48 protein-coding genes and 1 rRNA gene (1 of these 49 running past the window's edge) are annotated in these 57,671 nt (G+C 36.9%); 35 read left to right on the forward strand and 14 right to left on the reverse strand.

The features are described from left to right. The 8 genes from B1B04_RS21225 to dnaA form a co-directional block, all read right to left on the reverse strand. Positions 1–187, reverse strand: a 16S ribosomal RNA gene (locus B1B04_RS21225); the annotation flags it as partial. A gap of 532 nt (positions 188–719) precedes the next feature. Further along, positions 720–1,802 carry an HD-GYP domain-containing protein gene (locus tag B1B04_RS21230; RefSeq protein WP_079563346.1) on the reverse strand — a complete coding sequence of 361 codons (1,083 nt, stop codon included), beginning with the start codon at positions 1,800–1,802 and terminating at the stop codon, positions 720–722. 343 nt (positions 1,803–2,145) lie between these two features. Further along, positions 2,146–4,629, reverse strand: a complete 2,484-nt coding sequence (gene gyrA, locus B1B04_RS21235) for a DNA gyrase subunit A (RefSeq protein ID WP_079563347.1) — start codon at positions 4,627–4,629, stop codon at positions 2,146–2,148. A 25-nt stretch (positions 4,630–4,654) separates the two neighbouring features. After that, complete coding sequence (gyrB, locus tag B1B04_RS21240; protein ID WP_079563348.1) at positions 4,655–6,589, reverse strand: DNA topoisomerase (ATP-hydrolyzing) subunit B; 1,935 nt, start codon at positions 6,587–6,589, stop codon at positions 4,655–4,657. A gap of 92 nt (positions 6,590–6,681) precedes the next feature. Continuing rightward, a complete protein-coding gene (recF, locus tag B1B04_RS21245; RefSeq protein ID WP_079563349.1) occupies positions 6,682–7,797 on the reverse strand; it encodes a DNA replication/repair protein RecF in 1,116 nt (371 codons plus the stop codon). Between the two features lie 3 nt (positions 7,798–7,800). Next, positions 7,801–8,025: a S4 domain-containing protein YaaA gene (yaaA, locus tag B1B04_RS21250; protein WP_079563350.1), complete on the reverse strand. Its 225-nt coding sequence runs from the start codon at positions 8,023–8,025 to the stop codon at positions 7,801–7,803. A 166-nt stretch (positions 8,026–8,191) separates the two neighbouring features. Then, positions 8,192–9,328 (reverse strand): DNA polymerase III subunit beta, encoded by a 1,137-nt coding sequence (gene dnaN / locus B1B04_RS21255; RefSeq protein WP_079563351.1) that lies wholly within the window; start codon positions 9,326–9,328, stop codon positions 8,192–8,194. A gap of 169 nt (positions 9,329–9,497) precedes the next feature. Next, a complete protein-coding gene (gene dnaA / locus B1B04_RS21260; protein ID WP_079563352.1) occupies positions 9,498–10,847 on the reverse strand; it encodes a chromosomal replication initiator protein DnaA in 1,350 nt (449 codons plus the stop codon). 557 nt (positions 10,848–11,404) lie between these two features. On the opposite strand from dnaA, the gene rpmH reads away from it, so the two are divergent. From rpmH to B1B04_RS21315, 11 genes are all read left to right on the forward strand, one after another. Further along, complete coding sequence (gene rpmH / locus B1B04_RS21265; RefSeq protein WP_004233310.1) at positions 11,405–11,539, forward strand: 50S ribosomal protein L34; 135 nt, start codon at positions 11,405–11,407, stop codon at positions 11,537–11,539. Positions 11,540–11,640: 101 nt separating this feature from the next. Continuing rightward, positions 11,641–11,985, forward strand: a complete 345-nt coding sequence (rnpA, locus tag B1B04_RS21270; RefSeq protein WP_079563353.1) for a ribonuclease P protein component — start codon at positions 11,641–11,643, stop codon at positions 11,983–11,985. Between the two features lie 289 nt (positions 11,986–12,274). Continuing rightward, on the forward strand, positions 12,275–13,045 hold the full coding sequence (yidC, locus tag B1B04_RS21275) for a membrane protein insertase YidC (protein WP_079563354.1): 771 nt from the start codon (positions 12,275–12,277) through the stop codon (positions 13,043–13,045). Further along, complete coding sequence (gene jag / locus B1B04_RS21280) at positions 13,042–13,851, forward strand: RNA-binding cell elongation regulator Jag/EloR (protein ID WP_079563355.1); 810 nt, start codon at positions 13,042–13,044, stop codon at positions 13,849–13,851. The genes yidC and jag overlap by 4 nt, the downstream gene beginning before the upstream one ends. Before the next feature lie 891 nt (positions 13,852–14,742). Continuing rightward, positions 14,743–16,128, forward strand: coding sequence for a tRNA uridine-5-carboxymethylaminomethyl(34) synthesis GTPase MnmE (gene mnmE / locus B1B04_RS21285; protein ID WP_079563356.1), 1,386 nt, complete (start codon positions 14,743–14,745; stop codon positions 16,126–16,128). 28 nt (positions 16,129–16,156) lie between these two features. Beyond that, positions 16,157–18,052: a tRNA uridine-5-carboxymethylaminomethyl(34) synthesis enzyme MnmG gene (gene mnmG / locus B1B04_RS21290; protein ID WP_079563357.1), complete on the forward strand. Its 1,896-nt coding sequence runs from the start codon at positions 16,157–16,159 to the stop codon at positions 18,050–18,052. Positions 18,053–18,501: 449 nt separating this feature from the next. Then, complete coding sequence (gene rsmG, locus B1B04_RS21295) at positions 18,502–19,218, forward strand: 16S rRNA (guanine(527)-N(7))-methyltransferase RsmG (protein ID WP_079563358.1); 717 nt, start codon at positions 18,502–18,504, stop codon at positions 19,216–19,218. Between the two features lie 179 nt (positions 19,219–19,397). After that, a complete protein-coding gene (noc, locus tag B1B04_RS21300) occupies positions 19,398–20,297 on the forward strand; it encodes a nucleoid occlusion protein (protein WP_079563359.1) in 900 nt (299 codons plus the stop codon). A gap of 399 nt (positions 20,298–20,696) precedes the next feature. Further along, positions 20,697–21,458 (forward strand): ParA family protein, encoded by a 762-nt coding sequence (locus B1B04_RS21305; protein WP_079563360.1) that lies wholly within the window; start codon positions 20,697–20,699, stop codon positions 21,456–21,458. Beyond that, positions 21,451–22,299, forward strand: a complete 849-nt coding sequence (locus B1B04_RS21310) for a ParB/RepB/Spo0J family partition protein (protein WP_079563361.1) — start codon at positions 21,451–21,453, stop codon at positions 22,297–22,299. Before B1B04_RS21305 ends, B1B04_RS21310 begins: the two co-directional genes overlap by 8 nt. An 81-nt stretch (positions 22,300–22,380) precedes the next feature. Beyond that, the gene (locus B1B04_RS21315; protein WP_079563362.1) at positions 22,381–23,097 is read left to right on the forward strand and encodes a DUF554 domain-containing protein; all 717 of its coding nucleotides are present in this window, start codon (positions 22,381–22,383) and stop codon (positions 23,095–23,097) included. Here B1B04_RS21315 and yyaC read toward each other — a convergent pair. After that, a complete protein-coding gene (gene yyaC, locus B1B04_RS21320) occupies positions 23,014–23,646 on the reverse strand; it encodes a spore protease YyaC (RefSeq protein WP_079563363.1) in 633 nt (210 codons plus the stop codon). The two genes, B1B04_RS21315 and yyaC, sit on opposite strands and share 84 nt — an antisense overlap. Before the next feature lie 93 nt (positions 23,647–23,739). Here yyaC and B1B04_RS21325 point away from each other — a divergent pair, with 93 nt between their 5' ends. The 4 genes from B1B04_RS21325 to B1B04_RS21340 all read left to right on the forward strand — a co-directional run bounded on the left by B1B04_RS21325 (position 23,740) and on the right by B1B04_RS21340 (position 27,201). Further along, entirely contained in the window at positions 23,740–24,624 is an 885-nt protein-coding gene (locus tag B1B04_RS21325) for a mechanosensitive ion channel family protein (protein ID WP_079563364.1), read from the forward strand. Position 24,625: 1 nt separating this feature from the next. After that, complete coding sequence (locus tag B1B04_RS21330) at positions 24,626–24,826, forward strand: DUF951 domain-containing protein (protein ID WP_079563365.1); 201 nt, start codon at positions 24,626–24,628, stop codon at positions 24,824–24,826. Positions 24,827–24,979: 153 nt separating this feature from the next. Next, the gene (gene ychF, locus B1B04_RS21335; protein WP_068985809.1) at positions 24,980–26,080 is read left to right on the forward strand and encodes a redox-regulated ATPase YchF; all 1,101 of its coding nucleotides are present in this window, start codon (positions 24,980–24,982) and stop codon (positions 26,078–26,080) included. A gap of 80 nt (positions 26,081–26,160) precedes the next feature. Next, positions 26,161–27,201, forward strand: a complete 1,041-nt coding sequence (locus B1B04_RS21340) for an acyl-CoA dehydrogenase family protein (RefSeq protein WP_079563366.1) — start codon at positions 26,161–26,163, stop codon at positions 27,199–27,201. 70 nt (positions 27,202–27,271) lie between these two features. Here B1B04_RS21340 and B1B04_RS21345 read toward each other — a convergent pair whose 3' ends face one another. Then, positions 27,272–27,832, reverse strand: coding sequence for a DUF3267 domain-containing protein (locus B1B04_RS21345; protein WP_079563367.1), 561 nt, complete (start codon positions 27,830–27,832; stop codon positions 27,272–27,274). 173 nt (positions 27,833–28,005) lie between these two features. Between B1B04_RS21345 and rpsF the strand changes: the two genes are divergently transcribed. From rpsF to rpsR, 3 genes are read left to right on the forward strand one after another with little or no spacing between them, the layout of a single operon-like run. After that, positions 28,006–28,293, forward strand: coding sequence for a 30S ribosomal protein S6 (rpsF, locus tag B1B04_RS21350; RefSeq protein WP_068985806.1), 288 nt, complete (start codon positions 28,006–28,008; stop codon positions 28,291–28,293). Positions 28,294–28,339: 46 nt separating this feature from the next. After that, positions 28,340–28,912, forward strand: coding sequence for a single-stranded DNA-binding protein (gene ssb, locus B1B04_RS21355; RefSeq protein ID WP_079563368.1), 573 nt, complete (start codon positions 28,340–28,342; stop codon positions 28,910–28,912). Positions 28,913–28,950: 38 nt separating this feature from the next. Next, positions 28,951–29,187 (forward strand): 30S ribosomal protein S18, encoded by a 237-nt coding sequence (gene rpsR / locus B1B04_RS21360; protein WP_049662616.1) that lies wholly within the window; start codon positions 28,951–28,953, stop codon positions 29,185–29,187. A 338-nt stretch (positions 29,188–29,525) separates the two neighbouring features. On the opposite strand, the gene B1B04_RS21365 is transcribed toward rpsR, so the two are convergent. Further along, positions 29,526–30,158, reverse strand: coding sequence for a type 1 glutamine amidotransferase family protein (locus B1B04_RS21365; RefSeq protein ID WP_079563369.1), 633 nt, complete (start codon positions 30,156–30,158; stop codon positions 29,526–29,528). A 75-nt stretch (positions 30,159–30,233) separates the two neighbouring features. Then, positions 30,234–31,196, reverse strand: coding sequence for a helix-turn-helix transcriptional regulator (locus tag B1B04_RS21370; protein WP_079563370.1), 963 nt, complete (start codon positions 31,194–31,196; stop codon positions 30,234–30,236). A gap of 890 nt (positions 31,197–32,086) precedes the next feature. Here B1B04_RS21370 and B1B04_RS21375 point away from each other — a divergent pair. The 5 genes from B1B04_RS21375 (at position 32,087) to B1B04_RS21395 (ending at position 38,503) form a co-directional block, all read left to right on the forward strand. Further along, positions 32,087–33,028 (forward strand): YybS family protein, encoded by a 942-nt coding sequence (locus B1B04_RS21375; RefSeq protein WP_079563371.1) that lies wholly within the window; start codon positions 32,087–32,089, stop codon positions 33,026–33,028. Between the two features lie 12 nt (positions 33,029–33,040). Then, entirely contained in the window at positions 33,041–35,014 is a 1,974-nt protein-coding gene (locus B1B04_RS21380) for a DHH family phosphoesterase (protein WP_079563372.1), read from the forward strand. Continuing rightward, complete coding sequence (rplI, locus tag B1B04_RS21385) at positions 35,011–35,457, forward strand: 50S ribosomal protein L9 (protein ID WP_079563373.1); 447 nt, start codon at positions 35,011–35,013, stop codon at positions 35,455–35,457. The genes B1B04_RS21380 and rplI overlap by 4 nt, the downstream gene beginning before the upstream one ends. Positions 35,458–35,470: 13 nt before the next feature. Further along, positions 35,471–36,832 (forward strand): replicative DNA helicase, encoded by a 1,362-nt coding sequence (gene dnaB, locus B1B04_RS21390; RefSeq protein ID WP_079563374.1) that lies wholly within the window; start codon positions 35,471–35,473, stop codon positions 36,830–36,832. Positions 36,833–37,210: 378 nt separating this feature from the next. Beyond that, positions 37,211–38,503: an adenylosuccinate synthase gene (locus B1B04_RS21395; protein WP_079563375.1), complete on the forward strand. Its 1,293-nt coding sequence runs from the start codon at positions 37,211–37,213 to the stop codon at positions 38,501–38,503. 562 nt (positions 38,504–39,065) lie between these two features. Here B1B04_RS21395 and B1B04_RS21400 read toward each other — a convergent pair. Then, complete coding sequence (locus B1B04_RS21400) at positions 39,066–39,878, reverse strand: YitT family protein (protein WP_170939053.1); 813 nt, start codon at positions 39,876–39,878, stop codon at positions 39,066–39,068. A gap of 518 nt (positions 39,879–40,396) precedes the next feature. Between B1B04_RS21400 and B1B04_RS21405 the strand changes: the two genes are divergently transcribed. The 12 genes from B1B04_RS21405 (at position 40,397) to B1B04_RS21455 (ending at position 55,237) form a co-directional block, all read left to right on the forward strand. Further along, on the forward strand, positions 40,397–41,857 hold the full coding sequence (locus B1B04_RS21405) for a peptidoglycan DD-metalloendopeptidase family protein (RefSeq protein ID WP_079563377.1): 1,461 nt from the start codon (positions 40,397–40,399) through the stop codon (positions 41,855–41,857). Positions 41,858–42,383: 526 nt separating this feature from the next. After that, positions 42,384–43,097, forward strand: coding sequence for a response regulator YycF (gene yycF / locus B1B04_RS21410; protein WP_049662630.1), 714 nt, complete (start codon positions 42,384–42,386; stop codon positions 43,095–43,097). Between the two features lie 6 nt (positions 43,098–43,103). Further along, positions 43,104–44,972 (forward strand): cell wall metabolism sensor histidine kinase WalK, encoded by a 1,869-nt coding sequence (gene walK / locus B1B04_RS21415; RefSeq protein ID WP_079563378.1) that lies wholly within the window; start codon positions 43,104–43,106, stop codon positions 44,970–44,972. After that, the gene (locus tag B1B04_RS21420; protein WP_170939049.1) at positions 44,969–46,288 is read left to right on the forward strand and encodes a YycH family regulatory protein; all 1,320 of its coding nucleotides are present in this window, start codon (positions 44,969–44,971) and stop codon (positions 46,286–46,288) included. The genes walK and B1B04_RS21420 overlap by 4 nt, the downstream gene beginning before the upstream one ends. Then, positions 46,275–47,102 (forward strand): two-component system regulatory protein YycI, encoded by an 828-nt coding sequence (locus B1B04_RS21425; RefSeq protein WP_079563380.1) that lies wholly within the window; start codon positions 46,275–46,277, stop codon positions 47,100–47,102. The genes B1B04_RS21420 and B1B04_RS21425 overlap by 14 nt, the downstream gene beginning before the upstream one ends. Beyond that, positions 47,102–47,890 (forward strand): MBL fold metallo-hydrolase, encoded by a 789-nt coding sequence (locus tag B1B04_RS21430; protein ID WP_079563381.1) that lies wholly within the window; start codon positions 47,102–47,104, stop codon positions 47,888–47,890. The genes B1B04_RS21425 and B1B04_RS21430 overlap by 1 nt, the downstream gene beginning before the upstream one ends. Positions 47,891–48,182: 292 nt before the next feature. Next, positions 48,183–49,478: a S1C family serine protease gene (locus tag B1B04_RS21435; protein WP_079563382.1), complete on the forward strand. Its 1,296-nt coding sequence runs from the start codon at positions 48,183–48,185 to the stop codon at positions 49,476–49,478. Positions 49,479–49,719: 241 nt separating this feature from the next. Next, entirely contained in the window at positions 49,720–49,884 is a 165-nt protein-coding gene (locus tag B1B04_RS21440) for a CxxH/CxxC protein (protein WP_079563383.1), read from the forward strand. 90 nt (positions 49,885–49,974) lie between these two features. Continuing rightward, a complete protein-coding gene (gene rlmH, locus B1B04_RS21445; protein WP_079563384.1) occupies positions 49,975–50,454 on the forward strand; it encodes a 23S rRNA (pseudouridine(1915)-N(3))-methyltransferase RlmH in 480 nt (159 codons plus the stop codon). Positions 50,455–51,052: 598 nt separating this feature from the next. Beyond that, positions 51,053–51,229, forward strand: a complete 177-nt coding sequence (locus tag B1B04_RS25820) for a hypothetical protein (protein ID WP_170939050.1) — start codon at positions 51,053–51,055, stop codon at positions 51,227–51,229. A gap of 215 nt (positions 51,230–51,444) precedes the next feature. Continuing rightward, complete coding sequence (locus tag B1B04_RS21450) at positions 51,445–53,259, forward strand: methyl-accepting chemotaxis protein (RefSeq protein WP_079563385.1); 1,815 nt, start codon at positions 51,445–51,447, stop codon at positions 53,257–53,259. Positions 53,260–53,845: 586 nt separating this feature from the next. Then, positions 53,846–55,237: a TcaA 3rd/4th domain-containing protein gene (locus tag B1B04_RS21455; RefSeq protein WP_079563386.1), complete on the forward strand. Its 1,392-nt coding sequence runs from the start codon at positions 53,846–53,848 to the stop codon at positions 55,235–55,237. 237 nt (positions 55,238–55,474) lie between these two features. Here the strand turns inward: B1B04_RS21455 and B1B04_RS21460 are convergent, their stop codons facing one another. Next, on the reverse strand, positions 55,475–57,671 hold the 3' portion of the coding sequence (locus tag B1B04_RS21460; RefSeq protein WP_079563387.1) for a M13-type metalloendopeptidase. Its footprint extends 158 nt past the window's final position; only the last 2,197 of its 2,355 coding nucleotides appear in the window; its start codon lies off the right edge, out of view — the gene reads right to left on this strand; it ends in the stop codon at positions 55,475–55,477.

Raw genomic sequence — 57,671 nt, forward strand, 5'->3', positions numbered from 1 at the left:
AATAGATTATTCGGTATTAGCCCCGGTTTCCCGGAGTTATCCCAAACTATAAGGTAGGTTGCCCACGTGTTACTCACCCGTCCGCCGCTAACGTCAAAGGAGCAAGCTCCTTCTCTGTTCGCTCGACTTGCATGTATTAGGCACGCCGCCAGCGTTCGTCCTGAGCCAGGATCAAACTCTCCATAAAAGAAATTTGATTAGCTCAAATTGTTTTGCTGGCATCATGTTTGATGTCCAAAATTTTGTTCCGTTCACCAACTCAAGGTTAGCTACTAAAAACTTTATTGATTACGTTTTGCTTGTTCAGTTTTCAAGGTTCATTAATCTTTTTTTAGTGTCACCTCTTGGCGACTCACTAATAATATCAAGAATCTAAAACTATGTCAACACTTTCTCAAAATTAATTAATAGTTTTTTAAAATCTATTATTCGTCTACACCACTATGCTCAAAAAGATTAGTCCGAAGGTGGGAAACTTCAGTAACTGACGTTTCACTTACGTTACATAAAACACTTGCTGAAAGAAGTTAACTAATTTCAAAAAGTTCATTTCTCTGTGTGACTTGGTTTTTATGAGATTCATCTTCTCGTACTTAGCTCGCTTCATTTAAACCTTTAAGTCTTTGTTGATACTTTTGTTTTATCACCTATATAATTTATCGATCGAATTAAAAATAAAAAAAGGCGAACTCCAATATTAATGGGTTGCCTTTCAACTATTATAAATTTGTTATAATACGTGAAATATAGAAGGTACGATTTTTACCTAAATCAAATATCTCCCCTGATTGGCTTAATTTAATAAGTGGTCGAGTTGGTGCAAATTTATTTACAAACATCACTTCGCCTTGTTCCAGATTAGATAGTTCAACGATTGTCCCTATAGGAAGGTCAGCAACAATATCTATCAGTGCACGTACTACTTTAATATCAAACTTCCCAAATTCAGATTCATTAATCATCTCTATGACTTTAAAAGAAGATTGCTTTGTTCTATATACTCGCTCACATGTCATTGCATGGAATACATCTGCAACAGCGATAATTTGAGCGAAAGTAGAAATATTAGCGATTTTTTCTCCTTTCGGATAACCACTACCATTTAAACGCTCGTGGTGCTGGAAAATAGCCTCTTTCATTGTATCCTTTAAGATTGTTACATCTTTGACCATGCTGTAGCTATAAATCGGATGTTTATAAATTTCATTAAACTCCTGCTCTGTTAAGGTTGTTTTTTTATCGCGGATACGCGGATGAACTTTTGCCATTCCACAATCAGCTAATAACCCTCCAATTGCAACTTGAATTGTAATTCCTTTGTCATAGCTTAATTTTTGTGCAATCACCGAAGAAATCAATGCTGTTGCTACACAATGGTGGTACAAATAGTCTTTTGGATTTGAATACTCATTTAAATCAAAAATTATTGTACGATCTTCTAAAACCATTTCTAATAGTGGCAAAATAATTTTGCGTGCTTTCGCAATATCTACCTTTGCACCAGCTTCCCAATTTTTAAATTCCTTTTTAAATTGTTCAACTGAATTGTCATAAATCTTTCTGAAAGTCGGTATAGGTTCTGTTGGAACAACTAAACCTGTTTCTTTTACTTCTGATTGAGTTTCTACACCTTCTTTATAAACAGGGACTCTTGAAATATTAAAAGCAAAAAAAACTTGAAAATGCTCGTGGGAAATTATTGTGTTTTTAAAAATTATTGGATGTTGTGTATTAGCAAAAATATCTTCAGAAATTACTTTACCAATGCGTAACTCCGAAATTGGGACATGTATAGTTTCCACGCAATTAACTCCTCTTCACTATTTCGCTTGCATAAATTTAAGGATCAATTATGCCTCGGCATAATTGCGTCCGGAATCGGCTTTGTGCTTACACAAAGAACTCCTTACCTATTCTGTGACATCCGCCGGAGGCTTTGGGCCAACGTGATGTTGGTCACTCAGTCGTTGCCACAGGACGTGGCGTTCTTAGACTGAATCCCTCTGTTCAGTGGGTGTTTGGACACCCACTGAACGGAGTTAAACTTATTTTATCATGGAATTCAAAATAATTACTTATTTTTCATGATTTATGCTGAAAAAACCGATGAACGGCAAACATTAGCTGTCGTCATCGGTCTTTTTATTACTCTTCTACTTGGGTATTTTCTTCGTTCGATTCTTCTTCAATCAATTCTTCATCTTCTTTTTCAACCTTCGCTACAGTTGCAACAAGCTCGTCATCGCCTAAACGAATTAAACGAACACCCTGTGTACTACGGCCAATTAATGAGATATCATTCACATCCATACGGATTAGCATGCCGTTAATTGTGATCAGCATTAAATCTTCTGAACCATCAACCGTTTTTACAGCTACCATTGGACCGTTTTTATCAGTGATTTGAATTGTTTTTAATCCAACACCACCACGGCTTTGTAAACGATATTCCTCTTCAGATGTACGTTTACCGTAACCTTTTGCTGTAACAACTAAAATTTCCTGTTCCGGTTCAACGATTTCCATACCAACTACTTCGTCACCATCACGTAGTTTAATACCTCGTACACCACCTGCAGTACGGCCCATTGAACGAATATCATCCTCTTGGAAACGTACAAGCATTCCATCACGCGTACCAATAATCACTTGTTTCTTGCCATCTGTTAAACGAACAGAAATAAGATCATCATCTTCTCGCAAACTTATAGCTATTAAGCCGTTTGTTCGGATATTAGCAAATTGAGATACTGGTGTACGCTTTGTAATACCTGTTTTAGTAGTGAAGATAAAGTATGCATCCTCATCGAATGAACCTACACGGATCATTGCGGTTACTTTTTCACCTTTTTCAATATTGAGTAAGTTAACAATCGGTAATCCCTTCGCTGTACGACCATATTCCGGAATCTCATAACCTTTTGCTCTAAACACTTTCCCTTTTGAAGTGAAGAATAAAATTGTATCGTGTGTAGAAGTATTCATAAGATGCTCTACAAAATCATCTTCATTTGTGCCCATACCTTGTACACCGCGACCGCCACGTTTTTGACTACGATATGTATTCGCAGCTAAACGTTTGATATAACCATTGTGCGTTAAAGTTACGACTGAATTTTCGACTGGAATTAAATCCTCGTCCTCAATCATTTCTAAACCGCCAGAAGTAATTTCAGTGCGACGTGTATCATTAAAGCGATCTTTTACTTCTAATATTTCAGTGCGAATAATATCAACAATTTTAGCCTCATCCGCTAAAATTGCTTTTAATTCAGCAATTAATAGTTGAAGTTCTTGATATTCTGCTTCAATCTTTTCACGCTCTAATCCACTTAAACGAACTAAACGCATATCTAAAATAGCTTGCGCTTGGCGTTCAGATAAATTGAATCGCTCCATTAATTGAGGTTTCGCTTCATCACCACTGCGTGAACCACGAATAATAGCAATAATTTCATCAATATGATCAAGAGCAATACGTAAGCCCTCTAAAATATGTGCACGATCTTCCGCTTTCCTTAAGTCAAATTCCGTACGACGACGAATAATAACCTTTTGGTGCTCTAAATAATGATGCAACATTTCTTTTAAGCCCATTACTTTAGGCTGACCATTTACTAATGACAGCATATTAATACCGAAGCTCGATTGCATAGCTGTTTGTTTATATAAATTATTTAAAACGACATTGGCATTTGCATCTTTACGAATTTCAATGACTACTCGCATACCACGTCGGTCAGATTCATCACGTAAATTTGTAATACCATCAATTTTTTTATCGCGTACAAGCTCTGCTATTTTTTCAATAAGCTTAGCTTTATTCACTTGGTATGGTAATTCATGAATAAGAATTGTTTCTTTACCATTTGATTTTTGTTCAATCTCTACCTTTGCGCGAATAATGATGGAGCCACGACCAGTATCATAGGCACGGCGAATACCACTACGACCTAAAATTAATCCACCAGTTGGGAAATCAGGTCCTGGAATGATTTCCATCAATTCTTCTGTTGTGATAGCTGGATTTTCTGAAAGTGCTATCACTGCATCTATCGTTTCCCCAAGTTGATGTGGCGGAATATTTGTCGCCATACCAACCGCAATTCCTGCCGCTCCATTTACTAATAAGTTTGGATAGCGACTTGGAAGGACGATAGGTTCCTTTTCTGAACCATCATAGTTATCTGTATAGTCAATTGTGTCTTTATTGATATCACGAAGCATTTCCATTGCAATACGAGACATACGTGATTCTGTATAACGCATTGCTGCCGCTCCGTCGCCATCGACAGATCCAAAGTTACCATGACCATCGACTAACATGTAACGATAGCTGAAGTCTTGCGCCATACGTACCATTGCATCATAAATAGATGAGTCACCATGTGGGTGGTATTTACCCATTACGTCCCCAACAATACGTGCTGATTTTTTGTACGCTTTATCTGCTGTATTCCCTAGTTCCTGCATGCCATATAAAATACGGCGATGTACAGGCTTTAATCCATCTCGTACGTCTGGTAATGCACGAGAAACGATTACACTCATCGCATAATCGAGGAAGGATGTTTCAATTTCTTTTGTTATATTAACTCCTTTAACACCGGAGCGTTCTTGTTCTGACAAAGTGTAGACCTCCTCTCAAGAAAAATTAAATATCTAAATTAGCGTATACTGCATTCTCTTCGATAAATTGACGACGTGGTTCAACTTCATCGCCCATTAAACGCTCAAATGCTTGGTTTGCTTTAATTGCATCATCTAATTCTACTTGTAACAATGTGCGGTGCTCAGGATCCATTGTAGTTTCCCAAAGCTGCTCTGCATTCATTTCTCCAAGACCTTTGTATCGTTGTACATTTGGTTTTGGCATTTTCGGTAACCGTTCTAAAATTGCTTGAAGAGTAACATCATCATAGCAATACTCAACATGTTTACCTTGCTTAACTTGATAAAGAGGTGGCTGTGCAATATAAATATAACCTGCCTCTAGGAGAGGTCGAAGGAAACGGAAGAAGAATGTTAAAAGTAATGTGCGGATGTGCGCACCATCAACATCGGCATCTGTCATAATAACGATTTTATGATAACGAGCCTTTTCTAAAGTAAACTCTTCACCAATACCTGTGCCAAATGCTGTAATCATTGCACGGATCTCTGCATTCGATAAAATTTTATCTAAACGTGCTTTTTCAACGTTAAGGATTTTACCACGTAACGGTAAGATTGCTTGGAAGTGTCGGTCACGTCCAGATTTCGCAGATCCTCCAGCAGAGTCACCCTCAACGATATAAATTTCACATTCAGATGGGTTTGTAGATGAACAGTCAGCTAATTTACCTGGCAAACTTGATACTTCAAGTGCATTTTTACGACGTGTAAATTCACGTGCTTTTTTAGCAGCAACACGTGCACGAGCAGCCATTAGACCTTTTTCTACAACCTTACGAGCAACAGTTGGATTTTCTAACATAAATCGTTCAAAACCATCTGAGAACAAGGAGTTAGTAATTTGGCTAACTTCAGAGTTACCAAGCTTTGTTTTTGTTTGTCCTTCAAATTGTGGATCCGGATGCTTTACAGAAACAATAGCCGTTAAACCTTCTCGAACATCTTCACCAGTGAGATTTGCGTCTGACTCTTTTAAAAGTCCATTTTTTCGTGCGTAATCATTAATAACACGTGTTAGAGCAGTTTTAAAACCAGATTCATGTGTACCGCCTTCATACGTATTAATGTTATTAGCAAATGAGAAAATATTAGAAGAGAATCCAGCGTTATATTGCATAGCAATTTCAACTGAAATACCATCCTTTTCTCCAAGAACATCTATCGGATCATGGATTGGCTCTTTAGATTGATTCAAATGCTCTACATAAGAACGAATACCACCTTCATAATGATACGTAGTAGAACGTTCTTCACCTTCGCGTTCATCAGCAATTGTAATCCTAATACCACGATTTAAATAAGCTAATTCACGAATACGATGTGCTAAAATATCATATTCATAAACAGTCGTTTCTTTAAAGATTTCAGGGTCTGCTTTAAAACGTGTAGTTGTTCCGTTACGATCTGAATCACCGATAACCTTTAACTCTTGAACAGTTCTTCCACGTTCAAATTTAATTTCATGAATATGACCCTCACGATGAACTTGAACGATTGTCTCGACAGATAGAGCATTTACAACAGATGCCCCTACTCCATGAAGACCGCCTGAAACTTTGTATCCTCCACCGCCAAACTTACCGCCAGCATGGAGCACTGTCATAATAACTTCAACAGCAGGCTTACCCATTTTCTCTTGAATACTTACCGGAATACCACGACCATTGTCCTCTACACGAATCCAATTGTCTTGTTCTATCGTTACTTTTATATCTGTACAGAATCCTGCAAGTGCCTCATCAATACTGTTATCAACAATTTCCCATACTAAATGGTGAAGCCCTTTAGAGCTTGTTGAACCAATATACATCCCTGGTCTTTTACGTACAGCTTCTAATCCTTCTAATACCTGTATCTGATCGGCTTCATAAGCTTGATTTTGTAAACCTTCGTTCTCTATAGCCACGGCTTTCATCTACTCCTTCATAACATCATTGTGTGTAAATGAATGAACAGTCAACCGAGCTGACTATTACCATTCTTTTGTAATCTAAAAAACTCCCCGGGCTAACTTTCTTCAATCGCTCCTTGTTTCACGTGAAACAGCTGTGCATGCTCCATCGTCTCATGATGAATTCCATCAACACTTGTAGTCGTAACAAAGGTTTGAACTTCACCTTGAATGGTGTTTAATAAATGCGATTGACGATAATCATCGAGTTCCGACAATACATCATCTAAAAGTAGTATGGGTGTTTCATTTGTTTCTTGTTTAATTAATTCGATTTCAGCAAGTTTTAAGGAAAGAGCGGTTGTACGTTGCTGTCCTTGTGAACCGTATGTCTGAACATCATAGCCATTTACTAAAAACTGCAAATCATCTCGGTGTGGACCAACTAGTGTTACACCTCGATCAAATTCACGGTCCTTAGCTTCAATTAGCTTTTTATGCAAATAGCCTTCAATTTCACTGGAAGTATGTTCTTTTTCAATACCCGCTACTGTGCGGTATTTAATAGCTAACGTTTCTTTCCCTTGTGAAATACCTGCGTGAATTGGCTCTGCCCACTCTTGCAATAAATCCATAAATTGAAATCTTTTTCGAATAATTTGGGTAGCTGCGTGAATATATTGTTCATTATAAACCTCGTACATCACGTCATCTGGCATTTTTTTACCTTGATTCATTTTTAAAAAATGGTTACGTTGCTTTAAAATTTTTTGAAAGGTTAATAAATCATGCAAATAAACAGGCGAAATTTGCCCAATCTCCATATCAATAAAACGTCGTCGTAATTGCGGACTTCCCTTTACGACATTTAAATCTTCGGGTGCAAACATAACGACATTCATTTGGCCAATATAATGACTGAGGCGGCTTTGTTCTATATGATTTATCTTACCTTTTTTTCCTTTTTTCGTAATCGTAAGCTCAATCGGTAAAATACCATGCCTTTTTCGAACGGCCCCTTCTATTTTACCATAGTCTGTATCCCAACGTATTAATTCTTTATCGTTCGTCGTTCGATGAGATTTAGCCATCGCTAATACGTAAATAGATTCCATAACATTTGTTTTCCCTTGTGCATTTTCACCAATGAAAACATTAATTTTTGGAGAGAAGTTTAATGCTAAATCATCATAGTTACGGTAATTTGTAAGTTTTAACTGCTCTATCAGCATAATCTATTGTCCAGTTGTGTCAACGATACGAAATCGACCACACCCAGGAATATTTACAATGTCACCATCACGCAATTTACGACCGCGGCGATCATCTATTTCTCCATTTACATAAACATCATTTTCATGTAAAAACCATTTCGCCATGCCACCAGAGCTAATAGCATCGGTAATTTTTAAAAGTTGCCCTAATGTGACAAACTCTACATCAATTTTAATGTCCTTCATAGTTGAGTTCCCCTCCAAATACAAACTGTCTATCTCTCTATCATACCTAAAATTCCGCCATAAGTAAAAAAAGATAGCCGCAACTAGCGACTATCAGAACGTTTTTCAAAGTATTTAGAGCTTGAAGTTATGGAGTTTAATCTCTCCAACCAAAACTGTTTGAAATTTAATAAGTTCGTACAGGTAAAATTAACTGTAAAATTGCATCGTCATGAACAGAACGCAAAATAAACGGTCTCATTGCTCCTGTGAATTGAATGACTACTTCTTGACCATCTATTGCTTTCAATGCTTCCATCATGTACTTCGCACTGAAAGAAATTTTTAAGTTCTCCCCTTCTAATGACTCAACAGGAATTTCTTCTTGAACCTTCCCGATTTCTGGAGAGTTAGAAGAAACTTCCACAGATTGATTATCAAAAATTTCAAAACGTACAACATTATTACGGTCGCCTCGAGCAACAAGAGATGCACGATCGATTGCTTGTAATAATGATTTACCGTTAATCGTTAGATTTGTTTGATATTCTTCTGGGATTAAACGTGTTGTATCTGGGTAGTTACCTTCAAGTAAACGTGAGAAGAATAATACTTCTCCAGTTTTAAATAACACTTGCTGGCTTGTAATAACGATTTGAACAAGATTTGTTGAATCCTCTAAAACTTTATTTAACTCATTTAAACTTTTACCAGGAATAACAACACTATGTTCAACCTCAGGTAAATTTTCCAGTTGAACTTTACGTCTTGCTAAACGATGGCTATCTGTTGCAACACAGACTAACGCTTCGTTTTTTATCTGCCAGTTTACACCTGTCAACACCGGTCTACTTTCTGAAGTGGCAACAGCAAATACTGTTTCACGGATAATTGACTTTAATAGGTCTGCAGGAATAGTAAATTTTTGATCCTCTGTTAATTCAGGTAATAAAGGATATTCAGTAGCATCTGAGCCAATTAAGTGGAATTCAGATTTACCTGAACGGATATGAGTTTGGAAACTAGCTGTTACTTGAATTTCAACCTCATTTGTTGGTAACTTACGTACAATTTCATTAAACATACGAGCTTGTACAACAATTGATCCTGTTTCTGTAATATGAATTATTTGTTGGCCATCTTCTTCAACTGGAATAAATGTTTGTATAGTAATATCAGCGTCACTACCTGTTAAACGAATACCCTCTGTTGTTACATCGATTTTAATCCCTGTTAAAATTGGAATAGTTGTTTTAGAACTTACGGCTTTCATGACATCATTTAAACCCTCTAATAAACGGTCACGTAAAATATCAAATTTCATTCGTTTTCCCTCACATATTTATATTATTTATTTATATAAAATAAAAAAGATATAGTAATAGGCCCTGTGGATTTGTGGATAAGTGTGTTTAAGTGAATAAAATCAGTCTATCCACATGTAGATAGACTGTGTATAAGTTTGTGTTTAAACATATGGGTTGTCCACAGTATTATTTCCCTAGCATGCTTCGAATTTGTTTAATATCTTGCTGAAGCTGAGCGTCATTTTTCAACATAGAAGATATTTTTTCGTGAGCATGTATAACAGTAGTATGGTCGCGTCCACCAAATTCTTCGCCAATTTTCGGCAGCGAAAAATCTGTTAATTCGCGAGATAAATACATCGCGACTTGACGTGGAAAGGCAATTAATTTTGTACGTTTTTTCGCGGCGAAATCCTCTAAACGAATGTTAAAGTGCTCACCTACTGCATTTTGAATGTCTAGTATAGTGACAGTTCGTGGCTTCGAATTAGGAATAATATCCTTTAGTGCCTCAGCAGCCAAAGTCGCATTAATATCCTTGTTAACAAGTGATGAATAGGCAACGACGCGAATAAGCGCACCTTCAAGCTCCCGAATATTGGAGTCAATCTGGTTCGCAATATAGAGCATGACTTCATTTGGCACTTCTAGACCATCAGCCTTTGCTTTTTTTCGAAGAATGGCAATACGAGTTTCCAAATCAGGAGGCGCAATATCTGTAATTAGTCCCCATTCGAATCGAGAACGCAAACGATCTTCCAATGTCGGAATTTCCTTAGGAGGACGGTCACTGGAAATAACAATTTGTTTCGATTCTTCATGCAATGTATTAAAAGTGTGGAAAAATTCTTCCTGAGTTGATTCTTTTCCTGCTAGAAATTGAATATCATCAATTAGCAGTACATCTACATTGCGATATTTATTGCGGAAATCAAGTGCCTTATTATCTCGAATTGAGTTAATAAATTCATTTGTAAATTTTTCAGATGATAAATAGACTACCTTTGCATTTGGATTATGTTCCAGTACATAATGACCAATCGCATGCATTAAGTGTGTTTTGCCAAGCCCTACTCCCCCATAGATAAAAAATGGGTTATAAGCCTTCGCAGGTGCTTCTGCAACAGCTAGCGAGGCAGCATGTGCAAAGCGGTTACCAGAGCCGATAACGAACGTATCAAAAGTATACTTCGGGTTTAACATACCTGGTGAAATATCATGGTGATCGTCATTTTTTGCTTGGATAATCGGCGCTGGTAAATCGAAATCGTCCGAATCCTGGTTTTTTTGAACAACAAACTTAATAAGCAAGTCTTCGCCTGTAAGCTCCGTTAATATACCTGTAATCAAATGAATATAATGATTCTCAAGCCAGTCTCGAGCAAACGAATTTGGCGCAGCAATCGTCACAGTAGAACCACTACCATTGTAGGAAAGTAGTTTAGTAGACTTAAGCCACGTTTCGAAGCTTGGTTTAGAAATTTTTTGTTCAACTTGAGCCAGGACATTATTCCATAGTTCTTCTAAATGTTCCAAGCTGCTAATCTCCTTTACAGTTCAATACAATTTAAAAAAGCGCATTTATAGAAACGGGAAACACGTTCATTTTACAACTAGTCCACAAACTCACAAGTTGTGGATAAAAGTTAACCAAAGGCTGTGATAAAAATTATCCACAGCATATTAACAGTTGTGGATAAAATAATAAGTAATTTCAGTTTTCAACAAAGTGAAGCACAGATATCGTATCAGAAAAACAAAGCTATTTCAATAGTTTGTGAAACTTATCCACATACCTTTTATTTATGCACGTCCAAGTTGTCCACAAGGTCTGCTTATGTGAAAAAGGTGTAGATAAGTGTTGTGGATAAAAAAATATGCAAAAAATACTATACACAACTCTGTGTAAAAAAAACAAGTATTCTGTGGATAATTTATTTTATTCAGGAGAAGAGGATTTTAGGGAAACATAGATGTGGATTTGCATAAATATATAAATTTATAAAAGTCATTGACAAAATAACTAGTTACTTTATATAATATTCAGGTCTGTATGTTGAAAAATTCAACTCATTCAGGAGGTGTCTATATAAATGAAACGTACTTACCAACCAAAGAAACGTAAGCACAGCAAAGTTCACGGTTTCCGCGCACGTATGAGCACGAAAAACGGTCGCAAAGTTCTTGCTGCTCGTCGTCGTAAAGGAAGAAAAGTATTATCAGCATAAAATAAGTCCACTGAGACACATCAGTGGTCTTTTTTTTCTTTATTTTTGGGAAAACTAGAAATGAGGATCAAAGGATAATTATCGAGTAGCAGGTGAAAGTAATGAAAAAACGCCAACGAGTGAAAAAAAACGATGATTTTCAAAAGGTGTTTAAGAAGGGTAAATCTTTCGCTAATCGTCAGTTTGTCGTATATTTTTTAGAAAAAGAGGGACAAGCAGAGTTTCGTGTAGGATTATCGGTTAGCAAAAAACTTGGGAATGCAGTAACACGCAACCAGATCAAGCGCTATATTCGACAAAGTATTCATGAATTAAAAGATGAAGTGAAGCAGAATATGGACTATGTTATTATCGCCAGACAACCGGCGGCCACTATGGATTTTCATGAAGTAAAACAAAGTTTGCAGCATGTACTACGAATCGCAAAGGTTTTGAAGAAGACGTAATATGGATGGCAACCAAAGTGGTGAAGTAAAAGCGTTTCTGCGTGAAAGTGAAATCACTTAAAATACACACAGGGGTATTTTAAAGTAAGATTTCACTGCGATATGTGAATGATTAGTAACATTACTTAGCAAATATATGTACATTGTTAGAATATTTAGTAGAGTGAAACGTTATGTGCATGATAAAATAACTGATAACTTTATTCAGTAGCAGGAAACTGTAAATGTATAAAGAAGAGAATGCATATAGTTTTAGAAAAAGTGAATAGTATTTGTAGGGGGAAGAAGGTTGAAGAAACAACTTTGGGTAATTTTGTCGCTAGTATCAGTAGTATTACTACTATCTGGTTGTACAGAATTCAATGAACCAATCTCCAAAGAAAGCACAGGCTTCTGGAATGAATTCATTGTTTGGCCATTAGTGTCAGCGATTAAATACTTTGCTGAAATGCTTGGTTCATATGCATGGGGGATTATTGTTGTAACGATTTTTATTCGTTTAGCCATTCTTCCATTAATGATTAAACAAACAAAGAGCTCTAAAAAAATGCAAGAAATTCAGCCAAAACTGAAGGAATTACAAAAGAAGTATGCTTCTAAGGATGCACAGACACAGCAACAGTATCAACAAGAGATGATGAAGCTTATGAGTGAGTCTGGTGTCAATCCACTTGCTGGATGTTTACCTGTACTCATTCAAATGCCAATTTTAATGGGTTTCTACCATGCGATTAGTCGTATGAATGCTACAGCTGCTTTCGATTTAGGGAATTTCTTTATTTTCCCGTTAGCAGAACCTGCACCGGCATTAGCAATTATAGCTGGTTTAATGCAATTTGTTGTTTTACGTACGGGCCCGGCGATGGATAACCCTCAAATGAAAATAATGATGTACATTATGCCATTTATGATTATTGGTTTCGGTATGGCATTACCAGCAGCATTATCACTATACTGGGTAATCGGTAACATTATTTCGATTGCTCAAAACCTGTTTATTTATAAACCTTGGAAAAAAGATAAAACACAACCTGCTCAAAATGGAGGGGCTAAAAAGTGAAACAACTTACGCAAATAGGCGCAACAACACAAGAAGCGATCTCATTAGCGTTACAGAAACTTGGAAAAACCCGTGAACAAGTAGATGTTGAAGTTTTACAAGAAGGTAAAAAAGGATTTTTAGGTTTTGGGGCACGATCTGCAGAAGTTCGTGTAACAGTAAAGGAAGTACAGGTTCGGCCAACGATTGAGGCGGAAAAAGCTGAACAGCAAAATACGAATCAATTTGTCGAATCAACAGTAATAGATGATGTTGAAACAATAAGTTCACAAGTTTCTGAACAACTAAGTGATATCGAAGCGGTTCAACAAGTCGTAGAGGAACAAAAAGAGGGAGAAGATACCTCGATAAACCCAATTGAAGATGCAAAGTCTTATTTAGTAAACATTGCAGAACAATTGGATATTCATGATCTTGAAATTGAAACGACACGTGAAGGGAAATATGTATTATTTCAGCTGAAAAGCGAGAAAGCTGCACTGCTTATAGGGAAACGTGGTCAAACATTAAATTCCTTGCAGCAATTAACACATCTTGTGTTAAATAAAAGTGCCAAGCAGTTCTTAATGGTGAAATTAGACGTAGAAAACTATCGTGAACGTCGTCAAGAAGCATTGGAGTTACTGGCAGATCGTATGGCGGATAAAGCACTTCGCTTAAATCAGCGTGTAACGTTTGAGCCAATGCAGTCGTACGAAAGAAAAGTTATTCATAATCAATTGGCAAATCGCCTTGATATTGAAACATACTCAGAAGGAACGGAGCCTAATCGTTATTTAGTCATTGAGCCTGTAAAAAACGACTAAGCTTCGTAAAAGCATACAGACAAAGCTAAAGTCATTTTATCGTCCTGATAAAATGACTTTTTTATGTTGTTGAAAAACAAGATGGCATAGGGAATCTTTATGAATGTAGTGGTGCCTCATGGTGAGGGTGATTTCCGTTCCAGGCTACCCGCTTTCCTGTGGGCGAGCGTCAAGCCGCTTCCTCCGCTAAAGGAACGAAGGATAAATGCGTCACGTCCTGTGACAACGCCTTCGTGACCAACATATGTTGGCCTCAGGGTCTCGCCTGTCTCACATTCCCACGGGAGTCGAGTAGCCTTCCACTCCAATAGAACTTGTATAATTTTTATTCAATTCAAAAGTGAACACTATATCTATTTACCGTAATCGAAAAAAAGACTTATATCAGTGACACAATTTTACGCCAGTTATTGTTGCTTACTTTTCGCTTTCGCACAGATTAACATTGTTGAAGTTTTCGTTTTATCTCTAAAAATTATGCGTGACATGCCAGAAGTTATATTTCAAGAGAAGTAGTTGATTGGAGTGGAGAATGAGCGACTACTTGGGGATCAGCGTCACAGATGAGACCCTGGAGCGAGCAACGCGAGTGAAGCGGCTCATCGGACGCCCTCAGGAAAGCGCTCAGTCGGAACGGAAATCAACCCCTCGTTTTGCCGAAGAGCATACTTTATTCATTGGCAAAATAGTTTTTTTTATGATCTAGAATTAACGCTCTGGCATTTGCAACCTTTGTCGAAATACGTGCTATAATGTAGAACTTTCTGATTATCCACAATTGGAAATTATCCTTACTTTAGATTTTACAGAAAATATGTTAGTCTAAGGTGTTAGTAAGTATTGGTCGGTTTTTATTTATCCACATGTGGATAACGTTAAGGAGGTCATTAAATGGAATTCGATACAATTGCTGCGATATCCACACCTATGGGTGAAGGCGCTATTGCTATTGTTCGTTTAAGTGGGGACGAAGCAGTCGCAATTGCAGATAAAATATTCAGATCGCCTGGTGGAAAAAGTTTAACAACTAAGGCTTCACATACAATTCATTATGGACATTTGGTCGATCCAAAAACGAATGAGGTTGTAGAGGAAGTAATGCTGTCATTAATGCGCGGACCTAAAACATTCACTCGTGAGGATGTAATAGAAATAAACTGTCACGGTGGACTTGTTTCGGTAAACCGTGTATTAAAGCTAGTATTAACTAATGGAGCAAGACTAGCAGAGCCAGGTGAATTTACAAAACGTGCATTTTTAAATGGACGTATCGATTTATCACAAGCAGAAGCAGTCATGGATTTAATAAGAGCGAAAACTGATAGAGCGATGAATGTAGCGTTAGGACAAATGGATGGCAAATTATCGCGTTTAATTGGTGACTTACGCCAAGCATTACTAGAGACATTAGCGCAAGTTGAGGTTAATATAGATTATCCGGAGTATGATGATGTAGAAGAAATGACAGTACCAGTATTAGTAGAAAAATGTACATGGGTACGAAATGAAATTAGTAAACTTTTGCAAACATCTTCTCAGGGAAAAATATTACGAGAGGGTCTATCAACTGTTATTTTAGGTCGCCCAAACGTTGGGAAATCTTCTCTTTTAAATAGTTTAGTACAGGAGAATAAGGCTATTGTGACAGATATAGCAGGGACAACTCGTGATATTATAGAAGAGTACGTGAATGTACGTGGTGTTCCGCTTCGTTTAGTCGATACAGCTGGTATTCGAGAAACAGAGGATATCGTTGAACGAATTGGTGTTGAACGTTCACGTGAGGCGTTGCGTGGAGCAGATTTAATTTTATTTGTTTTAAACTACGCAGAAGAATTGACTGTCGAGGATGAGCGTCTATTCGAAACGATTAAAGCGATGGATTACATCGTAATTGTTAATAAAACAGATCTACCGCAAAAAATTGATTTAGCACAAGTCAAAGAGCTAGCAGGCAACCGTCGCGTTGTGACAACTTCTCTTTTACAAGAAGAGGGTATCGTAGAACTAGAGGAAGCGATTGCCGCGTTATTCTTTGAAGGGCAAATTGAAGCGGGCGATTTAACATATGTTTCAAATGCAAGACATATTGCATTACTTCATCAAGCACAAGCAACAGTCGAGGATGCATTAGCTGCAGCACAAGCTGGTGTACCTGTTGATATGGTGCAAATAGATGTAACAAGAACATGGGAATTACTTGGTGAAATTATAGGTGACACAGTACAGGAAAGCCTAATTAATCAGTTATTTTCACAGTTCTGCTTAGGAAAATAATTTTATTAAAGAAAGGAAGATACGAGCTATGCCAACAAAATATGAGGCAGGCACGTTTGATGTTATCGTAATTGGCGCAGGTCACGCAGGTTCTGAAGCTGCATACGCCGCAGCCAAAATGGGTGCTAACACACTGATGTTAACAATCAATTTAGATATGATTGCATTTATGCCATGCAATCCTTCCATTGGTGGTCCTGCCAAAGGAATCGTAGTACGAGAAATTGACGCATTAGGTGGCGTCATGGGGAAAGTTATTGATAAAACGCATATTCAAATGCGTATGTTAAATACAGGGAAAGGTCCTGCTGTGCGTGCATTACGTGCGCAAGCGGACAAAGTTTTATACCAACAAGAAATGAAACGCGTGTTGGAGGAAACTGAAAACTTAACAATGCACCAAGGTATGGTGGAAGAATTAATTATCGAAGACGAGGAAGTAAAAGGTGTTATTACACAAATCGGTGCTATTTACCGCGCTAAAACAGTTGTTATCACAACAGGTACATTCCTTCGCGGTGAAATCATTATTGGAGACATAAAGTATTCAAGTGGTCCTAATAACCAACAACCGTCTATTCGTTTAGCAGATAACTTAAAAGAGATTGGCTTTGACCTTGTGCGTTTTAAAACAGGTACACCACCACGAGTGAATAGCCGTACAATTGATTATGATAAAACTGAGATTCAACCAGGGGATGAAGTTCCACGTGCATTTAGCTTTGAAACAACTGAATTCATCATGGATCAACTACCTTGCTGGCTGACTTATACAAGCCTAGAGACACATGAAATTATCGAGGCAAACTTACACCTTTCACCGATGTACTCAGGGATGATTAAAGGTACGGGTCCTCGTTATTGTCCTTCTATTGAAGACAAAGTTGTGCGATTTAACGATAAACCGCGCCACCAAATTTTCTTAGAGCCAGAAGGTCGCGATACACGTGAAGTGTATGTACAAGGTTTATCAACTAGCTTACCAGAGCATGTACAAACACGTTTACTAAAATCAATCCCAGGCTTAGAAAAAGCAGAAATGATGCGTGCTGGCTATGCTATTGAGTACGATGCAATCGTGCCAACACAATTATGGCCAACGTTAGAAACAAAACGCATTACAGGCTTATATACTGCTGGTCAAATCAATGGTACATCAGGTTACGAGGAAGCGGCAGCTCAAGGCTTAATGGCTGGGATGAATGCTGCTGCTAATGCGCTTGGAAAAGAAGAATTAATCTTAGGTCGTTCAGATGCTTATATTGGCGTATTAATTGATGATCTAGTAACAAAGGGAACAAATGAACCGTATCGCTTACTAACATCTCGTGCGGAATATCGTTTACTACTTCGTCATGATAACGCTGATTTACGTTTGGTAGAGCAAGGGTTTAATATGGGAATGATTACTGAGGAAAGATATGCAAAATTCAATGAGAAAAAAGAGCTGATTGATAACGAAATTGCACGTCTTCGTGAAGTTATTATTAAACCAAATGAAACAACACAAGCTGTTATTCGCTCTGTAGGTGGCAGTGAACTAAAAGACGGTATTCGTGGAGCAGATTTATTAAAACGTACAGAAATGAATTATGGTTTAATTTCTTCATTAATTCCAGCCGACATAGAGTTTTCGGATGAAGTGAAGGAACAAATTGAAATTCAGCTTAAATATGAAGGCTATATTGAAAAAGCATTACAACAAGTTGAAAAGCTTCATAAAATGGAGAATAAAAAAATCCCTGAAAATATTGATTATGATGCTATTTCAGGTCTAGCAACAGAAGCTCGACAAAAATTAAAACAAGTTACACCACTTTCCATTGCCCAAGCATCGCGAATCTCCGGTGTAAACCCAGCAGATATTTCAATATTACTTGTTTATATTGAGCAAGGTAAAATCGCACGCGTCAGCGGCGAATAATTAAGAACAGTAAAGTGAATAAGAGGCGGGCATACCTTTGTGCCCGCTTCCTATTTTTAACTTCTTTCAGCATTCATCTCCATAGGTGGTGAGATGAATGCGGTTTTAAGTCACTATTTCAGGGGTTTCCAAATATCCTCAGAAATAGAGGAACTCAGTCTAAGAACGCCACGTCCTGTGGCATTACCGAAATGACCGACATCGTGTTGGCCCTCGTGATGTTGTTGCTGTCGCTTCGCTTTCGCACAGACAAAAACATGTTGCTGTCGCTTCGCTTTCGCACAAAAAACATCTGCAGGCCTAAGCACAAAGCCGATTCAGGACGCAATTATGCCGAGGCATAGTTGATGGCTATGCTATTTTTTCATAGTTGATTTTAAGAGCGAGCGAATACATGCTTACAAGTCAATGTAAGGATAGTAAAGCCATATAGAAAAAGGAGACTTTACATGAACGAACAACAATTTATCGAGGCTTTAAAGAAAAAGGGCATCGAACTCTCTGAAAAGCAGATTGCTCAATTCAAAAAATATTTTGAGTTACTTGTTGAGTGGAATGAGAAGATGAACTTAACAGCTATTACCGATTTAGAAGGTGTTTATTTAAAACATTTTTATGATTCGATTAGTGCCTCTTTCTATTTTGATTTTTCAAAAGTAACAACAGTTTGTGATGTAGGAGCAGGTGCTGGTTTCCCTAGTATTCCAATTAAAATCTGTTTCCCACATTTACATGTCACAATTGTCGATTCTTTAAATAAAAGAATTACATTTTTAAATCATTTAAGTGATGAGTTACAATTAGAGAATATGAATTTTGTACATGCACGTGCAGAGGAATTTGCTCAAAATGCGAAATATCGTGAACAGTTTGATGTTGTAACAGCTCGTGCAGTAGCCCGCTTATCGGTTTTATCAGAGTTATGTGTACCACTAGCGAAACAAGGTGGTTATTTTGTTGCTTTAAAAGCAGCAGCTGGTGCGGAAGAATTAAAAGATGCCAAAAAAGCATTGACTACATTAGGGGTTGCACTAAAAGAAGAGTTTTCTTTCCATCTACCTGTTGAAGAAAGTGACCGCATGTTATATATCTTTGATAAAATAAAAGGAACACCAAAAAAATATCCGCGTAAACCAGGTGTACCAAATAAATCACCGATTCAATAATTAGTGTTTCATGTGAAACTTCTCAAAGTAGAAAATATTTTTTCTATTTTGAGCATACATACTAGTTATGGATGGTTCACGCAAATGACATCTACGAACTATATACATTTTAAGAAATATAATAAATAATAATAGAATAAAACAGAGCAAGATAGTTACTAAAAGGTGGTGCCACTTGGATGAAAAGTCCTTTTTCACGTTTTTTTGGAGGCGGAAATAAAACTGAGCCTATTGTGAAAAATGAAGTAGAACAAGCAGAGACGGTTCATGCAGCGGAAGAGGTTATAAAGCTGCCGATTGATCAAATTGTGCCTAACCGTTTTCAGCCACGTACTATTTTTGATGATGAAAAAATTGAAGAGTTATCAAGAACCATTCATACGCATGGTGTAATTCAGCCAATTGTTGTACGTAAAACAGCAGAAAAACAATATGAAATTATTGCTGGTGAGCGTCGTTATCGAGCAATGAAAAAGCTACAATGGACAGAAGTTCCGGCAATTATAAGAAATTTAACTGATAAGGAAACAGCCTCTATCGCGTTAATTGAGAACTTACAGCGTGAGGAGTTAACAGCAATTGAAGAAGCTGTTGCCTATCAAAAATTATTGGAGCTTCATGAGCTGACACAAGAAGCTCTAGCCCAACGACTTGGAAAAGGACAATCCACGGTAGCCAATAAATTGCGTTTATTAAAGCTTCCTGAGGAAGTACAGCATGCTATTTTAAAACGTGAAATCTCTGAACGACATGCACGTGCTTTAATTGCAATTAAAGATCAGCCACTACAGCTAGAAGTTTTACAACAAACGATTGAAAATGATTGGAATGTTCGTCAGTTAGAAGAGCAAATTTATTCTTTATTGCATCCAGAGTTGGAAGTACAAGAAGAAGCAGAGCCGAAGAAAGTAAAGCCGAAGCGTAAGGCCATTAGTAAAGACGTACGTATTGCTTTAAACACGATTAAACAGTCGTTATCAATGGTAACAAAGAGCGGTATTACAGTTAAGACTGAAGAAGAAGATACAGAGGAATATTATCAAATTACAGTGAAAATCCCTAAAAAGAAAAAGTCTTAAGTCGTGATTGAAGTTTTATTAAAAAAATAAAAAAATGACTTTTATGACATCATCAAAATTGAGGATGTCATCTGTATAGCGTATATCATATATATAAGTTGATTAGAGTAGGGGCTTGGGCCACCACTCCTTGTGGGCTCAGGACGCCCCCGAGAAAGCGTTGAGCCGGAACGGAAATCAACCCAACGTTATGATGATAAGTCGCTTTTATATCTCTGTACGGAGGAGACATCTTAGTAATATTTCTGAGATGTCTCCTTTTTTGCATATATTCTTAATATTTTATACAACTCTGTTCTGTTTTTTTGATAGAATGAAAGTAAGATAGACGTATAGAATAGTGATTTTACAAATGATTTGTCAAAGTGGACTTTGATAGATGAAAGCAGGTGCTTTTAAATGGGTAGAATTATAGCAATCGCCAATCAAAAAGGTGGCGTAGGAAAAACAACGACATCGGTCAATTTGAGCGCTTGTCTAGCATATTTAGGGAAGAAAGTGCTCTTAATCGATACTGATCCACAAGGAAATACAACAAGTGGACTTGGTGTTAATAAGGGAGAGCTCCATGGCTGTATTTATGATGTGTTAATTGATGATGAAAAAGTTGAAAACGTCATTCAACAAACAAATGTCGAAAACTTAGCAATCATTCCGGCGACCATTTCATTAGCAGGAGCAGAAATTGAATTAGTTTCGACTATTTCCAGAGAAGTACGTTTAAAGCATGCCCTTCAAGATGTAAAAGAAGACTATGATTATATTATTATCGATTGTCCACCTTCGTTAGGGCTACTAACAATTAATGCTTTAACGGCTTCGGATGCACTCATTATTCCTGTACAATGCGAATATTACGCATTAGAGGGATTAAGCCAGTTGTTATCAACTGTCCGTTTAGTGCAAAAACATTTAAATCAGCAATTATACATTGACGGTGTATTATTGACGATGCTTGATGCACGAACAAACCTTGGCTTACAAGTTATTGATGAAGTGAAAAAATATTTCCAAGAAAAAGTATATAAAACAATTATTCCTCGTAATGTGCGATTAAGTGAGGCTCCAAGCCATGGACAGCCAATTATCACTTATGACGCAAAATCAAGAGGTGCAGAAGTGTATTTAGAGATGGCGAGGGAAGTGATTAAAAATGGCTAAAGGTTTAGGAAAAGGCATAAGTGCACTATTTCCTGGGGAGTCTTTAGAACAAAGTGGGCAAGTGGAAGAGATACAATTAGAACTTATCGTCGCAAACCCATTTCAGCCACGTAAAATATTCGATGAAGAAACTTTACAAGAATTAGCTGACTCTATACAGGAACATGGCATTTTACAGCCTATTGCCGTACGTAAAAAGGGACGTAAATATGAAATCGTAGCGGGGGAACGCCGTTATAGAGCAACTCAATTAGCAGGGTTAAAGGTTATTCCAGCTATTATAAAAGAGCTAACAGATACGCAAATGATGGAGTTAGCTATTTTAGAAAATCTGCAGCGTGAAGATCTGACAGTTATTGAAGAGGCTGAGGCATACCAAAGCTTAATGGAAAACTTACATTTAACACAAGAGGAGTTATCCAAACGATTAGGGAAGAGCAGACCGCATATTGCCAATCACGTTCGTTTACTTGCATTACCAGAGGATGTTCGTAAGTTTATGAACGATGGGACATTATCGATGGGACAAGGACGAGCATTACTTGGATTGAAAAATAAAAGAAGAATATCAGAAGTGGCTAATAAGGTCATTAAACAAGGCTTAAATGTGCGACAAGTTGAAATGTTAGTACACAACTTAAATGAAGAAGTTTCACGTGAAACAACCCAGCCGAAGAAAAAGGATATATTTGTTGCAGCTAAGGAATCACAGTTACGTGATTATTTTGGAACAAATGTACAAATTAGAAAAGCTAATAATAAAGGGAAAATTGAAATTGAATTTTACTCTGAAGATGATTTAGAACGCATTTTAGAAATACTAAATTTACAAGAAGAGTAAGAGAAAAATAGATGATAACGTAATCAGAGCGCCAAACTACAAGGCGCTCTCTATTTATCTAGAGAGAAGGAAGGTAGGGACGTGGTATTACTAGGGGCATTCATTAACGCGCTGCTCATTATGGTAGGAGCATTGGTAGGACGCATTTTTAAAAATATACCAGAATCGATGAAGTCTACTGTATTATCGATTATTGGTTTAGCAGTTGCACTTTTAGGGATTAAAATGGGCTTTGAAAGTGATAATTTTATTATTCTAATGATAAGTTTAGTGGTCGGTACAGTAATTGGTGAGTGGTTAGATTTAGATAAGCAAATGAATAGACTTGGACAATGGGTAGAATCTTTATTCAGTAAAAAACGTACTGATAATAATCAAATTAGTATAGCAGAAGGCTTTGTAACAGCTTCTTTAATCTTTCTAGTCGGCTCTATGGGCGTCATTGGTGCACTCGATAGTGGTCTGCGTAATGATCATAATGTACTGATTACAAAAGGATTAATCGATGGATTTATATCGATCATCTTAACATCTACATTAGGTATTGGCGTGCTATTATCTGCATTACCTGTATTCGTCTATCAAGGATTAATTGCACTTTTTGCTGGTGTTATCAGCTCTTTTATACCAGATGCTGCACTACAAATGTTTATTCATGAAATGACTGCTGTAGGCGGTGTAATGATTTTCGCCATTGGTTTAAATATAGCAGGTTTAACTAAAATCAAGGCTGCTAACTTGTTGCCAGGTATCGTTGTTGTCGGTATTGTGGTTGCTATCTTCTATATTTTTCAGTGAGTAACGATGTGCAGCGAGCAATAGAGCTCTTGAAAGTTTTTCAGCCATTGCATAGGAAATATGAAGTCTTGTATTTTGTAAAACAAGCATTTCCATAAAGCCTCCAACATTGACGATTCCCTTAATGGAAATGTCACCGATTGGAGGTAATTGTTTTTTTACAGCTTTTCCCGGGAAAATAGGTCCGTTTTGTACAGAAATATGTCCAACATTTTGTTCACTTCCGAGACATGCATCAATCGCAATAATGAAAGGTTTTATAGTATGATTGTGTAGCTGTTGCATAGTAGTGTCTAAATTAAGAGCGTGCAAAGGACTGTCTAAAGAGCCTACAATCTCATATGGAAAACTAACAGACTTTTTGAGGAAGCTACCTGTTAACGGCCCAAGCGTATCACCTGTACAACGGTCACTTCCAATACAACAGAAAATAAGGCGTTCATGATGAAAAGGTATATGTTCTAAAAATAATGTACTTAATTGCCAAACGATATTTTTACTTTCATGATGAAGAGAATAAGGGAGTAACAATTTTGGTATAGTATTCATAAAAAAACTCGCTTTCCTTTTTATTTTTAAGAAGTGCTCGATTTTTATGCAGTATACGCAAATTTTTAACAAGTTATTCAAGAGGTGGTAATAATGGATTGGTTTAGTGAAAGGGTATTAAGTAACTTATGGGATAAGCTGATGTCGGAGAAGCTTTGGGAAACGATAATGACTGCTTCAATTAAGATAACGGTTATTTTGATCGCATCTTGGTTAGCCGTTCGATTAGGTAAAAAATTTATTAAAAAAGTGTTTTTAATGCGTATGCGTTCGCCTTTAGATCATTCAGAACGTCGCCAAACAACAATTTCAAGATTATTACAAAGTGTCATTTCCTATGCTGTTTATTTTTCAGCAATCATTGCTATTCTCTCTATATTAGAGATTAAGATAGCAGGGTTATTGGCAGGAGCAGGGATTGTCGGTTTAGCTATTGGTTTTGGTGCGCAGAGCTTAGTAAAGGACGTCATTACTGGATTCTTTATTATTTTTGAAGATCAATTTGGTGTTGGCGATTATATAAAAATCAATACTGCTGAAGGAACTGTTGTAGAGATAGGCTTACGTACGACAAAGATTAATGGTTCTACAGGAGAGCAGTTTATTATTCCGAATGGTTCAATTGGTGATGTTGTCAATTACTCTGTCAATAACTCTAAAATTTATATAGATTTACAAATGACGACCGATGCCGATTTTGAAAGAGCTGAATCTATTATTAAAAAGTATTTAAATTCTTTACCTGAAATTCATAAGGAACTTGTAGCAGTACCTGTCTTTTTAGGTGTACAAAATGTTAAGGGTACAGAAGTAACGATTCGTATAGCCGCTGAAACATTACCACAACAACAACATGGAGTGGCTCGTACTATTCGTCGTGATGTTACAAAACTCTTTGAAGAAAATAATATACCAATGGCTCATCCGAAAATGATGTTCTATGGTGTGAATGGAAATGAAGAGGGGAGAAGTGAGTAATATGGACGCAAAGAAATTTGGTTTAAATGATATTGTTGAAATGAAAAAGCAGCATCCATGTGGCACAAATAAGTGGAAGATTATTCGGATGGGGGCGGATGTACGCATTAAATGTGAAGGCTGTCAGCATAGCGTCATGATTCCACGCCGCGAATTTGAGAAAAAAATGAAGAAGGTTTTAATTTCCGCTAGTGAAGACTAGTTTGATGTGTATTAGACTTTTTATGAGTGAATCAATATAATAGATAGGGTTATACAGTGATTCATCAGTGAGGACTTCTGTAACCTCACAGTATCCGTTAGTACGGGAGATAAGAGTAAATTTGAACAGATCAAAGAAAGGTTGTGTCCATTCATGGCATTAACAGCTGGAATCGTTGGTTTACCTAACGTCGGAAAATCAACATTATTTAACGCAATTACAAAAGCGGGCGCATTGGCTGCAAACTATCCATTCGCAACAATCGATCCGAACGTCGGTATTGTTGAAGTACCAGATGCACGTTTAGATAAACTAACAGAATTAGTAACACCTAAAAAAACAGTACCAACAGCATTTGAGTTCACAGATATTGCTGGGATCGTAAAAGGCGCTTCAAAGGGTGAAGGGTTAGGGAACAAATTCCTTGCTCATATTCGTGAAGTAGATGCAATTTGCCAAGTTGTACGTTGCTTTGTTGATGAAAATATTACGCACGTATCAGGTGGAGTAGATCCGATTGACGATATCGAGGTCATTAATTTAGAGCTTGCACTTGCTGATTTAGAATCTGTTGATAAGCGATTACAACGTGTTGGCAAAATGGCAAAGCAAAAAGACAAAGAAGCAATGATCGAAGAACCAATTCTTGTAAAAGTTAAAGAACAATTGGAAAACGGTCGACCAGCACGCGCTGCAGAGCTTTCAGAAGACGAGCTAAAGGTTATTAAAGGACTTCATCTTTTAACAATTAAACCTATGCTTTATGTGGCAAACGTTTCAGAAGATGAAGTTGCTGACGCAGATAATAACGAATATGTGCAAAAGGTACGTGAGTATGCAGCTGCTGAAGGAGCTCAAGTTATCACAATTTGTGCAAAAATCGAGGAAGAAATTTCTGAGCTTGATGATGAAGAAAAAGCAATGTTCTTAGAAGAACTAGGCATTAAAGAATCTGGTTTAGACCAATTAATCCGTACTTCATATGATTTACTAGGACTAGCAACTTACTTCACTGCTGGGGTACAAGAGGTACGTGCATGGACGTTCCGTAAAGGTATGAAGGCACCACAATGTGCTGGAGTCATTCATACAGACTTTGAACGTGGATTTATTCGTGCAGAAACAGTTGCTTTCGATGATTTAGTAGAAGCTGGTTCTCAACCTGCTGCTAAAGAAGCTGGTAAAGTACGTCTTGAAGGTAAAGAGTATGTTGTACAAGACGGCGATATTATGTTATTCCGTTTCAATGTGTAAAAAACGAACAGGGGCAATCTTTCAATAGATTGCCTTTTTTGTATATATTTTTATCTGAATTTTCAATCTGGAGGATTAGTATGAACATATTACAAATAAAAGATCGTGGTTTAGAAATTGAAGAGCTAGGTAGATTACCAAAAGATATAAAAGAGCTTATTTATGAGCAGCAATTGTTTAAGCTATTCACAGCAAAGGAATTAGGCGGTAAAGATTTAGAGCTACTAGAGGGCATTAAAGTATTCCAGCAGATGTCTGCACTTGATGGCAACTTTGGGTGGCTTATTACAATAGGGACAGGGGGTAACGCGTTTATTCCAACATGGAACAAAGAGGTTTGTGAAAAAATATTTTCACCAAGAAATGCAGTCATAGCAGGCAGCGGCTATCCTTCGGGCATAGCGGTAAAAATAGATGGGGGCTACCGTGTAACAGGTCAATGGAAGTATTGTAGTGGAGCAGATTATGCTACAACTTTTACGATGAATTGCTTTGTCGAGAATGAAGGTATTAGAACTGATAAAATAATTAGTTGCTCAGTAAATTGTGATCAAGTAGAGGTTCTTAATGATTGGCGAGCAATGGGCTTAAAAGCGACAGCTAGCCATACGATTCGTGTGCAAGATGTTTGGGTACCTGAAGAGGAAACATTCCAATTGGGCATAATTAAAAACAAATATGGAAGTGCAGTACATAGTTTTCCGTTTGGTGCATTTGCAGAAGCTTCATTTGTAAGTGTTTGTCTTGGAATAACAGAAAATTTCTTAGAAGAGGCGTCTGTTTTAGTAAAGCAAAGAAAGCATGATCCAAGCCGTACCGAACATATGGGTGCCATACAATTTTTATTGATGCAGCAACAGAAAAACTTTAAACAGTTTGAAGAGCGATATTATTTAATGTTGAATGAATACTGGCAAAAACATAAAGAAGGTCATGAATTGACTGAAGAAGAGCTACAACAATTTTCACGAATAAGTAAAGATACTGCAGTGGCTTGCGTAGACATTGCCACTAGCTTAATACGTAGGCTTGGCATGGATGCAATTACGGAGACATCTTCAATTAATCGTATTTGGAGAAATTTATATACAGCTGCACAGCATAGTTTTTTAACGCCATAAATTTGTGTGAAAAAATTAGAATCTGCTTGGAGACAAGCAGATTCTATATGTAACGTGACTCTTAGCAAAGTTATTTCATTTCCTCGGGCATATATACATAAAGCTTAGGTAGATGAGGATCATCCTGTATTAACGCGTTCTTTGGGTATTTGCGCAATTCTTTATACATAGAAAAATCACCTACTGCTCCAGCGATTAAAAAGGCTCCCACTAACACTAAAACGGTACTATTAAAATAAAAACCAGCAATTGTAGGGAGAACGCCAGTTGTCCAGAATGGGAGTAATAAAGCTTTTTTCATTGCATGATTCGGTAACGGTTGTTCAGTTGTTGCGTACGCTATGCCAAGCTCTAAATTCAGACCATATTTTAACGATTTAAAGGGTGCACCTCCAAAGAGCATAAAGCCAATTAAATGAAAGGCTTCATGTAAGACAATGAAAATAATATATAGAATAACAAAAAGGATAGATCCAAGTATCATATGCCAAAATGAAAAATCAAAATTTTTAAAGCAAATATATTGAATAGCTACAAATAATATGGCAAGGCCACTTGTGACAACAATATTGTCCATCATTAGTTTTTTTATATCCAACTCTATTACGATTGGTTCTTTATCTGGTAGCATGAAGATCCTCCGTTCATTCATAAATTAAGATCATTATATAGAAAGAATTGCTTAGTTGCGACTTGAAAGACATGTATCTATATGTTACAATTCATTGATGTGAGTAATAATTATTACTTGCTCCTTGCTCCCTGTATACAGGAGAGCCTAAGTCCATAAGGAGGTGTAAACAGATGAGAAAATACGAATTAATGTACATCGTACGTCCGAACATTGAAGACGAAGCGAAGAAAGCTTTAGTTGAACGTTTCAACGAAATCTTAACTTCTAACGGTGCAGAAGTCATCGAATCAAAAGAGTGGGGCAAACGCCGCTTAGCTTATGAAATTCAAGACTTCCGCGAAGGTTTCTACCAAATCGTTAAAGTAAACGCTACTTCAGATGCAATTAACGAATACACACGTCTTGCTAACATTAGCGAAGATATCATTCGTCACATTGCGGTTCGCCAAGAAGCATAATCATTTATTTTTAACAAAATGCTGAAAAAAGGAGGTTGCATTTCTGATGATAAACCGTGTCGTATTAGTTGGAAGACTAACAAAAGATCCTGAGCTACGCTATACGCCTAATGGTGTTGCGTCTACAAGATTTACAGTTGCTGTAAATCGAACATTCTCAAACCAACAAGGTGATCGCGAAGCTGATTTCATTAGCTGTGTTGCTTGGCGCAAACAGGCTGAAAACCTAGCGAACTTCATGCGAAAAGGAAGTTTAATTGGAGTGGAAGGCCGTATTCAAACAGGCAGTTATGAAGGACAAGATGGTAAGCGAGTATACACAACAGATGTAGTGGCCGATAGCGTACAGTTTTTAGAACCTCGTAATGGTGGCGGTGCTCCTGCATCTCCTCAATATGGTGGTGGACAGACTTACGGTAATAACCAACCGTCATATGGCGGTGGTCAACCACAACAACAGTTTGGTGGTGCTATGCCAGGACAGGGTTCATTTGGAGGCGATGCTTATCAGCAAAATCAACCACCTGTGAATCAGCCGAATTATACACGTGTAGATGAGGATCCATTTGCTAATAGCAAAGGACCGATAGAAGTATCTGAGGACGATTTACCGTTCTAATACTTCTAAAATAAAAAATGATAAGGAGGAGACACACTATGGCACCACGTCGCGGAGGCCGCAAACGCCGTAAAGTTTGCTACTTCACTGCTAATAACATTACGAATATCGACTATAAAGATGTGGATTTATTAAAAAAATTCATCTCTGAACGCGGTAAAATTTTACCACGTCGCGTAACTGGCACTAGCGCTAAGTACCAACGTAAATTAACTTCTGCTATTAAAGTATCTCGTATTATGGGATTACTTCCATTCGTTGCTGAAGATAAATAAAATTTATTTATTAATAAAAGCACAACAAGGTTATCATAACCTTTGTTGTGCTTTTTTATTTATACTGTTTTCTCAAAGATTGTTGCTATAAAGGAAAGTTAGGATTATTCCACAATCGCGCCCGATTCTTGAAGATCATTATTGCCAAAGAAAAAAGCACACCTATATGCAATAAAAAAGATTTAGTTACCAATTCTATTTATAAAAACTTCAGGAATGCTTTGTAAGTTTTTTACTTCCATAAACATATATAAGTAATATACAAAAACCATGCTTTGGCATTGTCTAAAGCATGGTTTTATTTGAACTAATATAAAACTGCTGAGTTGATTTTTAGTTCAGCTATTTATTGAATTCATTAACTGGAAGAAGTATTCAGTTTTATAAGTCTTATTTAGGTTATACCATGAATGCAATGTGTCGGGTGTAAATACATCTAGTTTTTTCAGTACTTCCATAGTAAATTCCAGAGGTGCTACCCCTGATGCAGTAATCAAGTTGTCACCAGATACCGCAGGTCCCACCTCATGAAATTTTTCTCCTTTATAATTAGGACAGACCATTTTAATATACTCTAAGTCATTGCTTGTGTGTTTTCTAGAATCTAAGTATCCCATATTCGCAAGAGCCTCAGTTGCACCACAAATTGCAGCAACAATAGTACCAAGCTTTAAAGCTTCGCCAATTCTTTTTAAGATAGGTTGATGAATATCTTCTCTCCAAGTAGTCCCACCAGGTAAGACTAAAAGATCGTTACTCTCAAGCGTACATTCATCAAGAGAAATATCTGGTTGTATGCTCAGTCCTCCCATTGTAGTAATCATTTCTTTATTAGCTCCTACTGTAACTACTCTTAATGGGGCTAAATCTTTTTTGAAATATCTTCCAGAGTTTAATTCAGCAATTAAATATCCATATTCCCAGTCTGACATTGTATTAAATACATAAAGATACACTTTTTTTGTTTGCATTCAATAACGCTCCAATCTCAATTAATATAGCCTATTATAAGATAACTTCCCTGACAGCTAACGTCAGGGAAGTTATCATACTTCATGAAATTTTATTAATTCCGACAGAACTTCAATAAGTCTTTTCTTTAGACTTATTGGCTCAATAACTTGAATAGATTTACCATACGGTAAAAGTAAATAAGGTACATATGTATGTATAATATCCTTTTCAAGAAGAAATACTGCTTGATTTGAAGTACGTTCTTGTAAATAATGTCCTAAAAACCAATGTTGGCAAATATCTCCTAACGCCCCTGTATTTCCATTAATAACCAAAGAAGTAATCCCTTCCTTATCTTCTATAGTTGGAAGGAGGTTTCTCATAAAAAAATCACGTGCTGAAAAATTTTCTGGCCGGTTAAACTTATTTTCGGTTAGCATTAGACTTTCAATTCGATCTACTCTAAAACTACGGATATCATTCCTAAGATGACAAAATCCAATCACATACCACTTATTATTCCAATAGATAATTCTGTACGGATCGACCAATCTATAATTTAATTGCTTTTCGCCACTTTTATAGTAAAGAATTTTTACTGAGTACCCGTCAGCTACGGCCTGCTCCAACTCCTTCAAAAAAGGTTCCATAGAGAGTGAACTTAATCGACTTATTACTTCAAGACTAGTTAAATGTTGATTTATCTTTGTTTCCTGCTCTTGATTTGAGTATTTACTTAGTTTTGAAATGGCCCTATTTAGTGCTTCACCTCCATAATATCCGGCTTCTTCTGCAAAAACAGCAGCGTGAAATAGTGAAGTTTGCTCCTCAAAATCAAAAAAAAGAGGAGCTTCAATAAAATTATTTAATAAAGTATATCCACCGTTATGTCCTGTGTCTGAAATTATAGGTACACCACTTGTTGAAAGTGTATCAATATAACGATAAACAGTCCTTATATTCATCTCTAACTTTTCTGCAATTTGTTTTGCAGTAATTTTTTCACCTGAACTAAGCATCCATAGAATTGCTAACATATTGTCAATTTTAGGCATATAAATTCACCTCTATTTGGAATTTACCATCTATTATATAAATTTATTTTACTTAATTAGTAATAAATAAATTTTACAGTATTTATCATTAGAATTTAACTTATTTCCATGAATTAGACTATTCTGTCTTGTTAATTTAAGTACAACTCTTCATAATCTAATTCTATTTTTGGGCATAACTCATCAACTGTGTAATTCAACAATCTGGCCCGATTGTTGAATTACACTATTTACCCAAAACAACAATGTCTACGAAAACAGCCTTTATTTATCAAAGTTGTATTTTCACTAAAGAGTAAGGTTAGTTTAATTTAAGGTAAATATTGTTATGTTCAATTCTATTAAATGGTAATATTGTTTATTTTAACGAAAGCTGAGGATGGTTAAACACATGTCATATTGATTTCCGTTCCGACCGAAATCAACTCCACGCTATGGTCATCGGCTTGGTTTATCTCAGTAATTGCTCTATATATTACCGTTTGCTATTATGATAAGAATTTATTACACTCTTAATAGACATGAATAAAGAAAAGATGGAACGTTAGAGATTGAGAAACAATCGACTAAGGACATTTTTAAAACAAAACGGCTTATAATCACTTCGATTAAAAGCCTTTTTTTATGTATTAGTAACTGTCGTAAGTTGCTTTTTTTTATTGTTGAAAAAATTTTAAAATAATATATATAGAAGAACATAATCAATGAATGAATTTGTTATGCTTTTTCGGTAAAAAATCTCCTATATAGCTATGTGTTTTATGCTTTAGTCATCGGTTCTACAAAATTAATGACAAAGCATAAGTTGTTCTTAGCGTTTTTTGTTCAATAACCTGAAAAAATGGTACAATAAAGGTCAGTAAGTTTGACTAAAAAAAGGAAGGTTTTCAATGCCGAATAATCAAACAAAGGCGCTTGTACAAGGCTCAATGATGGTCGCAATCTTTACGATTCTAATGCTTATTTCTGCATATGTACCATTCATTTTTATAGTAGGTCTACTATTTGCCCCACTACCGATTGCTTGGTATAGCGCAAATTACAAGCGTTCATCATCAATACTCGTAGTAGTAGTAGGATGTATCTTAACCATTTTAACGAGTGGCATTATTATGCTACCATTTGCCTTTATTTTGGCGTTACTTGGTATCGTTATAGGAAGTGCAATTAATCAAAAGAAGAGCAAACTTTACCTATTCATGTCGTCTGGGGTGGCTGTTCTTCTGTCAATGGCAATTGTCTATGTAGCCTATGTTCAATTTGCTAATATCAATATTATTAGCATGAGCACGGATCTTTTACGCGAAAATTATGAGCAATCAAATGAACTTGCAAAAACGGTGACAGGTCAAGTAGTGTTTCAGCAAGAACAAATTGATGCTATGTTAAAAACAATTGAGCTGACAATACCTGCAACAGTAACAATCACTGCATTTATGGCAGCATTTATTATCATAACGTTAAATTTACCTGTATTAAAACGTCTTGGTTTAGACGTACCAAAATTTGCACCGTTCCAAAATATGCGTTTACCACGATCTATTTTATGGTATTACATGATTGTTTTATGCATTAATTTATTTGTGCGTCCGGAGTTTGGATCTACATTAGATATTATTGTGTTAAATGTTTCTTCTATCTTATGGATGTTATTAATCCTGCAGGGGATTTCCTTTATACATTACTTTATTTCTAAAAAGGAAATGCCTAATGCTGTTAAGTGGGTAGCAACTTTGTTAGCCTTACCACTATCATCCATTATAATATTGCTAGGCATCGTAGATTTAGGTTTCGACTTACGTTCACTTGTGAAGGGGAAAACCAAAGAATAAGGGGCTGATGTAATGGGGACTTTTAGAAAACGACCAATTCGCTATCCGCTTTTTGTTCTTTCCATTTTTGGCATTGTGACGTTCGTGCTTCTATGTATTTGGAATATCGGGATAGGTATCGGTTACGGGGTAGGTTTTGTTCTATTAATGGTTTATACGTGGAAGGTAGAAAAGATTACCTTTGAAGAAACAGAAAAGCATATTGAATCCATCTCTTTCCGCATGAAAAAAGTTGGGGAAGAGGCATTACTTGAAATGCCAATTGGGATTTTGCTTGTCAATGATCAATATGAAATAGAATGGTCGAATCCATATATGCAAGGCGTTTTAAATATGGAGAATTTAGTAGGTGAAGGGATCGTTAATATATCTGACGACATTTACGTGCTAATGAAGTCCGAGGAAACAAACGAAGATACGATTACGCTGCATGATCGTAAGTACCGAGTTTATTATAAAAAAGAAGAGAATTTACTATATTTCTTTGATATCACTGAGCAGATAGCTATTGAAAAACAATACTATGCTGATCGTACAGTTATTGCGATTTTATTTGTTGATAATTATGACGAAATTACACAAGCAATGGACGACCAGCCACGTAGTTTAACGAATACGCTGGTGACATCAATTGTTAATGATTGGGCGGCTGAGCAAGGGATATTTGTGAAACGAATATCATCTGATCGTTTTTTAGCTGTATTAAACGAATCGATTTTAATGGAGCTTGAAAAGAAAAAATTCGCTATTTTAGATACAATTCGAGAAAAAACGGCGCAAAAAAATATGTCATTAACATTAAGTATTGGAGTTGGCGCAGGGTCATCTTCATTAGTAGAACTTGGTGAACTAGCACAATCAAGTTTAGACCTTGTTTTAGGTCGTGGTGGTGATCAGGTTGCTATCAAGCAGCCTACAGGAAAGCTGAAGTTCTATGGCGGGAAAACTAACCCGGTTGAGAAACGTACACGCGTTAGAGCTCGTGTTATTTCTCATGCACTACGTGATTTAATTCAGGATAGTGACCAAGTGTTTGTTATGGGACATAAAAATCCTGATATGGACTCTATTGGTGCCTCTGTTGGCGTACGTAAAATGGCACAAATGAATGATGTAAAGGGCTACGTAATCATAAATTTTGAAGAGTTAAACGGAAGTGTAACACGTTTAATGAATGAAATTGAGAGTAAATCGGATTTCTATGAACATTTCCTAACGCCAGAGGAAGCTGCGACAAAAATGACAGAAAAATCGTTGCTCGTTATTGTCGATACACATAAACCAAATTTAGTCATCGATTCACAACTATTGAAGTTGGCAGAAAAAGTTGTGGTCATTGATCACCATCGTCGAAGTGAGGATTTTATAGAAAATCCAACGCTTGTTTATATGGAGCCATATGCATCATCTACAGCTGAGCTTGTGACAGAGTTACTCGAGTATCAACCAAAACGTGCGAAGATTAATATGCTAGAAGCTACTGCATTGCTAGCGGGAATTATTGTCGATACGAAGAGTTTTACACTGCGTACAGGAGCCCGTACGTTTGAAGCGGCTTCTTATTTAAGGACAAATGGTGCCGATACAGTGCTAGTACAGCGATTATTAAAAGAAGATGTCGATACGTATATTGAACGTTCTAAAATAGTGCAGACTGTTAAGTTCATGAAACCGGGTATTGCTATTGCTGTAGGTGAAGAAGCGAAAGTGTATGACTCTGTACTAATTGCGCAAACCGCAGATATATTACTAACAATGAAGGATGTCGGTGCTTCCTTTGTCATTGCGCATCGGTCAGATGGCAAAATCGGCATAAGTGCAAGATCACTTGGCGAAGTAAACGTGCAGCTTGTTATGGAGAAGCTAGGCGGCGGCGGGCATTTAACTAATGCAGCTTGCCAAGTCGAATCAAATTCCATTGCTGGAGTAAAAAAATATTTAGAAGAGGCCATAAATGAGGTACTCGAAGGGAGTTCTGAATCATGAAAGTAGTATTTTTAAAAGATGTTAAAGGAAAAGGGAAAAAAGGCGAAATAAAAAATGTCGCAGACGGCTATGCACAAAACTTTTTAATTAAAAATGGTTATGCTGCTGAAGCAAATGCACAAGCATTAAGTCAATTAGAAGGTCAAAAGAATTTAGAAGCTAAAAATGCTGCTGCCGAATTAGCTGAAGCAAAAGCATTAAAAGAAAAATTAGAAGCTTTAACGGTAGAACTAAAAGCAAAATCAGGTGAAGGTGGTCGCCTATTTGGTTCAGTATCTTCAAAGCAAGTTGCCGATGCACTTCAAAAAAAGCATGGCATAAAAATTGATAAACGTAAAATGACTTTAAGTGATGGAATTCGTGCGCTAGGCTTTACAAATGTACCTGTAAAACTACACCATGAAGTATCTGCTACATTAAAAGTTCATGTAACGGAAGAATAAGGGGCGACAATCCATGACCGAACCGATGATGGATCGCGTTCCACCGCATAACCGGGAAGCCGAGCAATCGGTTATCGGTGCGATTTTCCTCGATCCTCAATCGTTAATCACTGCATCTGAAATTTTACTAGCAGATGATTTTTATCATAATGCACATAAGCAAATTTTCGAAACGATGCTACGTTTAAGTGATCTGGGAAAAGCGATAGATGTTGTCACAGTTACTGAAGAATTATCAGCTAAAAAAGAAATTGAGGATGTTGGCGGGCTATCGTATTTACTAGAGCTCGCCAATGCTGTCCCTACAGCTGCTAACGTCGCACACTATGCGAAAATTGTCGAAGAAAAGTCTCTATTACGTCGTTTAATTCGTGTAGCTACTAAAATAGTAGAAGATGGCTATACTCGTGAAGATGAGGTAGAGGCATTACTTGGTGAAGCAGAGAAGAAAATGATGGAGGTAGCTAATCGTAAAAATGCGGGTGACTTTAAGCATGTTAAAGACGTATTGGTGGAAACCTTTGATAACATTGAGCAGCTTCAATCACAAAAAGGTGATGTTACAGGTATTCCGACAGGCTTTCGTGACTTAGACAATATAACAGCTGGCTTCCAGCGTAACGATTTAATTATTGTTGCTGCACGTCCATCTGTAGGGAAAACAGCCTTTGCATTGAATGTCGCACAAAGTGTTGCCGTTCAAGCAAGGGAAAATGTTGCGATCTTCTCCTTAGAGATGGGTGCTGAGCAGCTAGTTATGCGTATGCTTTGTGCAGAGGGAAATATAGATGCACAAGTTTTACGTACAGGTGCTTTAACAACAGAAGATTGGGGTAAACTAACTATGGCAATGGGGAGTTTATCAAATTCAGGAATTTTTATTGACGATACACCGGGTGTACGTATTAATGAAATTCGCGCAAAATGTCGACGTTTAGCACAAGAGCATGGCCTCGGTATGATTTTGATTGACTATTTACAACTTATTCAAGGTAGTGGTAAACCAGGGGAGAACCGTCAGCAAGAGGTATCTGAGATTTCACGTTCTTTAAAACATTTAGCGCGTGAATTAAAGGTTCCAGTAATTGCATTATCACAGCTATCTCGTGGCGTTGAGCAACGTCAAGATAAGCGACCAATGATGAGTGACTTACGTGAATCGGGAAGTATTGAGCAAGATGCTGATATTGTTGCCTTCTTATATCGTGATGATTATTACGATAAAGAGTCCGAGAGTAAAAATATGATTGAAATTATTATTGCTAAACAGCGTAACGGTCCAACGGGTACAGTTACACTTGCCTTTAAAAAAGAATTCAACAAATTCATTAATGTGGATTGGTCGCAAATGCCGCCACCGCCTCCACGTGATTAAATATTTATTTGGCTCACCATCAGTAGTTGAAGATGCCATTTGTTAAAACATTTGCCATGTATATAAGTTGATCTTCGTTACGACTGGACTACTTCAAGAAAGCGCCCTGTCGAAACGGAAATCAACCATACACTATGTTGGCCAAATGCTGATTGAAAAAGAGGAACATAACGTTTGCGACTATGCCAAAACGGAATTAATCTGAATGTTAGATAATATTCATACCATTCTGTTATTAAACACGAACGTTGAATCATATTTTTTGATTTTACGTTCGTGTTTTTAAGTATTTTTGTTGACTAGGCGTTTCTATCATTGTTACAATAATTAACGGCTTAAAAATTGAGATACAAATTGTATCTAACGGAGGTGCTGACTATGACATCAGTTGTAGTTGTAGGAACACAGTGGGGAGACGAAGGAAAAGGTAAAATTACAGATTTCCTTTCACAAAAAGCCGATGCAATCGCTCGTTTTGCAGGTGGTGATAATGCAGGTCATACAATTAAATTTGATGGTGAAACGTATAAGTTACACTTAATCCCATCAGGTATTTTCTATAAAGAAAAAGCTTCAGTAATCGGAAATGGTTTGGTTGTAAATCCAAAGTCATTAGTGACTGAGCTTAGAGGCTTACAAGAGCGTGGCATTAATACAGATAATTTACGAATTTCTAACCGTGCGCATGTTATTTTGCCATATCATATAAAGCAAGATATCGCTGATGAGGAAAGCCGTGGCGATAATAAAATTGGTACAACTTGTAAAGGGATTGGGCCATGTTATCAGGATAAAGTAGCACGTATCGGTATCCGTATGGCTGATTTACTAGACAAAGATGTATTTGAAGAAAAACTACGTCAAAATTTAGTAATTAAGAATAAGTTATTTGAGAAATTTTACGAAGTTGAAGGTGTAACATTCGAAGAAATTTTCGAGGAATATTACAACTATGGACAAGAAATCGCAAAATATGTAGAAGACACGTCAAAAATCTTAAATGATGTACTAGATGAAGGCGGCAAAGTGTTATTTGAAGGAGCACAAGGTATTTTACTTGATGTCGATCAAGGTACGTATCCATTTGTAACATCTTCAAATCCTGTTGCCGGCGGAGTAGCGATTGGTGCTGGCGTTGGCCCATCACGAGTTACAAGTGTTATTGGTGTATCTAAAGCCTATACATCTCGTGTTGGTGATGGACCGTTCCCAACTGAATTATTTGATGAAGTAGGTCAACAAATTCGTGAGGTTGGCCGTGAATACGGTACAACAACTGGTCGTCCACGTCGTGTAGGCTGGTTTGATACAGTAGTTGTGCGCCATTCACGCCGAGTAAGTGGTATTACGCATCTTGCGCTTAATTCAATTGATGTTTTATCTGGCTTAGAAACAGTGAAAATTTGTACTGCGTATAAATATAAAGATGAAACAATTACTGAATATCCAGCAAACCTTCATATTATTGAACAATGTGAACCAATTTATGAAGAGCTTCCAGGCTGGTCAGAAGATGTTACAGGCTGCAAAACATTAGAAGAGCTACCTGAGAATGCACGACGCTATGTAGAACGCGTAAGTGAATTAACTGGTATTGAAATCGCTACTTTCTCTGTTGGTCCTGCACGTGAACAAACGAACGTATTAGTGGACGTTTGGGAAGCAAAATAATTTTAAATCAAAAGAGGACGTACCATATGCGGTACGTCTTTTTTTATACCAAATCTCTTTGCTGGCACTGAATTTTGAGGTGAGAGATGACTTATTACTATATTTTATGTATTCCAAAGAGGACGTTATGGCTGCTGTAGCTACGCTTTTGCAAAGACATCTGTTATTGTCGCTTAGCTTTCATACAAAAGACAACTGTTACAACTTCTATATATTTATATATTAGAATGATATGCAAAAATACACTAAATGAAGTAGGTGATCTTCGTTACGACTGAGCGACTCCTTGGGGATCAGCGATATAGAGGAACGAAGGCTAAAAGCATCACGTCCTGTGATAACGCCTTCGTGACCAACATCCTGTCGCTGCCGCTACGTTAGCACTACGCTTTCGCACAGAAAACATTTGTTGCCCCAAGCAGCTCATCGGACGCCCCCAGGAAAGCGCTCAGTCGGAACGGAAATCACCCCCTCGTTTTGCCGAAGAGCCATACTTAATTTCATAGGTGTTATATTTTTTCACAACAAAAGGGCGTACCATATACGGTACGCCCTTTTGTCATTAGTGAATATCTCTTTTCTTGAAGCGACCACCTCTAACCTCTGCAATATTACCAATTGCTAGGAAAGCATGATCATCAATTTCAGAAACGATTGATTTAAGTTTCGATTCTTCTAATCGAGTAATGACGGTAAAAATAACTTTTTTATCGTTACCCGTATAAGCCCCTTCACCATGAAGGAAAGTCACACCTCGACCAAGTCGGTCCATAATGGTCTGTCCGATTTCATCAATTTCGTCACTAATGATATAAACAGATTTTGATTCCTCCATCCCTTGAATGACGATGTCAATCATTTTATAGGCAATATAGTATGCCAGGATAGAGTACATGGCTTGTTCCCATGTGAACACAAATCCTGCTACCGTAAAGATAAGTACATTGCAGAACATAATAATTTCACCAACGGAAAACGGCGTTTTACTATTAAATAAAATAGCTAAAATTTCTGTCCCATCTAACGAACCACCATAACGAATGACGATTCCGACACCAATACCTAAAATCATGCCTCCAAAAACTGTGGCCAATAGTGTGTCTTGAGTAAATGGTTTTATATTATGTAAGAAAAGTGTTGCTAATGAGAGTACTGTTATTCCGAGTCCTGATGAAAGTGCAAAAGTTTTACCAATTTGTTTATAGCCTAAAAAGATAAAAGGTAAGTTTAAAATGAAGATGAAAATACCAAGAGGTAAACTTAATAAATGCGAAGTGATAATGGATACGCCTACAATTCCACCATCCATAATGTTGTTTGGTACTAAAAATAGCTCCAGCCCCAGTGCCATAATGACTGCACCTAATGACACCATAATGGTCCTTATAATAAGTTTACGAACAGTATTTTTGCTTTGGGGCTTTCTTACTTTAGTGGTTATTCCAGAGGTTTGTGAATCATTCAAATTAATCGCTCCAATCAACTAGTATATCTCCATTCTATTTTATCGGAATATTAAAAAACTAAAAAGTGGTAAGTCTTAAATCATACTAAAAATATATACAATACTACATTTTTCTCAAACACTACAAATTAACTGGAATAATTCGGTAAATGTCCTTTGTGCACCGAAAGCGAAACGTATTGAGTGAATCTACATTAGATATCCTTTGAAAAGACGTGGCTGGAGAGAACATCCGCGCTTAAAATTATTTTTATTAATTGCTACAAAAATAGTAATTTTGTAACAAGTAGTAGAGTAATAATACATTTACATTACAAAAAGATGAAAACAATCTAACCGAATTTTCTTTATGGTACAGTATATTGGTGCAAAAAATCCTTGTGGGTAATTAATCCTGCTAAAGGTTAAAGTTGGAAGGGGCTTTATTGATGAGTTCGTCTTGGTCAAGAAAAGAAAAAAACAGTAGATTTACTTACATTTTTTCTTCAATTAAAAAGATATCCATTATTACAGTGTTAATGACAAGTTTAACGTTTGATGTAGGTTTTGCAAAAGAAAATCATAATGAAGATTTGAATAAAATTTATCACGTTTACGTGGGAAATAAATATATAGGTGCGGTCTCTAATGAGAAAGCTATTGAAGAAATTATTGCGTCAAAGGAAAAAGGAGCAAGTCAACAATACAAAGAGTTATCGATTGATGCTAGTTCTTCTGTCAAAATAATCCCAGAGAAAGTATTTAGTAATCAAACTAAAGATGTGGAGATTTTGAAGAAATTAGAACAATCTTTAGTAGTTCAAGCTCCATCATTTACATTATCTGTAGATGGTGAGCCTGTAGTTTCTTTAAAAGATGCAAAAGACTATGAAGATACTATTCGTATGCTAAAACTACAATATGTTTCACAGCAAGAGCTAAATAGTTTATATGTTAACCAACAATCAACGAATATTCCACCATTACAGACTGGTGAAGCGCGCCTTGTAGATGTTTCTTTTAAACAGGAAGTTTCAGGTGCAATACAAAAAGTAGCACCAAATGCTATTGTAACGCCTACGGAAGCCGTGAAATATTTAATGACAGGCTCTCTTGAACAAGTAACATATAAAGTTCAATCAGGTGATGTTTTAGGATCGGTTGCCCAAAAACATGGATTAACAACAACTGAGCTAGTAGCGTTAAATCCTGGTATCACTGTTGATACAGTTTTACAGATTGGACAAGCATTAAACGTAACAGTCGCTAAACCATTTGTAACACTTGAGGTAAAACAGGAGAAGAAAGTTACTGATACTATTCCGTTTAAGAAAATAGTTGAAGAAGATCCGACGATGTATAAAGGTGAGAAAGTGATAAAACAACCAGGTGTTAATGGAAGTAAAGAAACATCTTATTTGTTAACGTCTGAAAACGGAACTCGTATATCCAAAGTTGCGTTAAAAGAAGATATTATACAACAACCAGTTGATGAAATTGAAGTAGTTGGTACGAAAGTGATTTCATCACGTGGTACAGGTGAATTTACTTGGCCAACAGTGGGTGGCTATATATCAAGTGGGATGGGCCAACGTTGGGGAGAACTCCATCGTGGTATTGATATCGCTCGTCCTAATAATTATAATATTTTAGCTTCAGATAATGGTGTTGTTGTCGCTGCTGGTGTCTCAGGTAGTTACGGTAATCGTATCGTAATTGATCATCATAATGGTTATACAACGCTTTACGGACACCTTTCTTCAATTGAAGTAAAAGTAGGACAAGTGGTAGAAAAAGGTTCGGTTATAGGTGTTATGGGCTCGACTGGAAATTCTACAGGTACACATCTACACTTTGAAGTTGAAAAAAATGGTTCGTTAGAAAATCCATTAACATATGTAGGGCGTTAATTAGTTCGAATAGAAGACAGTCCGAAGTAGGACTGTCTTTTTGTATACGTTGTATTTAAATCTATGTTATTTCCCAAGAAATATTTGTCGAAATATAGTTGGATAAAATATCGTATAATGTCTTAGGATTTAGAATAATGCATAGAAGCAAAAAGCATGGTAGAGTTAAGAGTAGTTACTTTAACTTCTTTCAGTAAAATCCCCCACCTTTATAGGTGGGGAGTTGAATACGGAGTGAAGTTATTTTTCAACGGGTGTCCGCTGAAATAGAGGAACTTAGGCTAAAAACTTCACATTCTATGAAAACGCCAAGGAGTGCTTATAGGAAATTCGCCTAAAATCATCGCATCCGTGCGAGAACGGCTAACTAACCTGCATCGTGTCGGCCCTCATGTTGTTGCTGTCGCTACGTTAGCACTGCGCTTTTGCACAAAAGACATTTGCAGGCCTAACTACAAAGCCAAATCATAATAGATAGAATACACATCGTTTAAGAATAGATAAAAAGCGAAAGGGAGAGAAATATATGGACAAAACCATTTTAGTTGTTGACGATGAAAAACCAATCGCAGATATTTTACAGTTTAATTTAATAAAAGAAGGGTACAAAGTTATTTGTGCTTATGATGGAGATGAAGCTCTAGAGAAGGTTGAGGAAGAGCAACCGGATTTAATGCTTTTAGATATAATGTTACCTAAGCGTGATGGAATGGAAGTTTGTAGAGAAGTACGAAAAAAATATGATTTTCCGATCATCATGCTAACAGCAAAAGGTTCTGAGATTGATAAAGTATTAGGATTAGAAATGGGCGCAGATGATTATGTGACGAAGCCATTTAGTACACGAGAGCTTATTGCGCGTGTAAAGGCGAATATGCGTCGCTTACAGGTAGTAGCTCCTACTGCTGAAGAAGTCGAGGAAGAATCCAATGAAATTGTAGTAGGCTCTCTAGTTATTCAACCAGACGCTTATTTAGTGCTGAAACGTGATGAGGCAATTGAACTAACACATAGGGAGTTTGAATTATTACATTACTTAGGTAAGCATATCGGTCAAGTGATGACGCGTGAACATTTACTGCAGACTGTGTGGGGCTATGATTATTTCGGCGATGTACGAACAGTAGATGTAACAATTCGTCGTTTGCGGGAAAAAATAGAGGACAATCCTAGTCATCCGGCTTGGATCGTCACACGTCGTGGAGTAGGTTATTATTTACGAAATCCTGAACAGGAGTAAAAAGGAATGCAGAAAGTAAGCTTCTTTAAATCAATTCATGTAAAGCTAGTACTAATTTACATCTTACTAATCCTACTTGCTTTGCAAATAATAGGAATCTATTTCGCGCGTGAATTAGAGCGGAATTTAAAAGAAAACTTTCGGGAATCCATTTTTCAACGTGTCGATTTGATGCAATATAGCATTCGTGAAGAAATGTTAAAAGAGCGCGATGAAAGTAGTATGCCAACTCTTGAAGAGAGCTTGAAAACGATAGTTATGGAGTTTTCAACGGGGTTGAAGGACGTTTCTGATGGAGATATTTTAGGAATCCGTGTCATCGATAATAGACAACGTATTCGCGCCACATCTGAGGTAGACAATCAAGGTTTGATTGGACAGCGCTCAAATAATGATCTCGTGCGCCGTGCCATCTCTGCGGAAACTTTATTTGAAAACATTAAACTTGATAATAAAACAAGAAATCGAGTGTGGGTGTTAGCTTCGCCAATTCGAGATGGTGCAGGTCCTGATGATGAAATCATAGGGGTTCTTTACATTGAAGCTGATATTGAATCTGTTTTTGAACAAGTGAATGACATTAACCGTATTTTCCTTGGGGGTACGGCAGTGTCCATGGTGATTACGATCTTTTTAGGGATTTTAGTGGCACGAACAATTACACAGCCAATTTCAGATATGCGTAAGCAGGCACAGGCGATGGCAAAGGGTAACTACTCTCGAAAAGTGCGGGTTTATGGTACAGATGAGATTGGGCAGCTTGCTATTACCTTTAATCATTTAACCAATCGCTTGCAGGAGGCGCAATCTACTACAGAGGCAGAACGGCGAAAGCTCGATTCGGTCCTTAGTAATATGACGGATGGTGTTGTTGCGACAGATCGAAAAGGGCGGATCATTCTTATTAATGATCCCGCGCTAGAGCTTCTCCATATTTCAAGAGATATTACATTAGGTCGTCCGATTGCATCTGTTTTAGGTATTGACCAAGAGTATAGTTTTGAGGATTTAATTCACATGAATGATGCGGTGAATTTAAATTTCAGTACAGCAGACGCACCGTATATTTTGCGTGCGAATTTCTCTGTCATTCAAAAAGAAACGGGCTTTATTAATGGTCTAATTACCGTACTGCATGATATTACGGAGCAGGAAAAAATAGAGATGGATCGTAGAGAATTTGTATCGAATGTGTCACATGAATTACGGACGCCATTAACGACGATGCGTAGTTATTTAGAGGCGTTAGCGGATGGTGCATGGAAAGATGAAAATATTGCTCCAACATTTTTGAATGTCACACAAACAGAGACAGAGCGTATGATCCGATTAGTGAATGATTTATTGCAGTTATCACGAATGGATAGTTCAGATTATGAGTTGAATAAAGACATTGTTCTATTCAATTCATTCTTTAACCGTATTATTGATCGTTTTGAAATGTCTAAGTCAGACAAAGTGAGATTTGAACGTTTATTACCAGAAGCCTCTTATTATGTAGAGATTGATACAGATAAGGTGACACAAGTTATCGATAATATTATTTCCAACGCTATTAAGTATTCACCAGATGGAGGTAATATTCGCTTTGGCTTTACAGTGCAAGGAGATATGCTGAAGGTGATGATTTCTGATGATGGTATGGGAATTCCTAAGGAAAATGTAGGACGTATTTTTGACCGTTTCTATCGAGTAGATCGAGCACGAGCACGATCTATGGGAGGCACTGGTCTAGGTCTAGCTATTGCGAGGGAGATGATTGAAGCTCACGATGGTAAAATATGGGCTGAAAGTGAGGAAGGACATGGAACAACAGTGTTCTTCACATTACCACTTAATTTAGATGATTTTGACGAGGCAGGTGAGTGGGAATGAAATATATAGAACCAGTTAAATCAGGTGTATTATTTCTACTCGTTGTGCTAAGTGTAGTTTTAACTTTTATGATTTGGACATACACGCCAGATTATAAAGTTATTGAACAGACTGAAGGAAAAGAAATCCTGATTGGACCACAAAAGAAAATGGCGGATGTCATTCGTCCGTATAAAGCTATTTACCGTTTTGATAAGGAATTTACCGGAACCGTTTCTAATGGCGTCATGGAAGATATTATGCAAGCATTTGAGGGATGGAATATTCTAGATTTAATGCCTGTAAACAATAACCTTACAGCCGACTCTTTAAACGAGATGATTCGTACGAACAATTGTATGACTGTCTTTTTTACTGGTGAGATTCCTTACTCTGCCTTTAACTCAATTTTTCAGTTCGCCGATAAGGAGCTACCTGAAACAACCTTTAATCGTATGATTATAGATTGGAGTAAGTATAGTAACAAAGAGTTACAGGTGTTTTTCATTAGTGGCAATAATGAATCATTGATGCGTTCGCATGTAAGTCTAGAAAATGCTAATCAGTTTGTACGAAATATTATTGAGCCAGCGAAAACATATGGTCCTTTTACAGAGGTGGAGCGAGATGGCTTTACCTCACTATATATTGCAAACGATAAAATTGAATCATCAAAGTATACGTATTTTATCGAAGAGAAACCTGAATTGTTAAAAGATGTATTATTTACAAATCTAAAAAATGTCCGGCGAACTGATGAAAGTACAACTACTGAAAAATATCAAGATGGAATGTCAAAGATGGTGCTTGATTCAAAATTGAAATCATTGACTTATGCAAATCCAGCTGCAGAGAGTAGTATAAGAATAGAACCTTCCAAGCTCTTGAAGGATAGTTTTGAATTTATCAATGAACACGGTGGCTTTACAGATGATTATCGCTTAGTATCAACAAGTACAAGCAATAATCAATTAGATTATCAGTTATATTTACATGGATTACCGATTTTTAGTGAACAGGCGATAAATCGAATTACAACCGTTTGGGGAGATAACCGTATTTTCGTCTACAAACGTCCATACTTTTCTTTTGAGAAAGATATTCCATCCGAAAGAGAGATGAAAGAACTTCCGTCAGGAACAGAAGTCGTTGAACAGATTAAAAAGCTAAATAACATTGCTTTATCAGATATAGATGACATTGTTGTGGGATTCTATTTGACTCTTGATCAAAATACAATTGTGACAATAGAGCCGTGTTGGTTTGTCATTCGTAATGGTGTATCCACGAGACTGACGCCTGAAGTAGTAGGGGGTGTCAAAAATGGATTGGAATAGAACAAAATCTATTTTTATATTCGTTTTTTTAATCTTAAATATTTTCTTGTATTGGTTGTATTTAGATCGTTATAACGAAGCGCAGAGCGTAGAAATACTAGGTGAAAAAACAATAGAAGCCCGTTTAAAAGATGATAATATTACGTATGGACCACTGCCTAATAGTAACGAGTCTGCTACTTACATTACAGGCGAAGTGCATATTTTTAAAAATTCTGCTCCTGATGATAATCAGAAAGTGAGTTTTACGGATGAGACACATACACAAATAAGTGCTGTTTTTATCAATCCTGTGAAATTACGAAATATTAATGACGATGCAAGTCTTATCGATTTTGTCCACACAAACGTTAAAAACGGGGATTCTTATGCATTATGGGAGGTAGACCGTGAGGAACGAGTCGCAGTTTTCTTCCAGAAGAAAAATAATCGAATATTCTATTACAATGATAGTGCCGTGTTAAAAGTACACTGGAATATGGATAACGAAGTGACAAATTATGAGCAGACAATGATTGACAATATAGAAGAGATGGAGCAACAGGAAACCGTTATTCCACCACTTCAAATTTTCCAAACACTTTATAATAAAACGCTATTAAAGTCAGACTCGAGTATTGCGCAAGTGAAGTTAGGTTACTCGACATTTAGTAAATTAGATAAAACGCAAGTGTTGATACCAACATGGGAAGTACAAGTGAAATTATCGGACGGAGAAATAGAAGAGTACTTCGTTGATGCTATTGATGGAAAAATTATTGAAATCCAAGGAGACAAGCAACAAGGTGAAGAGGAAGACTGGGGAGTTGAATGATGCGATTTAGTGTTTTAGCAAGTGGCAGTACAGGAAATTCGATTTATGTAGAGAATGATGATCATGCATTTATTGTCGATGCTGGTCTAAGTGGCAAAAAGATGGAGCAACTATTTACAAAAGTCGACCGCAATATGAAACAGCTAAGTGGCATTTTCGTTACGCATGAACACAGTGATCATATTAAAGGAATAGGTGTATTGGCACGAAAATATAATGTACCTATTTATGCAAACAACAAAACATGGCAAGCAATGGACGGGCTAGTTGGGGATATACCTTTAGAGCAACGTTTTGAATTTGAAATGGATACTGTAAAGCATTTTGGTTCATTAGCTGTTGAATCCTTTGCTGTATCACATGATGCAGCAGATCCAATGTTCTATAGTTTTCATGAAAACGGGCGTAAGCTTGTTGTTATTACGGATACAGGTTATGTTAGTGACCGTATGAAGGGTATCATTCGAGGTGCTGATTCCTTTGTATTTGAAAGTAACCACGATGTGAATATGCTGCAAATGGGGCGCTATCCATGGTCTATCAAACGTCGTATTTTAAGTGATGTAGGGCATGTTTCAAATGAGGATGCAGCTATAGCAATGAGTGAGGTAGTATTTGAAAAACCAACAAATATTTATTTATCACATTTAAGTAAAGATAATAATATGAAAGAGCTTGCGCGCATGAGTGTCACACAAACTTTGCAATCCTGCGGTATTATTGCCGGAGAGTATTTAAATTTATTTGATACAGATGCAGAAGAGCCGACAAAATTAGTTACTGTGTAACTTTTCTCAGCAAATGTTTTATGTAACGTAAGTGAAACGGCAGTTACAAATGTTTTATGTAACGTAAGTGAAACGTCGGCTACATTGCTTTTGGCTTAAAGTGAGTTAATCATATCGAATTATACAATAAAAAAATGAGGCTTTAATGAGGCTGTTCAATTACATTTTATAGAAAATGCATTGAACAGTCATTTTTATGTCCATTTTATTTATTTTTCATCTGATTTTAATGTTTGAATCGTAATATTAAGGTAACAACTAACAAATACTAATAAGAGAAAGGACGAGGAGAATGAGCTATTTTCAAGATGATGATAAAAACAAAGATTTTCTAAAAAATGATGATATACAGAAGTCACCTCTTCAGGAGCGACTCGAACAAGAGGAGCGAGAAACGCAAGAGAAGCGTCATAAAAAGAAAGGCGGTGGCGGAGGAAAGGGTGGTTATTTTTTCACTGGTCTTATCGGTGTCATCATTGGCGCTTTACTCGTGTGGCTCATGATGCCTGGACTTGTCAATCAAATGCCAGGTACAACGACGAGCAGCACGGGTGAAAATGAAACAACCATTAATCAAGTTGCAACAGAAGTGACTACTGATGTTACGAAAGCCGTAGATAAGACTTCTGGGGCTGTTGTAGGGATCACGAATATTCAAGAAGTAGCAAGCGGCGGATTCTGGAGTCCACAAGCCTCAGAACAGCCTGCAGGAAGCGGTTCAGGTGTTATTTACAAAGTTCAAGGTGATAAAGCCTTTATCGTGACAAATAACCATGTTATTGAGGGTGCAAAACAGTTAGAAGTAACAATGCCAGATGGAACGAAAGAAGTAGCGCAATTAGTTGGTCGCGATGTTTGGACAGACTTAGCTGTTATTTCAATCAGCTCTAAAGACGTTAAGACAGTTGCGACATTTGGTAACTCAGACGTATTAAAACAAGGTGAAACAGTTATCGCAATAGGTAACCCACTTGGCTTAGAGTTCTATGGCTCTGTTACTACAGGTGTTGTTTCTGGTAAAGATCGTTCTGTACCAGTGGACATAAATAATGATGGCACAAAAGATTGGCAACAAGAAGTATTACAAACAGATGCAGCTATCAACCCTGGTAATAGTGGTGGTGCACTTGTTAACCTTGCTGGTGAATTAGTCGGTATTAACTCCATGAAAATTGCGGAATCTTCTGTTGAAGGTTTAGGATTCTCAATTCCGATTAACTCAGCAATTCCAATTATCGAGGAATTAGAGAAAAATGGTGAAATGAAACGTCCAACAATGGGTATTCAATTAGTAGACTTAACGGATGTTCCGTCATTCCACCAACAGCAGACGTTACAATTGCCAAAAGATTTAACAACAGGTGTTGTTGTTACAGATGTCGTAGCTAACTCTCCATCTGCAAAAGCAGGCATTCAACAATACGATGTTATAGTTGAAATGGATGGCAAAAAAATTGAAACAGCAATCGATTTACGTAAACATTTATATAATGACAAAAAAATTGGTGATAAATTAACGATGAAAGTATATCGTCAAGGTAAAATAGTGGAATTATCACTAACATTAACAAATAGTGGTTCATTGTAAAGTTAAAAATCAGTGGGGATGATAGGATCTCCACTGATTTTTTCGTTGAATTATGAAGAATGATTTAGAAAATATTGTGGATAACTAGAAAATTGTGAATAATAACATTAACAAGGTGAGTGGCGGTATGAAGCCTATTCTTCCATACTTGCCTGTCCTTTGTTACAATAGATTGTGGATAACATAGACCGAATTGTGAATAAGTTTGTGGAAATTTCGGAAAATAAGAAGAGGTGTAAAAATGGAAAAATACAGCTGTGAAAACCATATAGAACACGCTTTAGACATGTTTGTGGCAGAGCAAAAAGAGTTCCCGATTATGGATAAAGTCGAAGAGGATAAAAAGTTATCCACAAAATGTAGCTACTGTGAACAGCCTGCAGAATATCTTGTATCAAGTAAATAACTTTACACAAGATATAGGATTCTCTTGTGGATATGTTGATAACTTTTGTGGATAATTTGTTTGTAAATGAAATGTAAAGGTGGATAACGTGTGAATATAACGATTGTATCAGTCGGAAAACTAAAAGAAAAGTACTTAAAAATGGGCATAGACGAATACGTAAAACGTCTCGGTGGCTATGCAAAAATGGATATAATCGAAGTACCAGATGAAAAAGCACCCGAACAGCTAAGCGAAGCAGAAATGGAAATCGTCAAGAAAAAGGAGGGTGAACGTATTCTATCTAAAATCGGCCCAGATACATACGTTATCGCCTTAGCCATTAACGGTAAAATGAAAACCTCAGAACAAATGGCGGCAGATCTTGAATCTCTAATGACCTACGGCAAAAGTAAAATCGCGTTCGTCATCGGTGGTTCCCTTGGTTTACATGACGATGTGTTAAAACGAGCTGATGAGCAACAGTCTTTCGGAAAGATGACATTACCACATCAGCTAATGAAACTTGTTTTGGTGGAGCAGGTTTATAGGAGTTTTAGGATTATGAAGGGTGAACCTTACCATAAGTAAGTGCGTTTTTTTCTGAAGAAATTGATACAGCACCATTCCTTTTCGTATGGAAGGTGCTGTGTTGATTAGATGAACATTTGTTGCATGAAGGCTTGTTTTTGGTTTAATAAGCCTTCTAATTTTTTTCTTCAAAATCAATCTTATTTTGAAGGGTAGTTATAAAGTTAGCAATTATATTTTGCTCAAGATTGAAGGGACTAGTATAGGCGTTTCAAGGAAGGTAGAATCTTTTATACTTACACGATCATGTCTTGCTCCAGAATCACCATACATATAAAGAAAAACGAACTGATTTTACTTGCTCTTGTAAATTAGGTAAATATAATTTAATTGATGATAAATCTCTAGGATATACAGCAGCTATGCGGGTTATACCAACAGCCCTCGCTTTTACTTGTGACCAAACTGAAGGAGTAGTATACAAATAATTTAAAAAGTGACTATTAATTTTTGAGACGATAAGTTAGATATTGCGGACATTGTAAGGAAATATCATAATTTAGGTTCAAAAGAAGTAATTAATAATCAAAGTTCTACTTTTCAATCGAAGATAGATTCAAGGCTTAACCTTTTTAGCTTAAGTATAAAAGACTTTAAAGTGGCTGATAATTACAATTTTATTGAAGAAGCTGCAAATATAATAATTAAATTTCACGATTTTAACTTGAAACATTATTCAAATCGCTTTGCGAAAGATGATGGCCAATTAAGAGATACGCTTTTAAAAGTTTATGTTGTAGAAACAGAGATTGGAATTTTGATGAAGAAGTATTAAAATCATTAACGAGGGATAAAGGGAGAACTAAAATAAACTTTGCTCCAAATATTTTATAAATGTATAACTTATGTATAACTGGTTGAGCTGAAACAGTGTAACTATGAATATTAAGCCCTCCACCACAATAAAAAGGATTACAATATTTGCGTGAAGCGGGGATCTAACCGCAACTATGTGTATTATTATAGATAAAAGCTAAAATAGAAGGTGTAATGAAAATGGGTTTTCCCTTGATTGGAAGAAAAAAATTATTAAATACCAGAAGGACAACTAAGCGCTCTAAAAAAGCGAAGTCTAGAAGTTTAGTATTTACGAGCTCGTTATTTCTCTCCGCTCTCATAATTATCGTTATCGGATTAATGATTTCCCTGTCCATCCGCGATCAACGTGGGGCGTACTTTCGCCAATTTGATGAATATGGAAAAGTATTCAAATCCATAACTCAACAAAATGAACCTCTTGTTGCTGAAGCAACGAAGACAATTCTTGAGCATCAACCATTGGAGGGAAAACCATTCGAAGAACTCCCCAATATTTTTAATTCTATGAACTCCAATTATATGGTAGTGGATGTCTATTTATTAACACCGGACATTATCAAGAAGGATGGCAAAGAATACTTATATAACTCAGAATATGGTCGGGATCCGGTTGAATATGCTGAAGAGTTAGGTACGTTATATGAATTAGATTCGGATTTTCTTAAAAATTACGAAGATGCAATGAGAAACGGTAGCACCTTAACTGATGTTTACACTGATGAAGGTGGAACTTTCATCTCGTATTTAGCGCCGATTAATGACGGAAGCGGGAAGCCAGTTGCCTTGTTCGGTGTCGATTTCGATTACGGGATTGTTAAAAAGGAACTTCAACGGATTCTATGGACGAATATCACGGTTGGTATTTTTTTTGTACTTATGTTAATCGGGTTGGTTGTATTCATTCTTCGTAAAATGTTGCGCCCGCTTGCACGTTTAGCTGAAGTGTCTGAACATGCTTCGAAAGGCGATTTAACCGTTGAAATTCCTGTACTGAGCCATAATGAGATTGGTAAGGCTGCAAGTTCATTTAATCAGATGATTAGCGGACTTCGGATATTGACCCATAACATACAAAATTCTTCGAATGAAGTTGCAGTATCTTCTTCTCAATTACAAGAAAGCGCTACCCAGACCGAAGCAGCTACACAAGAAATCACAGGTGCCATTCAAAACATTGCTGTTGGGCTCGATGAACAACTTCGTCATACTAATGAGTGTCAACAATCAATGAAGGAAATGGGAATGGGTATTCATAGAATCGTAGATGCATCATCCATCGTCTCAGAATTGGCTTCGGTTACAGCAGATAGCGCAAATGCAGGAATGAAGGATATAGAAACAACAGTTGCTCAAATGAGCACAATTGAACAAAACTTGAAAACATCGGTCGAAGCAATCCATGGACTGAAGAAATTAAGCGATCAAGTTAGTGAGATGGTTACATTAATAGGTAGCATTGCTAATCAGACCAATTTGCTTGCACTTAACGCATCGATTGAGGCATCGCGAGCAGGTGAGCATGGTAAAGGTTTTGCCGTTGTGGCTCAAGAAATTCGTATACTCGCTGAACGGTCCAAAATCTCTTCGGAGAAAATAACTGACATACTCCAAGGCATCAGCGATCACACGAGTAAAACAGTGGTTTCTTTGGATAAATCAATGACAGAAGCCCAGACAGGTACACACATTGCGAATAAGGCAGGGCAAACATTTAGTTCGATCGTGGAGTCGATTCAGAAAGTGTCCGATCAGATTGATGAAGTATCTGCTGCTTCGGAACAACTGTCATCAGTAAGTGAGTTAGTTGCGGCTTCACTAACAGTGCTGGAGGGTATCGTAGATTCATCTTCAGCCGACTCTGCTCACGTCGCCGCCTCATCAGAAGAACAACTTGCAGCCATGCAAGAGGTAGCCAGTTTTGCAGCTATGCTTTATGGGCTGGCGGATGAAATGAAACAGAGTGTTGACCGTTTCCGTGTAAAGTAGGTTACTGGTTAAAACCGCACTTACATTAGTTACGGTGAACCGTATAATAAGTAAGTGAGGTTTTCTACTTTACTGACGAGTAATTGTTAATAAAGTTGATATAGCTGTGAGATGACAGCCTAGCTAAGAGATTAGTTGGGCTGTTTTTATTTTCCTGTGCTATGTATATATAGATTTTGGTAAATGTTTCATCATTTGCTAATACATAAGATGGCAGAGAGTTCTTCAATGAGGGGATGATGTAGCTTTGGAGTCGTTCCACCAATCGGTCCAAAAATTTCGGATTCAGTTTTTGAACTGATTGGTGACTCAAATCAAGAATAAAAAACGTACTTAGAACAGTTACGGAGAACCGTATCACAAGTAAGTGAAGGTTATTTCAGTTACCTTAGTTTCAGTTTGAGAGTTAAACATTTTATTTTTGAAATGTAAGGGGGGCTAACATAGAGTAACGCTGTGTGTTGGCCTCCCTTTTTGCGTATTTGTTCTTTTGATTTTGGTGGTAGTTACTGTTTTTTTAGTAAGACTAGTACCATTTTTCAAAAAAATGTATAATATGCTGATGTATATGTAAGGAGGAATAAAAATGGATTTTTGTGTTCACTGTGGTCATCAAAATGCAGAAGAAACTAATTTCTGTGAGAACTGTGGTAAACCTATTAATTCGGTAAGGGAAACAAAATCTGAATCGAATAATTCTGTAGGACCACAGTATTCTAAACAAAATGGAAAAATGTCGAAGAAGAGTAAGTTTACAATCATAGGTATTGCAGTAATGATCGGGTTAGTTGTGATCGCAAATATTGCTATTACAAAAATGTTAGATCCGATGAAGCAGATTGAAGCGATGGATTCTGCATTGAAACAAGAAGATTATCAAGCGTTTTTAGAAGAATTCCAAATTCCTGAAAAATCGATTTATGATGCTGAAAGTTTTTCTTTGTATGTAAAGGAAAATGGGTGGAGCGCAATTCGTGATAATTTAATAGAGGAAGTAAATTCTTTAGAAAATGGTGAATTCGCGGATCCCATTAGTGATAGTCATGGTACAGATTTGATAACGATTTTACAAAAGGAAGTCTTGTTTGGGCTCTTTAAAAAGGTAGAATTCAAATTGGTACCAATAGAAGTCTACACTGAAGCGCCATTAAAGGATATAGAAATTATGATTAATAATCATAAAGTTAAAACGGATAACGAAGGCACACAATTATTGGGCCAGTATTTGCCTGGTGTTTATGCCTGGAGTTATACGTATGATGGCCAGTGGGCTAACTTGAAGAATAGCGGTGAACTGGCAATCCGAGGGAATGGATCAAATAAGCTGAAAATTGATATTGATTGGGATATGACATCTTTAGAATTAGATTCTGACATAGAAGATGCAATCGTTTATGTAAATGGGAAATCCACTAAAATGACTGTTTCAGAAATAGGGGAAATGTACCCTCTTCCAGCTGACGATATTATAAAGATTTATGCTGTTGCCAAAAACTCAAAAGGTCAAGAGGTTCAATCAAATATCATTACTTCAGATGCCCGATATGCTTACTTTGAATTTCCAGAAGATACAAATCAACCTACTATTGAAGAAGAACAAGAAAAAGTTACAAATGGAAGTCAAAAAGATGAGTACATACAGAAGCTAGATTCGATTGATGCTGGCTTAGCAGATTTGGAGCATTTGTATACTAATAAAGATAATACAGAAATTTTAAAAGCAGAAAAAGAAACATATACTAGATGGGATAATATCTTAAACGAAATTTATGCTTTGTTAAAACAGCAACTTTCTAGTGGTGATATGCAGAGTTTAAAAGAAGTACAAATAGAGTGGATTAAAGACAAAGAGAGTTCTGCCAAAAATGCGGCTTCAAAGTATGCTGAAGATGAAATGAAAGAAATTACAAAGTATAAAATTGAAGCTCAATATACGAAAGAAAGATGTTATGAGCTAGTAAAAAATTATATGAAATAAACAAGTGAAAAAGAGAGTTTTAAAATCTATTACACAAGATATCTACATAAAAAATTCTCTAAATAATTGAGTGTGTTCTTTAAAAAAATAAACCCCAAGAATGCTGTGAAATCGACATTCTTGGGGTTTTTATTTCGATGTGTATTTATTTACTCTAAAAGGGACGTCTTAGACAGCCTCTTTGCCTTTATACACTGATGTAAGAGCTATCGGAATTAGCTCTATCTGTTCTGATTTTTACCAGATGGAAACCCGATCTTCCGGGGCTACATACATGCCATCTCCAGGCTTAATTCCATACGTATCATAGAATTGTTGGAAGTTCACAATCGTGCGGTTTACCCGAACTTTATTGGCTGAATGTACATCATTTTTGCTCAACATCGCTGCAAATTCTTTTGTAGTTGTGGATTTCCATACTTCTGCACTGCTTTCGAAATATGCTTTATAATCCGGATTACTCATTTGGGATACAACTTGCAATGAAGCTGCCATTCCACCTAAATCAGCGACATTCTCGCTTAGTGTAAGCTGACCGTCACTCAAAACACCGGGAATAATCTCAATTCCATTATAGAACTCAATCAGTTTCTGGTTTTTCTCTTTGAATTTCTTAAAGTCTTCTTCTGTCCACCAGTTATTTGCATTTCCATTTTCGTCGTATGCAGATCCGTTGTTATCAAATGCATGGCTGATTTCATGGCCGATGACCATGCCAATGGCACCATAGTTTGCTTCAGGTTTAGCGTTAATATCATAGAAAGGCGCTTGGAGAATACCGGCAGGGAACGTAATTTCGTTATTAAAAGGATTGTAGAAGGCATTTACGGTATATACACTCGTTGCCCATTTCGTTCTGTCCACTGGTTTTCCAAGCTTGGCTTTCATGTCATCAATGTATGCTTTGTTTACTGTGACGGTATTAGAGAGCAGTGAACCGCCTTCGTCATATGTCTTGATAGCTACTTTATCTAATGTCGTATCCCATTTATCTGGGTAACCGATCTTAACAATCATCGTATCCAGCTTTTTAATTGCTTTAGCTTTTGTTGTCTCTGACATCCAGTCAAGAGATTTGATTCTTTCCTCATACGTAGCAATTAATTTCTCTACCATTTGCTCAACATCTTTTTTAGCTTCTGGTGAAAAATGTTTCTCGGCAAACATTTGCTCCAAATATCCGCCCATTGAGCTAGTTGTCTTGGCTACAGCGATCTCTTGAGCTGTTTTTTCACCTGTAACGCCGTATAACGTTGCGTCAAACTCAATAGCAGCATCTTTGAATTCATCTGACAACGAACCGCTTGTTGCCATAATCAATTGCACTTTGGCGTAAGCCTTAAGTACGTTAAGATTAGCCTCAGTCAAGAGATCTGCGCCTTTTTGCGCCAGCTTCACATCGGTTACGATCACTTTATCAGCACTGTCGACTTTCATCGATTTCAAGACTTGTTTCATATCTACTGTTTTGAACATGTCATCGAATTGTTCGATTGTATACGGATTATAGTATTTATTGACGTCACCTTGTTCATGAGGTTCAAGTGATACGGAAGCTAAGCCTTTCTCCATATCATATATTTTTTCGGCAAATGCATTCGCAGCAGACTTTTCCTCGCCCGATGCCACAAGAAGTTTGGTCATATATTGAATATAGGCTTTTTTCGCTTTCGCGTCTTCTGTTACAAAGCTGTTCTTATCCAGAACAGAAGTTAATCCAGAGTAATACAAAGCATTTTCACTGCTGTTCTTTGCATCGTTCATGATTGAAAAGCTAAATAATGAGGTTAGACCCAATTCTTTCTCCAGGATAAGATCGGCTTGAACGAGTTCATCAAGTGTTTTTGCCTCGTCAATTGCCTTTACATATTTCTGGATAGGCTCCATCCCTTGTTTATTTCTACTTTTTGAATCCAACGCTGTCGAATAGAAGTCGGCAATTTTTTGTTCTTTTGTTCCTTCTGCGAACTGTTTGCCAGCGAGTTCATTTATTATTTTTTCTATTTTATCGTTATTTTGCTTGTGCAGCTCAGAAAACACGCCGCCCATGATTTCCCCAGCCGGAATTGTCGATTTATTTAACCAGTCCTTATTGATTGCTTCATAAAAATCGTCATTTAAATGGGAGCCTTTAAGCGACCAAATTCTAGAAATTATATTTTGAAACTCAGCGATCGTAATAGTGTCATTTGCGCCTAATGTGCCGTCAGGATTGCCCGTCAGTACGCCTGCTTTTGCCAGTTTATCGATATCTTTTTTAGCCCAAGCGGGTACATCGGAGAACTCGACGCCGAATGTTCCACTGCGCAAATCATTTCCAACAGGCTTTGGCAATTTTCCAAATGCTCTGCTCAACATGACTAAAGCTTCAACCTTCTTAGCTGGCTCATTCTCTCTTAAATCTCCATTTTTAGAGCCTTGCATAATGGCTTCT

Source organism: Lysinibacillus sp. KCTC 33748, assembly GCF_002237755.1.
Classification (GTDB): Bacteria; Bacillota; Bacilli; order Bacillales_A; family Planococcaceae; genus Lysinibacillus.

Excerpts from the sequence above, each read along its gene's own strand:
- gyrB (WP_079563348.1), bottom strand. The coding sequence starts at position 6,589 with ATGAAAGCCGTGGCTATAGAGAACGAAGGTTTACAAAATCAAGCTTAT.
- recF (WP_079563349.1), bottom strand. The coding sequence starts at position 7,797 with ATGCTGATAGAGCAGTTAAAACTTACAAATTACCGTAACTATGATGAT.
- yaaA (WP_079563350.1), bottom strand. The coding sequence starts at position 8,025 with ATGAAGGACATTAAAATTGATGTAGAGTTTGTCACATTAGGGCAACTT.
- dnaN (WP_079563351.1), bottom strand. The coding sequence starts at position 9,328 with ATGAAATTTGATATTTTACGTGACCGTTTATTAGAGGGTTTAAATGAT.
- rpmH (WP_004233310.1), top strand. The coding sequence starts at position 11,405 with ATGAAACGTACTTACCAACCAAAGAAACGTAAGCACAGCAAAGTTCAC.
- rnpA (WP_079563353.1), top strand. The coding sequence starts at position 11,641 with ATGAAAAAACGCCAACGAGTGAAAAAAAACGATGATTTTCAAAAGGTG.
- mnmE (WP_079563356.1), top strand. The coding sequence starts at position 14,743 with ATGGAATTCGATACAATTGCTGCGATATCCACACCTATGGGTGAAGGC.
- mnmG (WP_079563357.1), top strand. The coding sequence starts at position 16,157 with ATGCCAACAAAATATGAGGCAGGCACGTTTGATGTTATCGTAATTGGC.
- rsmG (WP_079563358.1), top strand. The coding sequence starts at position 18,502 with ATGAACGAACAACAATTTATCGAGGCTTTAAAGAAAAAGGGCATCGAA.
- noc (WP_079563359.1), top strand. The coding sequence starts at position 19,398 with ATGAAAAGTCCTTTTTCACGTTTTTTTGGAGGCGGAAATAAAACTGAG.
- B1B04_RS21305 (WP_079563360.1), top strand. The coding sequence starts at position 20,697 with ATGGGTAGAATTATAGCAATCGCCAATCAAAAAGGTGGCGTAGGAAAA.
- B1B04_RS21310 (WP_079563361.1), top strand. The coding sequence starts at position 21,451 with ATGGCTAAAGGTTTAGGAAAAGGCATAAGTGCACTATTTCCTGGGGAG.
- yyaC (WP_079563363.1), bottom strand. The coding sequence starts at position 23,646 with ATGAATACTATACCAAAATTGTTACTCCCTTATTCTCTTCATCATGAA.
- B1B04_RS21325 (WP_079563364.1), top strand. The coding sequence starts at position 23,740 with ATGGATTGGTTTAGTGAAAGGGTATTAAGTAACTTATGGGATAAGCTG.
- B1B04_RS21330 (WP_079563365.1), top strand. The coding sequence starts at position 24,626 with ATGGACGCAAAGAAATTTGGTTTAAATGATATTGTTGAAATGAAAAAG.
- ychF (WP_068985809.1), top strand. The coding sequence starts at position 24,980 with ATGGCATTAACAGCTGGAATCGTTGGTTTACCTAACGTCGGAAAATCA.
- B1B04_RS21340 (WP_079563366.1), top strand. The coding sequence starts at position 26,161 with ATGAACATATTACAAATAAAAGATCGTGGTTTAGAAATTGAAGAGCTA.
- B1B04_RS21345 (WP_079563367.1), bottom strand. The coding sequence starts at position 27,832 with ATGCTACCAGATAAAGAACCAATCGTAATAGAGTTGGATATAAAAAAA.
- rpsF (WP_068985806.1), top strand. The coding sequence starts at position 28,006 with ATGAGAAAATACGAATTAATGTACATCGTACGTCCGAACATTGAAGAC.
- ssb (WP_079563368.1), top strand. The coding sequence starts at position 28,340 with ATGATAAACCGTGTCGTATTAGTTGGAAGACTAACAAAAGATCCTGAG.
- rpsR (WP_049662616.1), top strand. The coding sequence starts at position 28,951 with ATGGCACCACGTCGCGGAGGCCGCAAACGCCGTAAAGTTTGCTACTTC.
- B1B04_RS21365 (WP_079563369.1), bottom strand. The coding sequence starts at position 30,158 with ATGCAAACAAAAAAAGTGTATCTTTATGTATTTAATACAATGTCAGAC.
- B1B04_RS21370 (WP_079563370.1), bottom strand. The coding sequence starts at position 31,196 with ATGCCTAAAATTGACAATATGTTAGCAATTCTATGGATGCTTAGTTCA.
- B1B04_RS21375 (WP_079563371.1), top strand. The coding sequence starts at position 32,087 with ATGCCGAATAATCAAACAAAGGCGCTTGTACAAGGCTCAATGATGGTC.
- B1B04_RS21380 (WP_079563372.1), top strand. The coding sequence starts at position 33,041 with ATGGGGACTTTTAGAAAACGACCAATTCGCTATCCGCTTTTTGTTCTT.
- rplI (WP_079563373.1), top strand. The coding sequence starts at position 35,011 with ATGAAAGTAGTATTTTTAAAAGATGTTAAAGGAAAAGGGAAAAAAGGC.
- dnaB (WP_079563374.1), top strand. The coding sequence starts at position 35,471 with ATGACCGAACCGATGATGGATCGCGTTCCACCGCATAACCGGGAAGCC.
- B1B04_RS21395 (WP_079563375.1), top strand. The coding sequence starts at position 37,211 with ATGACATCAGTTGTAGTTGTAGGAACACAGTGGGGAGACGAAGGAAAA.
- B1B04_RS21400 (WP_170939053.1), bottom strand. The coding sequence starts at position 39,878 with ATGGTGTCATTAGGTGCAGTCATTATGGCACTGGGGCTGGAGCTATTT.
- B1B04_RS21405 (WP_079563377.1), top strand. The coding sequence starts at position 40,397 with ATGAGTTCGTCTTGGTCAAGAAAAGAAAAAAACAGTAGATTTACTTAC.
- yycF (WP_049662630.1), top strand. The coding sequence starts at position 42,384 with ATGGACAAAACCATTTTAGTTGTTGACGATGAAAAACCAATCGCAGAT.
- walK (WP_079563378.1), top strand. The coding sequence starts at position 43,104 with ATGCAGAAAGTAAGCTTCTTTAAATCAATTCATGTAAAGCTAGTACTA.
- B1B04_RS21420 (WP_170939049.1), top strand. The coding sequence starts at position 44,969 with ATGAAATATATAGAACCAGTTAAATCAGGTGTATTATTTCTACTCGTT.
- B1B04_RS21425 (WP_079563380.1), top strand. The coding sequence starts at position 46,275 with ATGGATTGGAATAGAACAAAATCTATTTTTATATTCGTTTTTTTAATC.
- B1B04_RS21430 (WP_079563381.1), top strand. The coding sequence starts at position 47,102 with ATGCGATTTAGTGTTTTAGCAAGTGGCAGTACAGGAAATTCGATTTAT.
- B1B04_RS21435 (WP_079563382.1), top strand. The coding sequence starts at position 48,183 with ATGAGCTATTTTCAAGATGATGATAAAAACAAAGATTTTCTAAAAAAT.
- B1B04_RS21440 (WP_079563383.1), top strand. The coding sequence starts at position 49,720 with ATGGAAAAATACAGCTGTGAAAACCATATAGAACACGCTTTAGACATG.
- B1B04_RS21450 (WP_079563385.1), top strand. The coding sequence starts at position 51,445 with ATGAAAATGGGTTTTCCCTTGATTGGAAGAAAAAAATTATTAAATACC.
- B1B04_RS21455 (WP_079563386.1), top strand. The coding sequence starts at position 53,846 with ATGGATTTTTGTGTTCACTGTGGTCATCAAAATGCAGAAGAAACTAAT.